A 57,671-nucleotide genomic window follows, 5' to 3' on the forward strand; every position below is an offset into this window, starting at 1 on the left:
TCTGTTCTGGCATCAACCGCATCTCCGCGAGCTTGCTCGGGAGAGAAGTACTGAGCGGTACCAACTATGCCAGCCGTCGCAGCCTGAGTTGCCGAGTTGTCATTTACCGCTCTGGCTATGCCAAAGTCCATAACTTTGATCGAATCGCCTTCTCCGACCATTACGTTTGCGGGTTTTATGTCTCGGTGAACCACGCCGGCACGGTGGGACACCTCAAGAGCGGTGAGGATGCCGGCAATGTAGCCGACTGTTCGTTCGATGGCGACGTTTTTTTCGGCAACCACTTCGCGAAGCAACTTGCCGCGGACTAGCTCCATGATTATGAACGGAGTTTTTACGATCTGCCCGTTTGCATCCGCAGCCTCTTCTTCGCCGGCGTCGTAGACCCTAACAATTGTTGGGTGGGCCATGCGAGCACTGGCTTGAGCCTCTTGGCGAAACCTTGCTTCGAAATTAGCGTCGTTGGCGAGGTCTGATTTTAGAAGCTTGATCGCGACTGTTCGACCCAGCCTGGTGTCGTAGCCCTCAAATACCTCGGCCATTCCGCCGCGGCCGACAAGCTCGCCCAGTCGGTATCGACCAGCAATCAGTCTCTCGCTCTTACTCAAACTCGCTCTTTTCCGCCTATTGAAGTCTAGTTTTTGTTTTGGTTATTGCTCGCATGACTCGGTTACAGTCTTATTACCCCGTTGTGCCCGGATCTACCGTGACCACATCTCCAACGGTGTCACCTGGAACCACCGAGGGCACGTCAGCCACTGGAGTCTCTGACGGAGCTGGCTCACCATTGGCTGGGTCTGTTGCCCCCGGAGTTGGTTCAGCGGTGGCCTCACCCTCCGGAATCTCAATCGGAATGTCTTCGTAATCGCCGACGTAATAGGTAACGTTCACGGTGCTTCCCACCATTATGTTCCCAGTTGGAGCGGCCGCATAAACCACTCGAACCTCGGGAGAGCTGCCGGGGATGAGTTCACCGGGTATTGCGTTCACGACGAAACCACGCTCGGTCAACCACGCTGTTACCTCACTCAAGTTTTTGCCCACCACATCAGAAACCAAGATCAGGTAGGTGGCGGGCTCGGTGGGTTCTGGTTCCGGAGTCTCTTCCACCGTTTGAGTGGTGTTGGGGGTCGAATTTGGGGTCGTGGTTGGAGAGACGTCAGAAGCGTTGGGCTCCGAAAGAATCGCCACAATCACCACAATTGTGGTCAGAATCAGTAATCCAATTGTTGCAAGCCAAGGCCACACAATCGGCGCCCTTGGTAATGGTGCAGTGTCAGTAGATATCACCTCGGTGACAGGATCATCGATTGGGGTCGCGGAGGTAATAGGAGCACCTTTGCGTTTTTCCTTGAGCAGAGCCTCCGCCCTGATCGCCAGCGAGGTTCCTGACTCTGGACGCTGATTAGGCTTTTTAGCCAGGCAGCTAAGAACTAGGTTTTGCACTCTTGGGTCAATCGAATCGGAAAGAGCCGGCGGCATCTCGTTTATGTGTGCCATCGCGATCGCCATTTGGTTCTCACCGCGGAATGGTCGTTTACCCGCGAGCGCTTCGTATGCCACAACCCCGAGCGAATATAGATCCGTTGCACCGGTTGAAGTTTTGCCGGTTGCCTGCTCTGGGGCCAAGTACTGAACGGTTCCCATTACCTGTCCGGTTTTGGTGAGCGGAACCTGGTCACCCACTCTTGCAATACCAAAGTCGGTTATCTTCACTTTGCCATCCGGTGTGATTAGCAGATTGCCCGGCTTGATGTCTCTATGAACCAAGCCCCGGGCGTGAGCAGCAGCCAGAGCTCTAGAAGTTTGAGCCACAATGTCTAGCACTTGAGCTTCGGGCAGTCGTTTTTCACGTTCCAGCAATCGGGACATCGATTCACCGGGGACTAACTCCATAACAAGATATGCCGAACCAGTGTCCTCGCCGTAGTCGTAGATATTGGCAATACCTGCGTGTTCGACAAGGGCTGCCGAGCGGGCCTCGGTTCTGAATCTTTCCAAAAACGCTGGGTCGGACAGATACTCTTCTTTGAGGATTTTGATGGCGACCTGGCGCAAAATTAGCTCGTCTTCCGCCTGCCAAACCTCTCCCATGCCACCAATGGCAATGCGCAGTTGGAGTCGGTATCGCTCTCCATAAAGTTGTCCCACGGCCGGCTTCATCGGTTCAACGCCGCCTTCATAACTGCCTTAGCGATCGGTGCGGCAATTTGGTTACCGGTTCCGTTCTGACCAATGCCACCGCCGTCTTCAACCACCACGGTGACAACAATCTGCGGAGATTCAGCCGGTGCAAAGCCGGTGAACCAGAGTGTGTAGGGGTCATCGGGCCCGTTTTCGGCAGTGCCGGTCTTGCCTGCAACCGCGACCTGTGGAATCGCCGCGTTAGTTGCAGCTCCGTAGCCGACTGAGTCGACCATCATGCGGGTCAGCAGCGCTGCAGTTTCTCTAGACATTGGAGAGGAAAACACTTGGGGCTCGGGCTGGCTCAGAACGTTTAGATTGCTGGCGACAACCTGATCAACAAGCTGCGGTTTCATGATTACGCCCTGATTGGCAATTGCAGCGGTGGTCATCGCCATCTGCAGCGGTGATACTCGAACATCAAACTGCCCAAAACCAGTAAGGGCTAGCTGAGACAACTCCAGGTTGGTTGGATAAACGCTCGGTGTTACCGAAAGTGGAATCGCAATCTCGTCCCCAAAGCCCATTAGTTCTGCCATGGCTCGGATTCGATCCTGACCTAGGTCGACTGCGAGCATCGCAAATGGAATATTGCAAGATCTAATTAGGGCCTGTTCTAGAGTTACCAGTGCCCCTTCTCCGCAGGTGTTGTTGGAAGAGTTTTGAATCGTCGTTGTTGTGCCGGGGAGTCTGTAACTAGCTAGGTTTTCGAAGGTCGTTGTGGTGCTGTAGCGGCCAGATTCGATAGCGGCTGCCGCGACAATAAGTTTGAACACTGAGCCAGGCGGATAAAGGTCCCCTCCGATTGCCCGGTTCACAAGAGGCTTGTCCGGGTCATCCAGGTAGTCTCGGTAGGCCTGGTTCACCGGGTCGTACTCGTGGCCTGACATGAGGTTGGCATCAAAGGTTGGCTTTGAGACCATCGCGAGAATGCGGCCGGTTGTTGGGTCAAGAGCAACTACGGCACCCTTCCGCCCGCCGAGGGCATCCCAGGCAGCTCGCTGCACCGCCGGATCCAGGCTTAATTCGACCGCGGCACCGGTTACCGGTGTGCCATCGAGGAGTGCATTTATTTGCTCAAAAAACTGCGCGGAGCTTTGGCCGGCGAGAAGCGAATTCATGGAGCGCTCAATGCCAGAGGATCCGGTGAAAATGCTGAAGTATCCGGCAACTGCACTGTAAAGAACAGAGTCGTACTTTCTTAGAAACCGGTACTGGTCGTTCACGGCATCGCTTGTGACAATCTCGGTTTGTCCAACCAATATCGAACCGCGCTGAGTTTTATAGGTTTCGTAGGACGCGCGCACGTTCCTCGAATCTTGATAAAGAGATTCGGTTCTAACAACCTGTATAGACGAGGCAATTGCGAACAGCGCAATGAACATTACGGTCAGCGCAAGGCCGACTCGTCTAACTTGCCTGTTCATTCCTTCACCCGCTTGAGCGAAGAGTCAGAAAGCACCAGCAGGAGCGCAATGATCGACCAGTTTGCAAGCAGGGCACTACCACCTGCTGCCAAGAACGGTGTAGTTAGACCAGTCAAGGGCAACAACCCCATCACGCCTCCGGCAACAATAAACACCTGAAGGCCAAGTACAAATGAGAGCCCCAGTGCAAGCAGCTTAGAAAAATCGTCCTGGTGAGTATTTGCAATCCTGAGACCGCGGTAAACAATCAGCAGGTAAATTGCCAAAATCGCAAAAATTCCGGCTAGACCGAGCTCCTCCCCGAGCGCTGCGAATATAAAGTCACTTTCGGCAAGTGGAATCAGCTGAGGGAAACCAGAACCAAGTCCCGCGCCAATCACATCACCGTGAGCCATTCCAAACAGTCCCTGCACCAGCTGGTAGCTACCACCTTGGGCGGTGTAGTTTTCGGTTGCAAACGGAGCCAACCAGGCATCGAAGCGAGCACCGACATAGCCAAACAACCTGGAAGCCACCAGGGCTCCGGTGACCATCATTACCAAGCCAATACCAACGTAGAAGCCCCGACCGGTAGCGGTGTAGATCATGACAAGAAAGAGACCGAAATACAGAATCGAAGTTCCAAGATCGCGCTGGATCACAAGCACCGCAATTGAGGCAACCCAGAACAGCAATATTGGACCTAGGTCCTTCGCGCTTGGAATCTTCATCCCCAACACTCGAGATCCAATTTCAGAAAGTGGGCCTTTTCTGGAAACTAAGTAGCCCGCAAAGAAGATTGCCAACAATATTTTTGCTATTTCACCGGGCTGGAAGCTCAGATCTCCAATTGCAATCCACAATGTCGCACCGTTGAAAGTTCTACCAATAACTGGTGCCGCTGGAAGTAGCAGTAAGACAACGGCAGCCGCACCTGCCAAATATGGAAAGCGCCTAAGAACAAGCGGGTTCCGTACCAGCCGAACCACGACTGCGGCAATCAGCATTGCAAAGCAGCTCAACCAAACCTGGCGCTCGGCAAACAGGTCCTGACCACCCCTGGTTATCTCAGCTAAGTCCAGACGATAAATCATGGCGATGCCCAGGCCATTTAGTAAAAAGGCCAGGGGTAGCAGTAGACCATCGGCGTTCAGTACGTATTTCCTGAGCACATAGTGGAAAATCCAAGCGCTTATGGTTGGCGGAGCCCAGTAATAGAGCATGTCCCACGACATCCGCTGACTGACCGCGAGTTGAATTTGGGCTAAAGCAAAAGCGTGAATACCGGCAACCCAGAAAAGCAAAACTGCTTCAAAGTTTCTTGAGCGCGGAACAGCCTTCAGCAACATTGGAATTGCTTGAGTAAGTGAGACGTTACTCATTGATTCCGTCCTGAAGCTGTTCGATTAGGCGCAATGCGTCATCTAACGACTCAACCGAGATGGATCTTTCAATCAGGGTTTGCTGGAACTGAGGGAGATCTTCGATGTTTATGTTCGACACTAGGTATGGGCTTGAGAAATTCAACGGACCCAATTGCTCATTGATGCCCTGGTAGACGGTGACCTGACCATCAAAGACATCAACGAAGTAACGGGTCTGGGTGTATTGGTAGGCACCGAAGATTACACCGACCGCTACGCCGGCAAATAACAGCCAAAGCGCCGTTATTCTGACCGCGCGCCAGCGCAGCTTGCGTCTGGTCTCAGCCAAAATCTTTTCAAGAAGCTCCTCGGACTCTGGGGCATACTGAGCTGGATCCTCTGGGCTTTGCAGCAGTTCAAGCAGGCTCAATGGGTTGAATAGGCGCAGGATCTTTCCACCCTTGCGCTCTTCAATGACAACTTCATGATCCGCTGAACCAACAAAGTGAGCACCGGGTTCAAAGTCCGCCTTGACGGTCGGGCGAACAATGTCAGTGATAACCACCGTTACGTTGTCCGGTGCACCGTGCTCAAGAGCTTCCCCCACTAAAAGCTCAGCGGCTTCTTCAGTTGGAATGTTTGAAGCCAGGATCTTGGCCATGACTTCACCTGGGACCACGCCGCTCAGGCCGTCGCTGCAAATCATCCAGCGGTCACCGGGCAGTGCGTCGTGAAGTGCAATATCTAGCTCCGGGTCACCCTGAACATCACCAAGTACTCGCATTAGCACCGATCGACGCGGGTGAACTAGGGCCTCGGCTTCAGTAATTCGGCCAAGATCAACGAGCTTTTGAACGAACGAGTGGTCTTTGGTTATTTGGGTAACTTCGCCGGAACGCACTCTATAAATACGGGAGTCACCGATGTGAGCGGTAATGATCTGACTGCCGTGGACCAAAAGCCCTGAAAACGTGGTTCCCATTCCCTGAAGTTCTGGGTGCTCAACCACGGTCCCGGTCAGCATGGCGTTGGCCGCAAGAACCCCAGCCTTCAGGGTTTCAATTGCCTCTTCAACCGTGTCGTACTTGCTATCGGTTAGTGCAACGCGCTGCGAGGTAATAGCCGATGCGATGTCTCCTCCGGCGTGACCACCCATGCCATCGGCCACGAAGAACAACTGGTAACCGGAATAACCGGAATCCTGGTTCGAACTGCGGTGCTTGCCGATGTCGCTGGCTGCATAGCTAATGGTCTTGATCGCCAACTGACTACGACCTCAACTCAAAGGTCGTTGTGCCAATGCGAATCGTCATCCCAGCTCTAATTGTCACCGGGGTGGTTATTTTCTTGCCGTCTAAGTTGGTGCCGTTGGTGGAGTTTAGGTCTTGCAGGACCCAGTCGGCCCCAACATGCACAAGCTTTGCGTGCATCGACGAGGCAAACTCGTCGCTGATGACCATGTCTGAACTCGGAGCGCGGCCAATCAGCACTTCTTTTTTGTTCTCAAGCGGGATGTTGGTTCCAGCGGTGCGGCCGGTCAGTACAGCAATCTCGGTTGGGTCAAAACTGTCGCCATCATCTATCCCGAGGCTCGCAGCTGATCCCGCGGTTAGCATCGGCGCGTTTTGCTTAGCTATGCGACTGATAACTCGCCTGCCATATAGGTCAGCGCGAATAACGGAAAGCAGGCTCAAAATAAACACCCAGAGCACCGCAACAAAACCGATGCGAATCAGGAATAGTGCCAGTTCACTCACTTGGCTCTCCTGTCAGGGCTAGTAGCTCAAAATCAAATTCTGTCCTACCGGCAGTTATCTTGCTGCCGGATCTAAGAACCACCTCATTTACTCTCGAGCCATCTACGAAAGTTCCGTTGGTCGACTGCAGGTCTCTTATGGCAGCAACGTCGCCGTTGAAGGCAATCTCAAAGTGGATTCGGCTCAGACCGCGATCATCGATTGCCACGTCGGCGCTCGCGTCTCTGCCAAAACTAGTAGTTCCACTGGACAGCTCGAGGCGCTGGCCGTCATAGGAAATTATTGGTTTCCAGCTAACCAAACTGCCAACTGCTGCAGAACCAACCTGAATTCGACCCCGTGCAACTTTTTGGTCAGCTAAAACCTTCAGTTCAAGCTCGCCTGTTAGTTGGTAGCTCTTCTGACCGGCGTAGTTTGCGACCTCTGAACCTATGGCACGAAGAAGCTGATCGGAGAGGTTGTCTTTGTCTTGGGGGCTCAGTTTTATGAGGTATCGATGAGGAACTAGCGTCCGATCTCTACCTGGGGCGGTGGCTGCGACGTCCATGGCGTTTTTAACAGCCTGAGAGATCTCAATCGGCTGCAGCTGCTTTTTGGATAGCTTGGAAAACATTGAGACAACCGTGCTCTCAATGCGCGCCTCGGCCTTGTCTAGAAAGCCCACGTTACCTGCTTCCCTGAGCGGTTCTTAGGTTTGGCAAGTCTACCGCTGAGTGGCTATTTCGTCTGGCAATCTTTGCCAATCCGGGCGCCACCTTATTAGGGTTAATGTGAATCTAAATCGGGAAGCGAATTGCTAGAAACATTTCTAATCACACTGGAAGCACTTGGAGTGCTGGCGTTTGCGCTGTCCGGCATCATGGAGGCAGCTAGAAAGCAGTTTGACCTGGTTGGCGTTGTGATGATCGGTGCTGTCACCGCTTTTGGTGGCGGAACTCTTCGAGATGTGCTGTTAGACAGAAGGCCATTTTTCTGGGTCGAGCAAGAATTTTGGGTCTGGGCTCTTATTTTGGTGGGCTTGTCTCTGCCATTTTTCTTCAAGGCGAACCACATCGCGTTAACCGAAAAAGCGATTGTGATCCCCGACGCTGTTGGGCTTGGAATATTTGCAGCTGGTGGTACTCACCTTGCGCTGGTTGCTGGCATGAGCCCGATGATTGCAGTTTTGATGGGGGTCATCACGGCAGTTGCCGGTGGTGTGCTGAGGGATGTCCTAGTGAATGAAGTTCCGAGGGCATTTCATGACCACCAGCCCTACGCCGCAATCGCGTTTGCCGGAGGTTGGGTTCTTGTCCTACTGAGCTACCTGAACACTCCCGAGTATCTGGACGTCGCTATTGCGGCAATTCTGATGGTCGCCATCAGGCTGATTGCCGTTCGATTTAAAATTGAACTTTTCCGCTGGCGTTACCTGTAGCCCTCAGCCAACTAACAGAAAAGGCCTTTTTCTGGCAGCGGACTGCCAAAAGCATCTCAACCGCCTGAAATTCAGCTTCTTTCCCAATCTGCATTACTAATTTGTTGCTTATCCATCAAACAAGGGAAAGAAAATGAACACAAAATCCAAAATCGCTATAGCAGCAAGCGCGAGCCTGGCAGTTGGGGCGCTTACATTCGCGCTTCCATCTCTGGCTCACGACTCACAAGGACCAAATAACTCCGAACCCAAAATCGAGAGCGGCATGCACGGCGACAGGCCGAACGCGAGTGAAATGAGGAAAGAACATAACTCCGCGACTCTGTCAGCTACCATCACCGGCATCCCGGCAGATGTTACCGCGCTAAGAGAAGTTGTAAAGGGGGCTAACTACGAGATCTTTCGCCTCGAGGCCGGTGTAACCGCAGCCCCAACCACCAGACCCACAACTGGCGGACACGTAATCGGCGTGCGTCCAGTCCTTGATGCAAATCTTGATGTGATCATGCCTTTAATTACAGCCGGAACAGTCACGGGCGACCTGGTTTTCAAGGCAAGTCCAATCGAGGGCGTGGAAGTTTTCGCTCTCTACCCATCGGATGAGTCGACTCCGATTCTGGTGACGGTAACCACTGACTCATCTGGAGTTGCAACCGCAAGTGCAGCCGAAGCTCTCAGCATCAACTTCGACGTTGATGATGCCGCCAGCTTTAAGCCTCGCGGCAAAAAGCTAGGCGAGGGCGAGCACAAGGGAATGCGCAACCACGGCCACGAGCATGAAGATGTTGCTGACGAATCTGAGGACTCATAAAGCTGAGAAAGTACTGAGAGCTTGATGTTGAAACCCTGACTTTTACTCGGTCAGCATCGCTTGGCTTTTATGGTTAAAGGCATGTGATTCTCATAGATTACATACCCTCCTAATAGGGAGACCCTCGGGCAAGAACCCGGGGGTTTTTCCTTAACCTATTTGTTGGAGCTTCTTTCTGCCCCGAATGTGACTTTCGTCACATTTCAGGTTCTTTGGATTTGTAAAGCACTCGTCACACAACAAAACTAAATCCTTACAGCCCGGCCCCTCGCAGTCGCGGTACTGAGAAGTTTTTTCTGAGCAGTTCACACAAGTGCCAAGAGTCACTGCCTCTTCTGAAAAATTAAGGGTCATGCGGTTATCAAAAACGTAAAGCGCGCCTTGCCAGAGCCCAGCGTCCCGGTATTTTTGCCCGTATCGAACAATGCCGCCCTCGATTTGATAGACCTCTTTGAAGCCGCGGTTTAGCATCACAGCGCTCAAAATCTCACACCTAATGCCACCCGTGCAGTACGTGACAATCGGCTTGTCTTTCAGGTGGTCATACTTGCCCGATTCGATTTCTGCAACAAAATCGTGAGTGGTCTGGATATCCGGAACAATCGCATTTTTGAATTTACCAATTTCCGCCTCAAAGGCATTCCTGCCATCGAAAAAGACAACTTCGTCGCCGCGCTTTTCAACTAGCTCGTTGACCTGTTGAGGCTTTAGGTGCTTACCTCCGTTGACGACACCGGTGATGTCAACTTGCACTTCGTCTGGGGTAGTGAAGGCCACTAGCTCTTTTCGAACTTTGACCATGAGCTTTGAAAACTCATTGCCGGTGCCGGCAGACCACTTGAAATCTATTTTGGAGAAACCCTTGAATTCTTTGGTGGCGTGGGCGTACTTTTTTAGGTTCTCCATTTTGCCACCGAGGGTTCCGTTTATCCCATGGGGGGATATAAGAATCCGGCCCTTTAGTTCTAGAGTCTCGCAAAGGGTCCGCTGCCAGAGCATGATTGCTTGCGGATCCGCAATCGGTGCGAACCCGTAGTAGAGGATGATCTTGTTCAGGGGCATTAGCTGTCAGCCTAGTCACAATGCGCTGTCTTAGACTAGGAAGCATGTCAATGAAACCGGGGCTAGATAAAGCCGAACTAAGTCAAACCACTAAGCCAACCCAGGACCTATTCCGCCACGTCAACGGAAGCTGGTTGGATTCAACCGAGATTCCAGAGGACAAAGCCGTCTTCGGTAGTTTCCACATGCTGGCCGATGATTCAGAACTTGCCGTCAAGGAAATCCTCGAAGAAGCAGCCAACAATCCACTTCCGGGCGTTAGCCAGCAAATTGGAGATCTCTACGCATCGTTCCTGGACGAAGATCGAGCTGAGAAACTTGGAGCCACTCCACTTGCTGAGGGGTTATCTAAAATCGCAGCGGTTTCTGACCTCAAGGAGCTGCACAGTCTGATGGGCCAGCTCGAGCGCATGGGCGTGGGCGGGCTGTGGGGCAGTTACATCGATAATGACGCCGGTAACCCAGAGCGGTACCTGGTTCATTTTTACAACGGCGGCCTAGGCCTGCCGGATAAGGATTACTACACCGACGAGAAGTACAAGGATGTTCGCGAAGAATATCCAAAGCACATTTCCCGCATGTTGGTTTTGGCTGGCTTGAGTTCGGCAGAGGCTGAATCCAAATCGGATCAGATCTTGGAGCTCGAAACCAAGATTGCATCCAAGCACTGGAGCCGTGTTGAATCAAGAGACGCTGAAAAAACTTACAATCTCAAAACCTTTGCAGAACTAAAAACTCTCGCACCGAGTATTCACTGGGACGAATACCTTTCGGGCCTAGGTCTAACCGATTTATTCCTGGAATGGAATGTAGTTATGATGCCTTCCTTCTTCGAGGGCCTCGTCGACGTGTTGACAGCTAAAAACCTAGATGCTCTAAAGGCATGGCTGAGCTGGGTTTACATCAGAGCACACGCTCCTTATCTCTCCGGCGATTTTGTGGCCGAGCGCTTCGGCTTCTATGGGACAAAGCTAACCGGCCAGCCAGTAAATCGTTCGCGATGGAAGCGCGCGGTCAGCTTGGTCGAGGGGAGCCTTGGCGAAGCTGTCGGTCAGATTTATGTTGACAAGCACTTTCCAGCAAGCTCGAAGTCCCAAATGGACACTTTGGTGGCTCACCTGATTGAGGCCTATCGACAAAGCATCGACAAGCTCGAGTGGATGACTGACGCCACAAAAGAAAAGGCACAAGAGAAGCTGTCGAAGTTCACTCCGAAGATCGGGTATCCGGTCAAATGGCACGATTATTCGAGCATCGCTATCTCGCGCGAAGACCTTTTGCAAAATATTCAAAATGTTTCTGCGTGGGAGTTTGATTTCCAGGTCAAGAAAATTGGATCGCCAATCGATCGCGACGAGTGGCACATGACGCCTCAGACCGTGAACGCTTATTACAACCCTGGTCTGAATGAAATCGTCTTCCCGGCAGCAATTTTGCAGCCACCGTTTTTCTCCGAAGAGACCGACGACGCCATGAACTTCGGCGGAATCGGGGCCGTAATTGGTCACGAAATCGGGCACGGCTTTGATGACCAAGGTGCGAAGTACGACGGAGACGGGAAGTTGGTTTCCTGGTGGACCGATACGGACCTAAAGGCCTTTGAGCAGCGAACTAAATCTCTCATCGATCAGTACAACGAGCTGAGTCCGATTCAGCTTGATGACAGCAACAAGGTAAACGGCGAGCTCACCATCGGTGAGAATATCGGAGACTTGGGCGGTCTTGGTATTGCGTGGAAGGCATACCTAATATCACTCGATGGCAAAGAACCACCGACCATCGACGGCGTGACTGCGGCAGAAAGATTCCTTTTCTCTTGGGCTCAGTGCTGGCGAGGTATCAGCCGCGATGAAATTGCCATTCAGCGTTTGGCGACCGACCCACACTCACCGGCCGAATTCAGGTGTAACCAAGTTGTCAAAAACTTGGACATCTTCCACCAGACATTCCAGACCACTGAATTAGACGCAATGTGGCTTGCACCAGAAGACCGAGTGGTTATCTGGTGAAGCTCTGGTTTCGAATCCTCTTCATCAAGCTGACTTGGCGCCGCAGATCAAAGGTGACCATCGACGAAGTTTCGTCGGTAAGTCTTCGAGTGATGCCAACTGACCTAGATGTCTATAACCACATGAACAACGGCGTATTTTTGACGCTTATGGACCTTGGTCGATACGACCAGGGGCTAAGAACTGGCATTTGGCAGATTTGGAACAAAAAAGGTTGGTACCCGATAGTTGTCAACTCAACCATCAGTTACCGAAAGTCTCTTGAGCCCTGGCAGAAGTTCGACCTAGAAACCAAAGTGGTCGGTTGGGACGACATCGCGGTCTACATCGAACAGCGATTTGTTCGAAACGGTGAGATCTATGCCAAGGCGATTATGCGCGGAAGGTTCCTGAAGCGCTCTTGGGGCACTTTAACCCCGCAGGAAGTCATGGATGGTTCCGGTGGCTGGCCCGGAGATCGACCCGAGTTACCAAAGTGGATCGCCAGATGGGCGAAGGACACAGCATTACCCAAGGGTAAAGAACCAGCTCCCAGCACTTGGGACTAGTTAGCTCCCGGCCACCGGCAAGAAGCAACTGCTTCTTCGATGGTTCCCTTTAGTAGGTCGTGGGTCTCGGGATGTTTCTCCATGTACTTGACCACGTAGGAACAGACCGGAACAACTTTTTTGTCTCCAGCTTCTCTAAGTTCTTGAAGCGATTCGCGAACCAAAATGGCAGCTAGGTTTTTACCTTGATGTTCTGGGTTCACTTCGGTGTGGACCAAGTGGATCTCGTCGTCATTGATTACGTAGTCCATCAGCCCGACTCGAGAAGAATCCAAGAAAATTTCAAAGCGGTGGTTATCGCTATCGTGCACTACCTGTGTGCTCATGATGTTAATCTTTCTTCTTATGGCTATTAACGAGGTTATCAATGGGGAGAACCTCGCCGCACTTAAATCTATGGCGGATGAATCCTTTCAACTGATTTACATCGACCCTCCCTTCAACACGGGGCGCTCTCAGGTAAGGACGAACCGCAGCTCTATCTCGAGTATGACCGGGAACCTAGGGTTTCAGGGCAAGAGATACGAGCAGGTAGTCAAATCGGTTCTGTCTTACGATGATGACTTTGCTGACTACTGGGCATTTCTAGAACCCAGGCTCATAGAGGCTTATCGGTTACTCAATGAAACAGGAACGATCTATCTGCATCTTGACTATCGAGAGGCCCACTACGCAAAAGTTTTGATGGATGCACTATTTGGCAGAGAGTGCTTTCTCAATGAAATCATCTGGGCCTACGACTACGGCGGAAAGTCAAAGAGCAGGTGGCCGGCAAAACACGACACCATTTTGGTTTATGTGAAAAACCCAACCAAGTACTTTTTTGATAGCGCCACCGTTGATCGTGAGCCATACATGGCTCCCGGTCTAGTGACTCCAGAGAAGGTTGCTCGGGGGAAGCTCCCCACCGATGTCTGGTGGCACACGATCGTCTCTCCCACGGGAAAAGAGAAGACTGGCTACCCAACTCAAAAGCCACTCGGCATTCTCAGGAGAATAATTAGTGCCAGCTCAAGACCGGGCGATCGGGTGCTCGATTTTTTTGCAGGTTCTGGGACTACCGCTCAAGCGGCTTTTGAATTGAAAAGAAACTTTGTCGTGGTGGATCAAAACCCAGAGTCGATTGAAGTAATCACTAGCCGACTCAATGCCCTTGGCGTTGAGTACGTCCTTCAAGTGAAATAACCCAGACGACTACAAGGGCAACGGCAATAAATAGGCTCGCGGCAGCCATCGCCATTCCCAAGTTTTCTGCCCCCGGCCTTGAAATCAATCTGAACATAACAAGCGGTAATGTCGCTTGTGATCCGTAGGCAAGAAAGCTCGCCGCCCCAAATTCACCGAGCGAGCCCAGGGCAACAAAAGCTGCAGCAACACTGAGTGGCTTTCGAATAAGTGGCCCCTCGACTTCAGAGAACATCCGCCAACCAAAGGCTCCGTCCAGTTGGGCAGCATCCCTAATCTCCATGGAGACTGATTGCCTCGCCGGTCTCAGTACCTGATAACTAAGAGGAATTAGGAACAGGCTTTGAACAATGGGGACCAGTAGCCAAGTGCCACTTAGTGCAGAGGGTAGGTAACCGCTCAGAATCAAAAAAACCAAACCGAAGACGACTGGTGAAATACCGATCGGCAGCAAAACCAAGTAGCTGGTTCGCTTTCGGCCTGCGGCAAACCAAGCAACTGGTAGCGCAATCAATGCCGCAACTATCAAGTTTCGAAGACTGTTCAGTGCTGCCTCGGCAATTGAAATATTCAAAAGCTTCCTGCTACCTCGACCGGCAAGGTTTGCAAAATTCTCAACTAGCCCGGGCCCGTAAGTTATGGCTCTCACGAAAACCCCTGCAAACACAATCACGATTGCCGCTAACAGCAGTGCTCCTAGTAAGCCACCAAGCTTGGATCCGGTCGAGGCAGTTTCCTGCTCACCAAATAGTGGAGCCGGCTCTGCACCGATTGATCTTGCTAGATAGAAAAAGCAAAGAGTCAGTGCTGTTTGTAATAGCGCAAGAGTGAGTGCGAAGTTCAGGTCCAGGTCTCTTAGTGCCGCAGTCGCTATTTCGGTTTCCAGGGTGTCGACTTTGCCTGCGCCCAGTGTCAGCACAAGCCCGTAACTTGTTGCGCTGTAGAGGGCGACCAACAAACCCGCGGATAGCATCCCGGCAAGCTGCTGCGGTAGTTCGATGGCAAAACGCTTTCTGACACTACTTGCCCCATCAAGAGATGCGGCCTCGAGTTGGTCGGCGGGTACTTGATTTGCCGAAACAACCCTTGCCATGAATCCCGCGTTCATCAAAACATGAGCTCCAATGATCCAAAGTATTCCAGTAACGGAATTGAAGGTATTGGGCTGAAGGGGTAGAAGCGTGATGCCAATTAGAAACGGCGGCAGCAAAAATGGAACGAGCAAAAACGATGAAACAAGTTGCCTTGTCCTGCGGCCCGTGCCTGCTAGCCAGTTCCCGATTGGATAACCCAGGATTGTTGCAACCACCGAACTGAATAGTGCAATCAGTGCGGTGGTTGCAAACAGTTCCAAGTTAGTTGTCAAATACGTCCGACCAATCGGTCAACCACTGGTCACGATTTGCATTTATGTCTAAGCCCTCACCCAGCAAGCTATCTGCAGGCTGAGCAAACTTTGCCCAAGCTTCTGGAACCTCGATGGCTTCGTTAATTGGATAGACATACATGTTTTCCGGAACCGAAGCCTGGAAGCTATCGCCAAGCAGGAAGTCGACAATTGCCTTGGCGCCAGGGTTGTTGTCGGCATTGTTTAGGACACCGGCGTATTCAATCTGCCTGAAGCATTCGGTTCTAAGTGCAGCTGAGCCCGGGGTGCCGTCTTCTTTAACTTCGGCTGAGGGCGACGATGCGTAGCTCAGGACAATCGGTCGGTCACCACCGTATCTGGTGAAATCAACGAAGTAGGCATCTTCCCAGCTACCAGCCACCTTGAGATCGTTGTCTCTTAGTGAGCGCCAGTAAGCAAAGACCTCAGCGCTGGTGTCAAAGCCGGCGTGTGTGGTTGCCAGAAATGCTAGCCCTGGAGAAGAGAAGTTTGGGTTGGTCACAACGACAAGACTCTTGTATTGCTCTTGACCTAGTTCACGCCAAGAAGTCGGAGGGGCAATTGAACTCTCGGCAAACCAGTCGAGGTCATAGTTGAAGCAAACATCCGAGTAGTCGATTGCTTGCATTTCACCGGCAACAATGTTGTTGTCGGTAGCCACCCCAGCGAAGGTGTTATCAATGCCAAAGAACGCGTCTGCAACAGGCGCGTTGGTAGTTAGCACTAGTTGGTTTGTTAGTGACCCGGTGTCACCGAGCCTGATTATCTCTAGTTCGTATCCGGTTTCGCTCTCGAACTCGGCCACGAGCTCATCGCTAATGACAAAAGAGTCATGGGCTGCGAGGCGAACAAGGGTTATGTCTTGAGCGCTGCAACCGGTTAGGGCTAAAGCGCTGATTGCTACTATTGCTAGTTTTTTCATTTTTCGTGCCTTTTGGTGTTAAGTAGGCACGGGTTAGAGGTCTCTACCTACGCTGGCATTACCCAGATCAGGTTTGACGGTCGAAGACTCTATTTCTAGTCTTCCTCTCAGTCCGGTTTACCGAACTCCCGTGGTGTTACAAGAAAAGCCTAACCGATAAAGCTACTTGGTCGAGCCGGCCGCATCTGCAACTTCTTGCGAGGCGCTCTTTTCGCGGAGCGGCACCTCCTTGATAAACCAGCTAATAACAAAGGCTGCCCCGACAAAGAAGATTGCAACCAAGAACACAGTGAGCGATGACTCAACAAAGCCGATTCTGAAGGGCAGCGTCAGCCTGTCATCCGCACCTATCAAGAAGGACGAATCAAGTGTTATCTGGCTCGCGCCAGATGGTCCACTCTGGAGGATGTCGATAATCGCATCGTTGTTTGGGTCTGCCAATACCTGAGGGTCGCTAGTCGCGCTAGCGATTCCTTCACGAACGTCCGTGCGCCTGAAGGCGGTGGTGATTTTGTCTCCAACCTGACCAAACAGGATTGACATAAACACCGCGACACCGAAGGTGCCACCCATTTGCCTAAAGAAAGTTGCTGAACTTGTAGCAACACCAATGTCTCTTGCGGCAACCGAATTCTGGCTCGCAACCATTGTGGTCTGCATCAGCTGACCGAGGCCGAGGCCGATCATCACCATACCTATTGAGATAACCCAAATTGGGGTTGAGGCATCCATCATCAAAAGCATGAACAGGTATCCCAAGAACAACACGGCGGTTCCGGTGTTGAAGAAGATCCGGTACTTGCCGGTTTTAGAGGTAATTCGTCCGGAACTAATAGTTGCGGTCATCATTCCGGCAACCATTGGGAGCATCAAGAAGCCGGCTTCAGTTGGGCTTGCACCGTAGACAACCTGAATTATCAAGGGCAGCACAATCATTCCACCGAACATTCCAACACCAATAATGAAACCGAGGATCTGGGTTCTTGCGAAGGTTGGCTCCTTGAATAGATAAAGAGGGATTAGCGCAGCTGAACCCATCTTCTTTTCAATCAGTATGAAACTGACGATGCCAAAGACTCCAGTGACATACATTGCTATCGCCATCGGGCTAGACCAGCCCCACTCGCGACCCTGCTCGGCGATCAGCAAGAATGGGACGACCGCCAACACGATTGTCACCGCCCCCCACCAGTCGATCTTCTGAGGTCTTGGGTTATGCGGGATGTGTAGGAACGTCACAACCATGAATAGTGAGACGGCACCAATTGGAATGTTCATCAAGAAAATCCAGCGCCAGCCGTCAATAAATAGAATCTCTCCGGCTCCTGCAAGTGCTCCACCAACAACCGGGCCCAGCACAGAAGAAGTGCCAAAGACTGCCAGGAACATGCCCTGGTACTTTGCTCTTTCTTTTGGCGGAACAATGTCGGCGACGATTGTGAGAGCAAGCGAGAACAGCCCTCCAGCACCCATTCCCTGAAGCGCGCGGAAACCTGCTAGTTCAGCCATTGAGGTTGCAAAGCCGGCGGTAACCGAACCAACGATGAAGATCACGATCGCAATCATGAACAAGGGCCTTCGACCGAAAATGTCGCCGAGTTTGCCATAGATGGGGGTAGTGACGGTTGAGGTTATTAGGTAGGCCGTGGTTGCCCAGGCTTGAAGCGAAAGACCAGAAAGATCATCGGCGATCGTCCGCATCGCGGCACCAACCACAGATTGGTCAAGGGCTGCCAAAAACATTCCGGACATTAGCCCGATAAGAACTATCCAAATTTGCCTAGGAGTCATGGTGCCAGATTGGGCTGCCTTTTTTGCGGCATCCCGAGAGGTGTTCGTGGCCAATTGTTCTCCTGGATTTAGGGTTTAGAGATGCCCAAGTCTACGCCTCTGAAACGGAGTCCCCTATTTATTTTTGGGCCTCCGGTTCTTTTATCAATTGTGGGCGTTGGTTTAGTCGTTCAATCTGGCAGTTTTGCAAGCCCAAAGCTTGAAATGGTCAACGAGCAAATCACAATCAATGCTGCCGAAGGCCTAGTGCCTCCAACTCTTGGGCTAACCGATTACATCTACCCGCGGCTAACGATTGATTCGGCTAACCAGCCTTTGGTGGTTGTGAACAAACTACGGGCACTAGACCCGATCGACTTTGCGCCTCCGAGCCTGACCGCCATGCCCTCCAGTGAGTCTTTAGACAACTCAAGAGAATTGGTGTTGGCTCCTTCGGCGGCCCATGCGCTTGTCCTGATGGCAGAGCAAATGCACGCCGAAGGCTACGGTCAGCTGTTTGTGAACTCCGCTTATCGAACCTATGACTATCAAGTAGAACTGTTTGAATCAAAGACCCGTCAGTACGGTTTGGCGGGAGCACTTGTGAGAAGCGCAAAGGCCGGTCACTCAGAGCACCAAACCGGCTTGGCGGTTGATGTTTCTGTGCCGGCTCAGGGCTGCGCAATAATGACCTGCTTTGGAGAAACTGTTGGAGGTAAGTGGGTAGCCGCCAACTCCTGGCGCTTTGGTTTCATTGTTCGCTACGAAGAAGAAACGACAGCTATCACCGGGTACAGCTACGAACCTTGGCATCTGCGATTCGTGGGCGAAGAGTTAGCTACTGAGTATTCCAAAAACGGAATACATACTCTTGAAGAGTTCTGGTCTTTGCCAGCCGCTGAGTTTTACCCCGAGGAAGTTGTTGAATCCAAGATCGATTGATGCTCAACCAATCTGGGGGTTACGCCTTGCCAGGAACACCAGGTATGCAGAAGAAAACCCAAAACCTATTAGTGCGTAGAGAATTACGAACCAGGTAACGCCGGTTGGAATCAAGAGTGTCATGACACCCAACCCAAAAGCTCCAACCATCATGACCCTGGCAGCCCATAAAACACCATTGGTGCTTCCCGCCTGAGCGATTACAAACATCAAACCCCCGAGGGTGAGTATTGTCACGCCAGATAGCTGCATCGACCAATCGAGGTTCAAAGATCCGGGCATTCCAAGAAGATCAGTGAACACACGCGGTGCCAAGAACAGCACCAGAGAACTAATTGCGAAGACTAGAGCGCCCAATCGAAGCACGCCCCGCAGTCTTTGAACATCACCTCTTTTATTCATAAACGCATCGTATTGCTATCGGAGGTTTCTTGCCTGCCCTAATCTTGAAGCATGTCTAAAGACACCAAGATTGCGTACCTGGGACCAGCCGGAACATTCACCGAGATGGCGGCAAAGATGCTGCCCGGGGCAGCCAGTGCTGAACTGGTTCCGATGGCAAGTGTTACCGAGGCGATCGACGCTGTTTTGGCAGGGTCAGCAGATCGAGCAGTAGCACCAATTGAGAACTCACTCGAGGGCGGCGTCAGTGCCACCAGCGATGCTCTTGCGACAATTGTGGGGGCTCAGATCTACGGTGAGTACTTGGTTCCCGTGAAATTTGACCTGATGGTTAGGTCAGGAACTGTCATTGCGGACATTCAAGAAATACTCACCCATCCGGTTGCGTACGCCCAATCCAGGAAGTGGCTGAGCCAAAATCTGAAGTCCCACACCCACATACCGGCTGCATCAACCGCAGCTGCTGCTAAAGCGCTGGCCGACGGCTCAACCGCTCACGCCGTAATCGCAGCAACGGGGGCTGCTGACATTTACGGCCTCGAGATAATCGCGAGCGACATCGGCGAAAACCAAGATGCTCAGACCAGGTTCTACGAAATCGGTAAAGCTGGAACGCCTCCAGCAAAGACTGGCCAGGACAAAACCAGCGTTGTGGTTGAGCTGCCGGATGATCGTCCCGGTGGGCTACTAGAAATGCTTGAGCAGTTCGCGGCCAGGGGTATCAACCTTTCAAGAATTGAGTCCAGGCCAGTTGGCGATCGCTTCGGCAGGTATCGCTTCAACATCGATGTTGAGGGTCACTTGGATGACGAGGCAATCGGTGAGGCCTTGATGGGCCTACACAGGTTCAGCCCCAAGGTCGTTTTTCTAGGTTCTTATCCAAGAGCGGACCACTCCGACTCTGTTCACCTCGGCAATAACGCAAACCCGGATTACCAGTCGGCCCAAACCTGGCTTCAAAAGCTTCGGGACACCCGCTAATCCCAAGCAACGCTTAGCTAGCAGGTAGGCTTGAACCCGTGATTGACATCAACTTACTTCGGGAAAACCCTCAGGCAATTAGGGATTCTCAGGCTGCTCGAGGCGCCGATGAGGCTCTCGTTGATTTAGCCGCGAAGCTTGCGGAACAGAAAAAAGTTGCGCTGCAGCAGTTCGAAGCTATGAGGGCAAAGCAGAATGCCCACGGCAAGCTAGTTGCTCAAGCCCCCAAGGAAGAAAAGGCAGAGCTAGTCGCTCAGGCCCAAGAGATGTCTAGCGATGTGAAAAAACTTGAGGCTGAGGCAAACTTTGCCGACCAGGAGCTAATGGTCGTTCTTCACAAAATCGAGAATGTTGTTCTTGAAGGTGTACCAGCTGGATCCGAAGAAAACTTTGTGGTTATCAAAGAGGTTGGCAAGAAGCCCGAGTTCTCTTTTGAAGCGAAGGACCACGTTTCTCTTGGCGAATCACTAGATGTCATAGACATCGAGCGCGGCGCCAAGGTTTCTGGCTCCAGGTTCTATTTTTTGAAGGGCCTTGGAGCAAGGCTAGAACTTGCTCTGATGCAGCTCGCCCTTGATCAAGCCAGCGAAGCTGGCTTCACCGCTTTGATAACTCCGACTTTGGTAAAGCCCGAGATCATGCAGGGCACTGGCTTTTTGGGAGAGCATTCCGCCGAGGTTTACTACCTTCCCGCCGATGATTTGTATCTAACTGGCACAAGCGAAGTTGCCCTTGCCGGTTATCACAGCGGCGAGATCCTTGACGATCTAACAACTCCGATGCGCTATGCCGGCTGGTCGACTTGTTACCGCAGGGAAGCTGGGAGCCACGGCAAGGACACCCGAGGCATTCTTCGGGTACACCAGTTCAACAAGCTTGAAATGTTCTCTTACTGCAAACCCGAAGACGCTGAAGCCGAGCACGCTAAGTTACTCGAGTGGCAAGAGCAGATGCTTCAGAAATGTGAATTGCCCTATCGGGTTATTGATGTGGCAGCCGGAGATCTTGGTTCAAGCGCGGCAAGGAAGTACGACATAGAGGCTTGGGTTCCAACCCAAGGCGGCTACCGCGAATTGACTTCAACTTCAAACTGCACGACCTATCAAGCCAGAAGACTAAACACTCGCTACCGCGATCAAGACGGCAAACCAGCCGTCGCAGCGACGCTGAACGGCACTCTTGCAACTACCAGATGGTTGGTTGCAATCCTGGAGAACCACCAGCAGGCGGACGGATCAGTTTTGATCCCAGCTGCGCTTCGCGGGTATCTCGGTGGCGTTGAGAAGATTGGGACTAAGAACTAGATGGCTGAAGATAACAAATGGTTGATCGGCATTGACATAGACGGCACCCTGGTTCACGATGACGGTTACCTCTCAGAGAGTGTGCTTGCTCAAATAAACCGAGTACGCGATTTAGGTCACCATGTCTTTGTCGCAACCGGCAGAGCGGCATCAAACGCCTACCCGGTTATCAAGCAGTTGGGTATCGACACCGGGCACGCGGTCTGTTCTAACGGGGCAGTGACTATCAAGCTCGATGCTGCTCACCCCAAGGGCTTTTCAATCCACGATATAAAGACTTTTGATCCGGCAGATGTTCTAGCAAGGCTCATTGACACTGTTCCGAATGCGCACTTCGCTGTGGAGGACCTAGACGGTGGTTATCGGTTTAATAAACCCTTCCCAAGCTATGCGCTTGGGGACCAGAACGTTGAAACTCCCCTGGAAGAGCTCCTTCACCACCCAGTTAGCCGAGTCGTTGTATTGTCACCGGATCACGACGTCGATCAGTTTCTAAAGATCATGGACGAGGTTGGCTTGCAGTCCGTGAGCTACGCCATTGGTTACACGGCTTGGTTAGACATTGCCCCAAAGGGCATTGACAAAGGTCACGCTCTGAACCAGCTAAGAGACAACTACAACCACACCTCTAATCGTGTTGCTGTCATTGGTGATGGCAGGAACGACATTGAAATGTTCCAGTGGGCCCAGAGTCTCGGGGGCCATGCTTTTGCAATGGGTCAGGCGCCGGAAGAAGTAAAGATGGCTGCAAGTGCAGTCACGGCCTCCGTTACTGAAGACGGGGTCGCTCAAGTGCTGATGTCGCTCGAGGGACTTGAGTTTATTCAATAACCGCTAAACTCTTCCGCGGAGGCCTGTCCGAGCGGCCGATGGAGCTGGTCTTGAAAACCAGTGGGCAGAAATGTCTCGTGGGTTCGAATCCCACGGCCTCCGCCATGAAAGCTTAGAAGCCAGTCTCAACTCTTGTTGACACTGGCTTTTTTGTTTACCCAGAAAATCAGAGCACAACCAGGTAGCGGGATAGATGTGAATTTGATTGGAATTTCGGCGAGCATCCTCGTGATTCGAGTAGTCTCGGAGCTGTAAACAAGACCTTCTGGAAAAGACCTAAGTGACTGATTCCGATTACGAGTTCCTAGAGGACTCAAAACCCAAGAGACGTGGCTGGCTAAAGGCCATTGTCTGGGTATTGATTGCCCTGATTTCGGGGACGGTGGCAACGGTAGCTGGCGGCTATTTCTACATAACCGGTCAGCTAAGCGCTTCGGGCATTGAGGTTTACTCAACGGACGGCAGTAGCTTCGATCTTCCAACCCCAGCCGACATAAACGGTCCGATTAATATGCTTGTGATTGGCTCTGACACCAGGGTTGATCAGGGCTCAACTTCCTACGGGCCAGTTGGATCGGCGCTCGCGGACGTCATAATTTTGGTTCACATTTCCCAAGACCGTAAAAATGCTGTTGCCATGAGCATCCCGAGAGACCTAATGGTCTCGGTTCCAGAGTGCCCAGATCCAAAAGGCGGAGAAGCTTTCCCGGCCAAGGAATTTACTCAAATCAATTCCACAATGACCAAGGCGGGCCCTGCCTGCACGTTGCTTGCTGTTCAAGAGCTAACCGGAGTCGCGATTCCGTATTTGGCAATGATTGATTTCAAGGGTGTAATTGCAATGAGCCAAGCAATCGGTGGGGTGGATGTTTGCGTCGCGAACACAATCGATGACAGCTATACGGATCTCTATCTAGAGGCTGGCGATCACACGCTTATTGGTGATGAGGCCTTAGCATTCCTTCGAACCCGTCACGGCGTTGGTGATGGCTCTGATTTGTCCAGAATTTCAAACCAGCAGGTTTTTCTGACCTCAATGATCAGAAAGCTCAAAGACGAAGGCGCACTTGCTAACCCGTTTAAAATGTTCCAGCTTGGAACTGCCGCTCTTTCAAACATGACGCTTTCCAACAGCCTGACCGACCTTGGAGTTATCTACGGGCTTGCCAGGCAGGTCAACAACGTCGACCTAGACAAAATAACTTTTATTCAACTTCCGGTTTATGACCTAGAAGGCGAATACGCAGGCAGGGTTGCAGCCTCTCCCGAGCGCGCTCAAGAGCTCTTTAACCTAATAAAGAGTGACCAGCCGCTTGTGTTAGCAGAAGCCAATCCAGGCACGGGTGCGGTGATTGCTGAAGACCCAGCCACGGCCACTGCAACTCCATCTGCAACTCAAACTCCAACACCGACCACTAACCCAGACGGCACCGAGCAGCCGGTTGATGGAACATCAACCACTGATCTACCAGACTGGGTAAAGGGAACCAACGCCGCAACAACTAGCTGCTCTAACTAGCCTGACCTCAAGTTTGGGATAGTGACCAGTATCTTGTAAGCTTTGCTAGCAAATGGAGACGTCGCATAGCCCGGTCTAGTGCGCCCGCCTGCTAAGTGGGTAGGGGACCAAAATCCCCTCGAGGGTTCGAATCCCTCCGTCTCCGCCAGTTGCATGTTAGAGAAAGAACCAAAGTACTAAATGGGCTGGGCCTCCCCTCATTTGACTCTTTAGAGACAGTATATTTGACTCTTTAGAGACAGTATCGATAAGTACCGAATAATTACAGGTCTCCTCGCAAAAAGCAGCGATTGGACACCCGCATATATACAATGACCGGTCTTTGGGGAGTGGATTTCGCCCTCGGGGCTTGGCTTGAACTAGGGTCCTTCATAAGAAGCAAATAACAGCTTCATATGTTGGCTGTTGATTTGACAAAAAATTTGAGAACGAGAGGCATGAAATGAAAAAAAGAAATAGATCGCTGATCGGAGTTCTAGCGAGCGTTGGGATTCTAGCGAGCGCAGGGCTGTCGGCCTCTGCCGAAGCAACGAACACCTTCTCGCTGCTTGCAGGCGGTGGCATTACGACCGGAGCCCTAAATGGTCTCTCCGGCGATATCGGTGCTGGAGGAGCAGTAACCACTGGAGCCGGTACTACGGTCGAGGGAAATCTTTATGCTAACGACGCAATAACCACTGGTGCCGGTACTTCGGTCACAGGAAGTCTTTTTGCTGGTGACGCAATAACTACTGGAGCCGGAACTCATGTCTCTGGAACGTTCATAGCAGGATCGGCGATAGTTTTGGGTGCCGGCACAAGTGGCGTTCATCCGCCACTTCGTGGTGCAGACACCATTGCAATGGGCAACGCCGACGCCGACGACATCAATTTGAGTTCGTACACAATACAAATGGACAATTCCACTGAAGAACTGGCAGAGCTCAAGGCTCTACCGGCCGATGAGGAAACAACCGACAGGGAGCTTGGAGCCAAGACCCTGTCTGTCAACGAAAATGGTACCTTCGTTTACACTTCTGAGACATTCTTTACTCTGAGTGGGACGCTGACACTTTCTGGCAATGGAACTTTCATTATTAGAACCCCAAAGTACATCTCTGCTTCTGCAGGTGGATCGGTAGTTCTCGCGGATGGAGCGCTAGCCGAAAACGTCTTCTTCGTCACGGGGAGTTACTTTTCCGCGGGAGCAGGAGCAGACCTGTACGGAAATATAATGGCGACTAGCTACGCGACACTGGGTGCAGGCTCCAAGTTTGGGGGAAACATCTTCTCGAAGGATGGTTACATCACCCTGGGTGCGAATGTGGATGAAAAGACCGGCACCATCACCTGGTAGGCGAAGCGAAACTTCGCAACAAATCCGATTTAGAAATTGGGAGGCCCCGGCCTCTCAATTTCTATTTAAGGCACTAACTGTCAATTCGTGTTCTCGTTTTCTTTGCACTCTTTTGCAACCGCAGGCTCTCGACCCGCAGCGTTAGTTGGGTTGCTAGTTCCCGACAAAGGCCCAGGGCTCTTCGAGACCACTCAGGCTCTTTATGCTGACCTTGCAAGCGGTCGCATCAGCGTCGTAGTAGACACCTTCCCATCTGGACAGGCCGCATTGACGAACACACCTGTTGAGGGTGCCGTATTCAATGTTCCAGCTCCAGATGACCGCGTTGTCTCAACCACCAAGCCAGGGCAGACTAACTTCCCTGTGAACCTAAACAACCCTGGACTACAAGAAGCCATAAACGACAACCTAGACACACTTCGTGAGTCTGGCGTTTTGGGCGAAATTGCTGAAAAGTGGGGCTTCTCACCAACAGCCGTAGCCGAGACAGTACCGAACCTTCTATAGGTTGCTAAACCAGAAAGCCCCGGTGTAAACACCGGGGCTTTCTGTATGCCCTGACAAAAAACTGTGCGGGGCGAATCCTGAAGTAATTCTTGGCGCGGTTATCTAATCAATAATCGAATTAGCTGTCGACATCACCCAGTAGGTAGGCAGAAAGCGACGAGGCAGGGCCTGACTGCCCTCCATGCCTACCCTGAAAAACGGATGTGGCATCTGTACCGCAAATGCTCATAATTGCCCCAGCACCGCCCGGATGCCTTGAGATCCAGGCGGTTAGGTCATATGCCTTGCCTGAGATAGCAGCCCAGCAACTCGAGGTCGAGTTGTTCTTTGCAATGTTCGCCATTGAATACTTGGATTCGACTGGCTCCGGCTCTGGGGCAGGAGCCGGGTCTTGGGTTTGTGAGGGGGCTTGAGTTTCAACCGGTTCGGCTTTTTGGGTTGCTGGCGGAGCTTTGGTAGCGGATGGCTGCACTGACTGAGTGGTAGCTGGCGCGCTTTCTTCCGGCTCAGTTTCTGTTTCCAGCATCGAAGTTTCAGCTTCTTCTGCATCGAGCTCAGTCTCTGATTCTTCAGTGACCTCAGACGGTGACTCTGTCGCAACCTCGACTGGTTGGCTTTGGGTGCTCGAAATAGGGTCGCTGGTATCGACGGCTGTGCAACCGGTTAGAAGGCCGGCAACTAGTAGCAAACCAAGAAGTTTCATGGAACCAGTTTCTCCTTATCTAGTGCTGACAAAGTTAGATGGTTGAGGCGATTGCTTTTCCATTTATCCACTGATGAACTGAAACGCCCGTGTTTTTCTTCCCCGAAATAAGTTAGACTTTGGAACTTACCAGCGCTTGTGGCTCAACGGATAGAGCATCTGACTACGGATCAGAAGGTTGGGGGTTCGAGTCCCTCCAAGCGCACTGAAACCCAAGAAGCCTTCACAACTTCTTGGGCTTCTTCATTTCTGGGAGCGACAGCCTTCGCTTGTGGCTATTGCTACGGACTCTTTGGGATAGGGCCGAGACAAGTAAGCCAACAATTAAAGACAACACCAATCCGGCGATAGTCGACACGTGCACAATGCTTTGACCCATGAGTGCCTGCACGTAAGTGAATGCAATGAAAAGACCGTAACTCATTCCAAGCCCAGTAATGATCGCTAGACGCGCATACTGGCTTGCTATTGCAACCGAAACAATAAGAGCGAAGGCAGGCAGTACCTGCAAAGCATGTAATCCTAGGAAATGTGAGACGCGCAGGTCTCCCGCGATAGTTGACCAACCGAAGAAGGGCAGGCCAGTGCCGCCATCCGCTGCACCGACTGTATGGGCCCCCGCAATACCCGCCCAAGTTTCTGGTTGGATTTGCTGAGCCTGCGGGGGTGTCATAGTAAACGCAATACCCATGCCGGCTAGCCCAAGCCCAAGAGCCCATCGGACTGCCAGGCGTAAGTCTGCCGACATTCTCGGGGCATTCCACAAGCTAGCTCCCAAGATAAATGTGGCCCCCCAAACAGCCGAAATCGCCGTGGCCATCACTGACCACATGACTATGTGAAAGGGTGTGGACACATTGAAGTGACTGGTTGTGCCAAGGGCTGCAAGCCCAATAATCACTACTAATTCCACAACCAGCAGCGCGCCAATGAGGTTGCCCATCCAACGTGCAAGTTTCTGTTGTTTATCCACATAGCCATAAAGCCAGGAGAACGTTGCAGAGTAGAGAGTCGAGGAGATTAGGAACTTGAGAGGTTTCTCCCACAGGGGCACCCCAAGAAGTTCTCGCGGGTCAGCGGCATACAACACGAGCACTATAAGAGTGCAAACAAGGCTCAGTGCTGCCGTCCAATTCAAGCCGCGATGGGCGAACAAGTTTTGCCACCGCACTACATCTATCGCGTTCACATCACAAGGCTATCAAGGGTCCTCGCTCAGGCTCTCTCTGAAAACCCTTGTTTAGCCCCTGTTGAATAACTTGTTATTCACGCAGTCGCAGCTTAGAAAGGCGGGGGCTCGATGCCCTCCATGCGCAATCAATCTCGGGATGCACTTCACGGCATCTTGGGTTATTTGTTCTCGTTAGGTTTTGCTGTGAGTTTTTGGCTTTGGGCTTCATGCCGATACTTGGGTTCGCGCAGTGCCTTGCTAAAGATCAATAATCGATCTGGTGCCAGTCGCAGTCTCAACTAGTTCTGGGGGATTGAGTGAGATTGAATTTAGCCAAGATGCGCCGATTCCATTAGTGGGTGTCGCAGACAGTCGCCCATTGGTTTCGATTATGAGCTGGTCGGCATTGCTCGGGGCAAAGTGGAATGTGATTTTGGTGGCTTGCAGGTGCCTAACAGAGTTCGAAATTGATTCTTCAATCACCTGAACGAGCAAGGGGGCCATCGAGTGTCGGCTGAAAGTCTCGGGGCTGAAGTTTATCTCCACGTCAGCTATCCCGCGCCATGCAGCAATTGAACCAAAGGCTCTTGACGCCGGGTCAAGCGTGGAGTTTTCAAAGTCTTCGCTGACAGACTTGTTGATCCAAGCCCCCAGCTGTTCCCAGGCAGCCTTGGCGTCGGTTGGGTTTTGGGATTCCGAGGCGGCCTGCAGCTGCAGAGAGAGAACTGTCAATTCGGATTGCAGTGAGTTGTGAATGAATCCTGCAAGATTTTCATCACCAGTCACGGGAGCGCTAGCATTTTGTTTCTCTAGTTCCTCAACAAGTGCCACCCTGCTCTTGCGCAAGACAGCCAGGCTGGCATCAAAGACGATCGTGACGCCCAGCCAAAGCGGAGCGACAAGGGTAAACGGGTTCATGGGGAACAAGGCAGACGTGTAGCCAGCCAATTGCACCAGTAGGTCGTCCACGAAAATCGGAATGGTTGAAATTGCAACCAGAAAGACAATGTTGAATAGTGCGGCCCTGGAAGGAGCTCGATCTTGGTTTTTTGGCCGGAAGGCAATCGAAAATAGGGCGACGAGAGGAAGGACGAGGCTGGCTAGCAATACCCGCTCGATGCTAAAGACAGAAATTAGGCCTAATAAAAACATGGCCTCGATCGCAAGGACTCGCCCAAGCGAGTAGTCCAGGTCAATGATTGCCTGTTTCGAAACCTCGGAGAACCTTGCCTTAGGAGCACTTACTCTGCTGTCCATCCAGATTTTGTGGCTCATCGGCCTGACGAATTGTTCAGACTCGGTGCGAACGGCCTTAGCCGCCATGCTGAGATTATCTGCGGTTGCATCCCGTCCATTTACTAACTTCCCAAGTGACTGCAGGACGCGAGTGAGTTCGTCCATTGCCAGCTGGTTTGGGGTTGCCGGTGAAAGTGGATCAATATTTCTAGGAGCGCCGGCTGCAACTTGGTTTCTGAGTGCCCTATATTTGGTATTGAAGGCCGCACCCTCATGAACTAGGTAGGTCGCGGCACTAAACCAAAAGCCAGTAAATAGTGCGGAGCTCAAAAGTCGACTGGCCATATCCACGGGATCGACAAGCCCGAAAGGTCCGTCGAAGATAACCATCAAAACCCCCCGAACGCTGCCGATAAACAGCCCAAAGACAGCAAGCTGTATTAATGACAATCGGTGACCGGTCAGCGCAAGCATTTTTATCGCAACGAGGGTAACTAGCCCTAGTACTCCGACCTGCAACACACCAAACCCAATGCCGGTTGGGATTTCCGCAGCGCTTGGCACGTAGGCAAGAGGCGTTGCAAGTATCGGCATGATTGCAAATAGCAGGAAGCCTCGAAGGCTTAGGTCGACCCTTATTGATAACCAGGTCACTGTGTCTCCGGAAGCTGCTGTCCGGTGCGATGCGAGAACTCTCTAACCAGTTGAACCCGAAGGTTGATGGTTGGGTCCAGTTCAATGTCTAATTGCGAAGCGATTCTTTTTATTACGTGCTCAACGGCGCTTTCAGAAACATCAAGGGTTTCGGCAATTTTTGAATTCTTCATACCTTGGGAAACTAGGCGCCAGACACGCATTTGATTATCCGTGAGAGTGCGTTCGTCAACCTGGTCTCGTTTGATTGACAGTGGCGCGTGCTTGGATCGCAAAATAGCCGTCACTATCTCACGAACTCCTGAAATCTTCGATTTTGTTAGATATATGGACCCGGCTGGAAGCTCGGATTGAGACTCCAACAGACGAGGATCTGAAAAGCTGGTGAGAAAAATTAGGCCAATCTGCGGGTTTATTGCTCGCAGCGAGACGGCAATGTCAATGCCGGTGGGGCCAGGACCTAGGTATAGGTCCAACACAGCCACATCAACCAGTTCATTCTTTACCGCTTCAATTGCCTCCCCAGCCCGTGATGTGGCGACAACCACGTGCAAACCGGCTGATTCAAAGGAGACCAAAGACAAAGAGCGCAGGTAGCTGTCGTCTTCGACTATCAGAACGTTTGCTAGGGACATAGCTTTAGTATCGGCCGTTTTTTGACAAATCGCACCTTGAACGTGGGGTAAACCTCCACCTAATTGTTTATTCAGTCAGTTGAGCCCTAAATTCGCATTAATTAGTTACTTAAAGGGAGCTCTTATGTTGCTGAAATCGAAGAAATTGTCACTAATCGCTGTGCTGGCCTTACTGGGCGCAACCCTAGTTGCACCGCCAGCGTGGGCTGCTAATATCGTGCCCTGCTCAGCCGGCGGCTCGTTCGAGATCATCGGTGATGGGGTCTATCGTGGCACTAGTTGTGCGGGGCATGCAGAGATCCCGAACGGCATAACTAACATCGCCTCGTTCCTAAATGCCAAATCGTTAACCTCAATAACCTTCCCAAACAGCCTTAGAACAATCGAATCCTTTGCCTTCGATCGAGCTGGTCTCGAGACAGTAACTTTTGCAGCTGGAAGTTCTCTAAAATCAATTGGCGCGTTTGCCTTCGACCGCACCGCTCTACGATCAATAACCATCCCAAGCAGCGTGACTTCAATCGGGAACTATGCGTTCACTAGATCAACTTCTCTTAAAACAGTAACTTTCGCAGGCAATGCACCAGGGACTGTTGGCACTGAAGTCTTCTCTCAGGTTTCTGCTGATGCAGTTGTGAACATTGGTGGTAGTGCCGAAGGGTTCGGTTCGGGGACTACGTGGAAGGGCCTAACGCTTGTTAGAGGCTTCGCACAGGGGCCTATTGACTGCAGCATAAGAGGCACGTTCACGGTCACGGAAAATGTGGTTACCGGAAACTCAAGTTGCGAAGGGGCGGCAGTAATCCCGGAAACCGTCACTTCGATCGGAAGAAATGCGTTCGATGACGCCATCTTTCTGACCTCAATAACCATCCCAAACAGCGTCACTTCAATCGAAGAATCGGCGTTTGCAGGAGCCGTGAGGTTAGTAACGGTAACCATCCCAAACAGCGTCACTTCAATCGAAAAATATGCGTTCTACCGCAACGCGGGTCTTAAGACAGTAACTTTCGCAGCTGGAAGTGCTCTACGATCAATCGGCGCCGGTGCGTTTTATCGCGCCGATTCGTTGACATCAATAACCATCCCAGGCCGCGTCACTTCAATCGAAGCCCGGGCGTTCATGTTGTCCCCTTTTCTTGCGACAGTAACTTTCGCAGCTGGAAGTGCTCTACGATCAATTGGCGCTGGTGCGTTCGAATGGACAAACTTGGATTCGATAACCATCCCAAACAGCGTCACCTCAATCGGGAACTATGCGTTCTACAACAACTCGTCTCTTAACACAGTAACTTTCGCAGCTGGAAGTGCTCTACGATCAATTGGCGCTGGTGCGTTCGAAAACGCCACCAAACTTGGGTCAATAACCATCCCAAACAGCGTCACCTCAATCGGGAACTATGCGTTCGAAGACTCCACCTCACTAACCTCGGTTACCTTTGAGACTGGCAGTGAGCTGAAGTCAATCGGAAAAGCTGCGTTCTACGGCGTCACCAAACTAGGATCAATAATCATCCCAAACAGCGTGACTTCAATCGGCGACTTTGCGTTCTACAAAGCCACCTCACTAACCTCGCTTACCTTTGAGACTGGCAGTGAGCTGAAGTCAATCGGCATGCGTGCGTTCGAAAACGCCACCAAACTCGGGTCAATAACCATCCCAAACAGCGTCACCTCAATCGGGAACTATGCGTTCAAAAACGCCACCTCACTAACCTCGGTTACCTTTGAGACTGGCAGTGAGCTGAAGTCAATCGGACAAGAAGCGTTCTACGGCGTCACCAAACTTGGGTCAATAACCATCCCAAACAGCGTGACTTCAATCGGACAAGAAGCGTTCAAAAACTGCACCTCACTAACCTCGGTGACCTTTGAAGGGAAAGCACCAACGACTGTTGGCACTGACGCCTTCAGTTCAGTAGGCAATGATGCGGTGGCGAACATTGGTTCTGCTGCCACCGGCTTCGGCGAAGCGACCACATGGAACGGCCTAACAATTGTTCAAGCTGCAGAAATCAGTTCTGTGGACTGTAGCGCGGGCGGCTCGTTCACAATCACGGACAATGTGGTTACTGGAAGCACAGACTGCGCGGGGACAGCAATAATCCCGAACAGCGTCACTTCAATCGGCAACTTTGCTTTCTCCAACGCCACCGCACTAACTTCGGTGACCTTTGAGGCCGGCAGTGTGCTCACTTCAATCGGCGACGCTGCGTTCGTAAACGCCACCTCACTAACCTCAATAACCATCCCGGACAGCGTCATTTCAATCGGCGACGCTGCGTTCGTAAACGCCACCTCACTAACCTCAATAACCATCCCGGACAGCGTCATTTCAATCGGCGTAGGTGCGTTCTCCGGCGCCACCTCACTAACCTCAATAACCATCCCGGACAGCGTCACTTCAATCGGCGAAGAAGCGTTCGAAAACGCCACGTCACTGGCCTCCGTGACCTTTGAGGGCAATGCACCGGGGTCTGTTGGCAGCAGAGCCTTCGGCAATGTAGGTGCTGATGCGGTGGCGAACATTGGTTCTGCTGCCACCGGCTTCGGCGAAGCGACCACATGGAACGGCCTAACAATTGTTAGAGCCGAAGACACGACTCTTCCAACAGTTACTCCGGTCACCGGAGAAACCAATGCCGGTGCAACTCTGGTGATCAAGGGTACGAACATGGATCGAATTACTGAAGTAAAAATTGGAGGCACAGTCGCTCCGATCACTGCCAGGACCACAACCTCCGTTACGGTCACCGTGCCTGCGGGCCTAGCCGTTGGAGACTACACAATTTCGCTTACAACAGATGAAGCGACTTTGCTGGCCGGAGGTGTGGCCAAAGTTGTGGCCTTGGCTCCTCCAACAGCTACTCCTGTATCTGGAGACACCAATGCAGGTGCAACTCTGGTGATCAAAGGTACGAACATGGATCGAATTACTGAAGTAAAAATTGGAGGCACAGTCGCTCCGATCACTGCCAGGACCACAACCTCCGTTACTGTCACCGTGCCTGCGGGCCTAGCCGTTGGAGACTACACAATTTCGCTTACGACGGATGACGCGACTTTGCTGGCTGGAGGTGTGGCCCAAGTTGTTGCCGGTGAGGTCAAGGCTGCTACAAACCAAAAAGTAAATGCAGGATCCTTCAATACTTATGTTGCTGTTTATGCCAAGGGCTACAAAGGGCAAACACTGGTTTGGAAGATCGCTGGTAAGTGGTTCAGTACTATTCTCACCGAGGACTACCAGGTGTTCCAAAGAAAGACAATCGCAGTTGGATTGGAAGTCAAAGTTGACCTATTTATTGACGGAGAGAGACTGCTAGCAAAGAAGGTGCTCACCAGGTAGTTAGCTTCGGCAGACAGTCCGCGCAACAGGCGGTCGGAAGTTCGACCTCTTTCAAGTGCAAAGAAACCCAAGATGTCTTTCACGACATCTTGGGTTTCTTCATTTCCTCTATTTGTCGGTGATGTCAGCTCTTGGCAACAACTTTTGGTAACAGTGAGCTCGCCGATAAGTGGCTAGTTGTCTTGGAGCTTCTCAACTGCATTCCGTTTAGATTCCGTTCAACGGGCGGAAAGGGGCAGGAATGGGCATATCTGCACAGGGTGACTTGACCAATAAAATACTGGGATACAGTGCCACTGGCCCTCCATTTAGACGTACTGCAACATAACTACGGATCAGAAGGTTGGGGGTTCGAGTCCCTCCAAGCACACTGAAACCAAAGAAGCCTTCACAACTTCTTGGGCTTCTAAATATATTTGGTATTCGCCTCACCGGGCTTTGGGCTCATTAGGGCAATGGGAACTAGGGGCCATGACCGAGTGGTTTGTATCTCGAGAGCGTCCTAGAACCACTGGCTAGATGGCCTAATGTCCAGGGCCCGCGATTAATCTTGCTAGTTCGATAGCGCTTTCTACGGACGCCTCGCTTGGGCTCAGTTTGCAATTAAGGAATGCTCCGTCATAAACGAGCATCAACTTTGAAACCTTTTTTTGGTCACCCTTTACTGAGGATGCGAAATAGTTCATGATCAGTCCACGGTAGAGATCGACCTCATCACGAACCGCCTTGGATTCAGGCATTTCTACAAGTGCATTGGAAAATGGGCAACCATAGAATTCGCCATTTTCTAAAGTCAGTTTGAGCAGTGAAAACGGTGCTTCAACGGACTTCTTCGCTTCTGGGTCGAGTTGCTCAAGGGCTTCGGCAAATTGTTCACGAATTCTGCGCAAGTAAGTCACGACAATTTCCTCTTTGCTCGCAAAGTTGTTGTACATGGTCGCCTTGGCTACGCCAGCATCAGCGATAATTCGATCGATTCCAGTGTTATTTATGCCGCGTTTATAAAACAGAGCGGAGGCCGTATTCAGGATGCGGTTTTTGGCAGAAACAATCGACTTATTTTCCATTGCTTGACATTACCAGACAAGTCTGTATGGTAGACGCAGTAGACAGACCTGTCTATCAGCAAAGGAAGCAAAAATGTCGATCAAAAATAAGCTCACAGCTGGCCTATTTGGAGAATCTTAGGCCTAGTTATTCATTTGATGATGTCGATTGCAACACGCATTGGTTTTATTCTGGTTATCGGAAACGTAGCCTTCAAATCCAATGGCGCGACCGTTCTATGGAGCATGGCTTACGCCGTTGCTTGGTGGGTAATGGGAGTGCTAATCGCCATGCCATTGATGTTTGGTCAGGTGCTGTTTGCCCTTGACGCCACGACGCTTTTGTCCCTAATGGGCCACGTTATTTACGGCCTAATTATGGCCTTTGTTGCAAAAAAGATAATCACTAAATAGAAAGAGAAGGAAGAAAAATGGTTACTGTTTACAGCCAGCCTGGCTGCAGTTCATGCGAGGCAACTAAGGCATATTTGGTTACAAATCACGTCAAATTTACTGACAAAAATATTCGCGAGGATGCTGAAGGTCGTCGTGAGTTTGACGCCCTTGGCTATCAAGGGACTCCTGTCGTTGTTGCCGGAGACGAGCACTGGACCGGGCATGACCCAGTCAAGCTAGCGTCGCTAATTAGCTAGCAGAATTGGAATATGCTTGGGTAGAAGCCCCACTTCGACTGTTGCAGCACCATTGCTCAAGATCCTGTTGCGTGACTGTGGCCCCGGCTTCGCAAAAAGACCCCACTCGAGCGGTTTTCAATTGAGAACCGAAGGTCGTAACCTCAAGCGCCGAATCAACCGAGTCACCAGACACTAGTGACTCGGTTGCGGTGTTTCTCGCGTAAGCGATTGTTGACTCTTGAAAGAGTGTATAGATGGAGCTATTCAGCGAGTTAACCTGCCCCAACTGTGGTCAGATAGAAACTCATGAGATGCCAACACAGTGGTGCCAACACGCCTGGATCTGTGTTTCTTGCTCCTTTAGAGTCACCCCTAAGACCGGGGACTGTTGTGTTTACTGCTCATATGGTTCCGTAATTTGTCCTGTAAGACAACAAGAGCAGAGCTGACCTGCACTCAAAGATGTGGCGTGCCGGCTAACGACAACTTTGTAGATCGCAGACGGGTGTTTCGTGATTGTTGCTAGTGACCTACCGGCGCTCTCCATCACCTGCAATAACAGCAGTTCCTTGGCCTCGGCAGGGGGATACGGTGAAATATCCATACTTGACAGTGGCAGACAGACCTGTATAGTTTTTAGTAGACAGAGCGGTCTCTTGAGTCACAACTACAGGCACTGCTGTGAAGAGCGGTCATAAGAAAACGGGTGAATGTTGCCGTTTGTTACTCGCTCACTTTGACCTTGCGACAGCAGACCTTAGCTTTGATTTATCTCATTCAGACAACCAACAGAGGAACAGGAATATCCATGATCAAAGGCATTAGAAAATTCTCGACTATCGGTGCAGCTTCTCTGTTGGCAGTGTCCCTAGTTGGCTGCGCGGAAGCAGGCTCTGGCCCAGATTCGTCCGGAAATAAAGTTGAAGCAGAGGCTGCTCTATTTGATCCCGGAGTTACCACCGTGACCACAACTGAGGGATTGGTTTCAACCGACTGGCTAGAGCAAAACCTTGATGATCCAGACTTGGTGGTCCTTCAAATTGCTAACGAAGAGGGGCTATACGAGCGCGGCCACATTCCTGAAGCTCAAAAGCTCGACTGGTACTCGGGTCTCACCGGCGGTGAGAGCAGAGGAATCATCGACGCAGCAAGCTTCCAAGCAATTACGTCATCGCTAGGAATCAATCAGGATTCAAAGGTCATTGTCTATGGCGAAACCCATCAGCTGTTTGCGACTTGGGCAGTCTGGGTGCTCAAGATTTATGGCTTCAATAATGTTCGACTCTTGGATGGCGGATGGTCAAAGTGGCAGGCAGAGGGCAAGCAGGTCTCCCTCGCACAACCAACTGTTGAACTAGGTGACTTTGTGCCAACCGAAGCAAATCTTGAACTTAGGGCCTTCATCGAAGAGGTGGTTGCAACGGCTTCGGCTGGACCAGACACCAACTCCATCATTGTGGATAACCGCTCTCTCGAGTCCTACGTTGGCGAGGAGACCTCTGGCGCCAAGTTTGATGGCCACGTGGCCTCAGCGGAGAACTTGTTCTCCTTTGCTCTTTTCAACGAAGACGTTAGCTACCTTCAACCGGCAGAGATTGCCGCTGCATACCAAGCAATTGGTGCGACAGCCGACAAGGAGGTCATTCTCTATTGCGGCACCGGACTGTTGGCAAGTGCTTCATGGTTCGCGCTTACCCAGATTCTTGGTTATGAAGATGTCAAAAACTATGACGGCTCGTGGACAGAGTATGGCAACGCCGAGAACGTTCCAATCGAGAATGCTGTTTCCTAATGTCACAATTTGTGATGCCAAACCCGCCCTCGGGCGAAACCGCCCAGGAGCGGGTTTGGACTACAGCGGATAGCATCCGTTCCGCTGTTGCACTGGCTCTGATAGCTGGGCTGATTCTTTTGGCCAACTACATAGGTGAGCTGGAAGACTTTGGATCCGATGCTTCGGTGTCGCTCCTAATGGGTTTGGCCTTGGGTGTTGCATTTGAACGAGGTAGGTTCTGTTTTTTCTGCATCTGGCGAGATGCTATTGATCGCAACTACAACTCTGGCTTGACCTCGATCTACACTGCGCTTGCAGTTGGATCAATCGGCTACACGGTCCTGTTTGCCCTTTTCACTCCAAATCCGGAGGGAACATTGCCACCAGCAGCTCACATTGCACCGGTTGGTTGGCCACTGGTGCTGGCTGCATTTGTGTTCGGCATCGGTATGGCTTTGTCTGGAGCTTGCATCTCGGGACACATCTATCGGTTAGCAGAAGGCTCCCTCAGAGCAATCACCGGTCTGGTCGGGACAGTGATTGGTTTCATGGTGGCTTTTGTTACCTGGAACCCCCTCTATGAAGCCGGGATTCAAGATGCGCCAACAATCTGGTTACCAAACTACTTTGGCTACACCGGATCGCTTCTGATCACACTTGCGGTTCTGTTGGGCCTCACCATCTTTGCCCTAAAGCGCTCCGATCCAAAAGAGCAAAAGCGAATTGCACAACCAACAACTAATCTGGCGCAATTGCGTGAAAATCTGGTTCGAAAAAGGTGGTCACCCTGGCTTACCGGAACCATTGTCGGATCAGTTGGGGTTGTTGCCTATCTTCGAGTTGAGCCGCTGGGCACGACAAGACAGCTGAATTCCTGGTCTCAAGACCTGGCGGGTTCGCTCGGCATCAAGCCGGAGTCTCTGGCTGGCATGGACACCTTGGCAGGTTGCATTGGCGTTATCGGTGAGGTCGTCACCAATAACGGCTGGATAATCCTTGGGCTATTTGTGGCAGCACTTGCCTCGGCAATCAGCGGCAATCGCTTTAAGTTCGAATCCATCAATGTAAAAAATGGAGCCACTGCCCTTCTCGGTGGAGTGATGCTCGGCTGGGGAGCATTCACGGCCCTTGGCTGCACCGTCGGAGTTTTGCTATCTGGCATTCAGGGCTTCGCACTTTCGGGCTGGGTGTTCTTTTTGTTTAGCTTCTTGGGAGTCTTTGTGGGCATCAAACTAAAGCTGAACAAGATCGGACAGTAGAACATGAAAAAGGCATTCCCTGCTGCAATTCTGTTGCTGATTCTTGGACTTACCGGCTGCGCCAGCGCGTCGGGGGAGTCTGGGTATCAGCCCCAGCTTGAATTTGAAGCGCAGACTGTGGCGGGTGAGAAATTCGCATCAAGCTCTTTTTCCGGCAAAGACACCCTGATCTGGTTTTGGACTCCGTGGTGCGCGATCTGTGCTCAGGAATCTGCTGACATCAAAGAGCTTCAGACGGCAAATCCTGAGGTTCAATTCATCGGGATTGCCGGCTATGGCACCCGTGGTGAAATGCAGGACTTCGTTGAGCGCACCGGTACCGACCAGCTAGTGCATCTGGCGGACACCAACGGTGAGTTGTGGGCGAACTTTCAAGTACCTCTGCAGCCCTCGATTGTGGTTCTGAATCAAGATGGAGCAGCTCAGCTTCACATAGGACCCGCAACCAGAGAAGTAGCTCAACAGCTACTAGATAGCATTTTGGAAAACTAATGCAGTCGCTGCTGGCCATCTCCTTATTAGCCGGCATGCTGGCCGCGTTCAACCCTTGCGGGTTTGCGATGCTGCCTGCCTACCTTGGGGTGCAAATCCTCAAGCAAACAACCGATGAAAAAGGTAACTACCTTCGGGCTCTGAAATTTAGCTTCGGCATGGGCGCAGGGTTACTTTTGACTTTCACCGCCTTCGGGCTATTAGTCATCCCATTTGCAAGCTCCATTGAGGCCTACCTGCCCTGGGTCACGTTGGCGGTTGCGCTGCTACTAGCAGTTACTGGAGTAGCAATTCTTGCTGGTAAGTCGGTGGGGTTGACCAAGCTGTTTCGGCCTTCAATTGCACCGAAGTCAAGCCTGCTCTCGCAGGTTGGCTATGGCGTCACATATGCTCTGGCATCGCTGTCCTGCACCATCGGACCATTCTTAGCCGTCACTGCGACGGCAATCAGGTCAAGCTCCTGGGTCGAAATCCTCATTACATTCGCGGCCTATGGGTTTGGAATGAGTGCCATGGTCTTGTTGCTTGCTCTTCTTACGGCCTCATCGAGCCAAAAGGCCATCGCCTGGTTAAGGCGCAAAGGGAAACTACTGGAGCAGCTGATTGCCGGTTTCCTGATTGTGGTTGCGATCTACTTATTTGCTTACGGCGTCTTTGAGCTGCAGGTGGCAGCCGGCAACCTGCAGCCAAACGTCGTTATCTCAACGGCCATAGATCTGCAGAGCTATGTCAGCAGGTTTGTCTATGGAGTTGGGCCATTCTGGGTAATTGTTGGGGTTGTTCTACTCTCGGCATTCACGGTTTGGGGATTCCGAAAGTCAAATAGGTCTGGTCCTAAGTCAGAATTACCAACGAAGTAGTCAGGTTGGGTTGATGGTTCGACTAGAGCTTGGGGCAGTCATATCGAACGAACTCGCGATTTAGCGCAGTTTCCCCCGCCAGGCGCTGAATGATTTTACCGAGCCTGAGTGTGGGAGTTTTAGCCAAGGGTATGGGTGGACCTCGGCAAGGGTTTGGAATTTCCCAAAACTTGGAACTGGTGCGTGAGTAACCGCGACTTTATTTGCTTTAGCGAATTCAACTGGGTCACCAAGATAAACCGATAAGTCTCTTCTGGTAGCTAGATCTTGAAGTGTCTCCAGGTAAAAATAGATGCGCTTAGAAGAGAGCTGCAATTTGGCTAGCGCTTGCTCGTTGAAGACGAAAGCCACTGGAAGATCTGGGTTAGCAGCCATTGCTGGATCACTATCTCCCAAGGATTCAATCGTGAGTAGCACTAGGTCGGGTTTGTTGACTTGAACCGGAACACGCGGGCCGGTTGTTATTTCAGGGCTTGGGTCAAAGCTAAGCAAGGGATCAGTGGCTACCGGAGACAGCTCGCGATCGGCCGGAAACTTCTCTATTGGGCAGGCGGATTTCAGAGCGCAGGAGCCGCAGAGTTCTGGCGCACGCTTCTGGACTTGCCAGCGGGCAAAGCCGTAGGGCTTTCCGTTTCCGGAACCCACGGTCCACTGCCACCCAAGCAAGTTCGCAGCTCTGGAGCCATCAATTAGTTCTTGGTGCATGCGCTCTTGTCCGTGAAGCCAACCCTTGCCGTTGCGCACACTCCAGTGAGAGGCCAACCACATTCTGGTTTGGTTCACTAACCAACCATCTTGATGTAGCTCATCGAGCGCAAAGTCCACGCAAGCCATTCCTTCGGGCCAACCATCGCCCGGGGCATCCCAGGTTTGTTCAAACCTCAAATTGCTAAATAGCTTCTTGCCGATGCGTGCGTAGAGATGCCGGGCGTATTCCTGCCATAACAGCTCGTCTCGATACTTATCTCTGTCATACTGCGGTGCTTTGCCGGCCACATCCCAAAGCGTCGAGAGCGAAATAATGTTGTGACGAACATAGGGAGACATAACCGTTGCGCCCCGGCTGTCTAACGGCAGCACCTCAGAGCGATCTTTGGCATAGCCACGTAGTTGAAGATTTGAGAGCGCCAAATTAGCTGCTGTCTGGCCACCTGGAATCGAACTTCTTCCACCGCCAGAATGCAATCCAGTAAAGACTTCACCTACTAGCTGTTCGGCATCGGTGGTGATATCAAATTGCTTCAATTGGGCCAAACTCCTCTAGTTTGAGTGACATAAGTTTATGCGGGAGTGCTTCAGTATTTTGAGAAACAGCCTGAGATAAAGCGCTTATTCTTGTTTCATGGACTCTCTCGACCGACACGAAGACTATGGCAAAGAAGCACTAGACGAAACTGACTTATTGGCTGACCCAATCGAGCAGTTCAAGATCTGGCTCGTTGATGCCGAGGCTGAAAAAATTTATGAGCCAAACGCATTTGTGCTTGGCACCATCAATGAGCAGAACACGCCGAGTGCCAGAACCGTGTTGCTAAAAGGTGTTGATGAGCACGGGTTTTTCTTCTTCACTAATTTTGATTCGCGCAAAGGCCAAGCCATTGATAAAAACCCTGCGGTGAGCGGGGTATTTGGCTGGTACTCAATGTATCGACAGGTTCTAGTAGAGGGTGTTGCCAAGACCGTGCCGGGTCAAGATTCGGATGAGTATTTCCACTCTCGACCACAAGAGTCTCAAGTGGCCGCATGGTCCAGTCAGCAATCACAACCAATCGAAAACCGCGATGCACTCGATGCGCAGTTCCATGCTGCGCTAGAGCGATTCAAGGAAGACGAAGTGCCGAGACCTGATTACTGGGGTGGCTATCGCATTGTTCCGACCAGGATCGAATTCTGGAAGGGGCGCTCAAACCGAATGCACGATCGAATCGCTTTTTCAAGAACTATCGATAAAGCTGGCATACCTAGTCAGTGGCAGATTCAGCGCCTACAGCCCTAGGAGTATCTGACTAAGCGTTCTTGAACTGCTCGTTGACTAATTTCGAGTAGAGACCATTGTTCTTTAGTAGCTCGGTGTGAGTTCCGCGCTCAACTACTTCACCTCCGCTAATAACAAAGATGACATCGGCATTGATTACGGTCGAAAGCCGGTGAGCAATTGCAATGGTGGTTCGGTTGCGGGTAACAGCATCCAGGGTCTCCTGAACAATGCGCTCGCTTTGGGTGTCCATTGAGCTTGTGGCTTCATCGAGAATCAAAACCGGTGGGTCTTTTAGCAGCACTCGTGCAATTGCAATTCGCTGCTTCTCACCGCCGCTTAGTCGGTAACCACGCTCACCGACCACGGTTTCGTAGCCTTCCGGGAAGCTAGAAATAGTCTCGTGAATGTTTGCGGCCTTGGCCGCAGTAATAATCTCCTCTGTGGTTGCATCGGGTTTGGCATAGGCCAGGTTCTCCCGAATGGTTGCGTGAAAAAGATAGGTCTCTTGGTTCACAATTCCAACCTGATCAATCAAGTCGGTTTGCGCAAGATCTCGCACATCAACTCCTGCAAACAACACCTGACCCTCGCTGGCGGCATAGAGCCTAGGAATCAAGTAGCTGATCGTAGTTTTACCAGAACCCGAAGGCCCCACTAGAGCTGCATACTGACCCTTTTGAACCTTGATGCTTACCTTCTTTAGAGTCGCCACCTCATTATCAGAGCCCGGATAGCTAAATGTGACATCGCGAAGCTCCACAGACCCAAGGTTCTCAGGATTTAGTTTTTCTGGATTTTTTGGGTCGTTGATGGCTGGAGTCAGATCGATATATTCAAAGATTCTTGCAAACAAGGCCTCGCTGGTTTGTAGGTCCAGCACCACTCGCATCAGTCCAATCAATGGAAAGAGCAATCTTGCCTGAACGGTGGTGAAAGCCACCACGGTTCCAATCGACACCACGCTACCCTCGGTTATCAACCAACCGGCAACTAGATAAATGATTGCCGGAATAGCGGAGAAGAAAATCTGGACCATGGCAAAAAACCACTGGCCGCTCATGGTCTGTCGAACCTGCAGGCCAATCTGCACTTTATTTTCAGCCGCGTAGCGATCGACTTCTATTTGCTGGCGACCAAAACTCTTTGCCAGCAAGATTCCGCTAACCCCAAGCGACTCTTGGGTAATGGCTGTCATTTCACTTAAAGATTCTTGAGTCTTACCGGCAATCTTTGCCCGCACTTGACCCACTCGGCGCTGGGCAATCACCATCAAAGGCATTATCACTGCGGCAACTAAGGTCAGCTGCCAACTAAGTAGCAGCATCGCCACGAAGGCGGCTATCACGGTCACGGTATTGCCCAGCACGCTAGAAACAGTGTTGCTCAAAACGTTTGCCACGCCACCAACGTCGTTTTGCAAACGCGACTGGATGGTTCCAGTTTTAGTCATGGTGAAAAAAGCTAACTCCATGGACTGCAGGTGTGAGAAGAGCCGATCACGAAGCTGCCCCATAACCTCGTTACCAACCCTGGCTGTTAGGTAGGTCTGCCAAACACCTATGGCTGCCGCAGCAATAAAGATGACAATCATCAGGCTCACCAATTGAGCAAGCACCGTCATATTTGGTGGCCCAGCCGGTGGAAAGAGGCCTTCGTTAAACGTGCGCTCAATCAGTAGCGGTGGGATAACAGAGAGGCCGGCGCCAAGTAGAACCAAAACGATTGTGCCGATTAGTGCCCCACGGTGGTTAGTAAACAACTCTGCAATGCGACCAAGCAAATTTTCAACCTTGGGTGCCGCAGCGTTTTCCGCTTTACGCTTTTCGGTGTCAACCATAAAGCCCCCTGGGCCAGAAGTTTTTTTCATGAAACAAGAGTACTTCAGCCTCGCAGCGAGTATTTTGCCGGAAAGCTGAAGGCGTAAATACCAAGCCAGGGCCACCGTCTTGCCAAGCTGCGGAAGCGCTGACTATGTCTGCATTTGGAATCTTCTGGCCGACCTCCTATACGCTTCAACAAGACCGACAAAAAAGGCGCAAATAAATTGACCGTAAGCATAATTCTTGATGTTGACACAGGCGTTGATGATGCCTTTGCCATTCTCTACGCAACCCGCAATCCTGAGATAACGGTCCTCGGTATCACTTGTGTCGACGGGAACACCAGTCTGAAAAATGTCTGCAAAAACACGCTTCAGGTGTTGGACATGGCTGGAGCCTCCAGCATCCCAGTTGCCGCAGGTGCCAATGAGCCACTCATGGGCACAGCCGGCGATCTCGGCGACGCAAGCCACGTCCACGGCGGCGACGGGCTGGCCGGGCTTTCTAGCCCTGGTAGTTCAAGGGCCTTAGACAGCAGGCACGCAGTCGAGCTAATCAGAGACCTCATTGAGGGCTCCAAAGACCCGGTCGCACTTGTGCCAATTGGGCCGCTTACAAACATTGCGCTTTTTATATCCACTTACCCTGAAACTGCCAAAAAGCTCGAACGAATCGTTTTAATGGGCGGTTCTGCCTCAGGTGGGAACGTGACTGCTGCGGCAGAGTTTAATGTTTGGCATGACCCGGAAGCCGCACACATTGTTTTTAATAGTGGGCTTCGTCTGACGATGTATGGCCTTGATGTTTTCTACGACCTGAAGGTTGACCAAGAACATGTAAAAACACTCCGGGAAGTCGGCTCCGTTTCGGCCAACTTTGCTGCCGACTTGATTGAGTTCCGGTTGCAATCTTTGGGTTCTGAGATGTGCCTCGGAGACTACGGTGCCGTCGCAAGCCTGCTGCATCCAGAGCTAGTAGAGAGCAGCGTCATGAACGTGGTTGTTGATACTTCTCAGGGCCCTGGAAGAGGACAAACAATTTGTGATGCTCGCCCAGAGGCGCCCGAGCTTTACGATTTCAGAGCAGGCAAGGAATGCACGGTTATTTTGAAGGTCGATGCGGATGCAATGGTCAAGTTGTGGATGGAGCAGATCAGGTAGCTAGGAGCTATTTTTTGAGTGCCTGTGCTTTTGAGGGCAGTGACTCTGCGACCTTGGCTAAGAATATGGCCAGCACCAGCGCAACAACTATTCCGGAGCTAATGGTCAACTCAATCACCGCTCGGTCAAATTCTTCTCTGGACTTGCCTGAGCCCAGGGTCATGTAGGCACCGACGGTGAGGATGTGCCTCACCGCAGCGATGATGCCGATAATCAAGAAGTTCTGCAGCTGGAAGACACCATCGGTGTAGCGGGCAATGACGGTTCTTAAGATTTCCAAAATAATGATGATGAACAAAATGTCATTGATTGATTGAATCATGCCGGTTGGGAAGAAGGGAGTGGTGGTGAAGACCCTGATAACCGAGTAGATGAGTGCTGCGACAGCGATCCCGAAAAGGAAAAACCCGAGAACTACGTGGAAGACCTCTTCCATAATCTCGACAAGGCGAGCAGGAACGAGGCTCTTTTTTTCTATCTCTGTGTCATTGTCCATAATTCTAAAATCCTACAACAGCTGTTTTTCTTCCCAGTTCGACAAGTTCTTTTCAGGCTTCTTTGGAGCTCGAGGCCTGTCTTGTCCTGTCTTGTCTTGTGTTGTGCGCCTAGCCCATGCCCGAGTTACAGCACTTGACCGAGATAATCTCGAGGGATAGGGTCGAAATTGTTACACAGCGTTTGGTTGACGATTTAGGGTCAGATTAGATGGATTCGACACCCTCCAAGCGCACTGAGGCCCACGATGCTTTTCACGACATCGTGGGTTTCTTCATTTAGTGAAAGCTTCGGAAAACTGAACTCCGGCTGGCAGGTAGCGGGGAGTTGCAGGGCGAGGGAAATTCTCAAGACTCCTTTGGGGCAATGAAAAACCCGGCCCTAGAGAGATCCAGGGCCGGGTTTGCATTTCAACTTTGGTCTTTGACCCTACTTAACTTCTTCTAGTAGTCCAGTGGCAACATCGAAGATGAAACCCCTGACTGCATCGGTGTGAGGGATAAAGGGTGAAGCTTTTATCCTGGCTATGCTCTGTCGGACATCGCTTGCGATGTCACTGAAAGACTCCGCTGCCCACTCTGGCTTCAAGCCGGTTTCGGCTCGTATTCCTTCTTTGAACTCATCGTCTGTGAAGGTGAGCATGCCACAGTCGGTGTGGTGAATGAGAATTATTTCTTTGGTGCCAAGTAGGCGCTGGCTAATAGCCAAAGACCTGATCTCATCGGCTGTCACAACGCCTCCGGCATTGCGAATAACGTGTGATTGACCTTCTTCAAGACCTAAAACGCCATAAACGTTGATTCTTGCATCCATGCAAGCCAATACCGCAATGTTCTTGGCCGGAGGAAGTGGAAGGGGGCCAGAGAACGTGGCGGCGTACGCCTTGTTGTTCTCTAGGAGTTCATCGGTGAATGACATCTGGTCCTTTTTTTAGCTGTTAGCACTCCGGCGGTCGCCGGCGCCTCTTGGTTTCTAACAATTACAACGCAAATTCTTGCGGACCATTCCTTTGTTGCGAACAGTTACTTTTTTTTGAGTGGCAGCGGAGTCGGTGATATGTCTGGAATTAGGGCACGCAAATACTTAAGAGCACGTATCAATAATGAAAGTGCCTGTTTGCCTGAAGCTCAAGGAGTGTTTTAGAACGACGGCAGTATCGCCAGTCTTTCAGTAGTTGTCTTTTCTATGAACTTCGTGTAATTCCCGACAAAGACGAAGGCTGTATTATTGGGGAACGAAGACTGTTCTAATCAGGGCCTAGAGAGAAAATGACAAAAAGGGTTGTAATTACTGGTGTGGCCGGCTTTTTGGGGTCCCACCTCGCGGACCGTTTTTTGCAGGAGGGCTGGGAGGTTGCCGGCATCGACAACCTTATTGGCGGGTATCTTGACAATGTCCCAAGTGGCGTTGAGTTTCATAATCTTGACCTAACCGAAGCCACCTTGGAGCTGGATGAAGCCTTTGTGGGAGCTGAACTTGTGGTCCATGCGGCGTGCACGGCTTATGAGGGGTTGTCTGTTTTTTCACCTAGCCTGGTGGTTGACAACACAGTTATGGCGACGGTCAATACGCTTGGTTCCTCTATTCGCGCAGGAGTAAGCAAGGTGGTCTATATGTCCTCGATGGCTCGTTACGGAGACCACGGGGATCAGCAATTTAGCGAAGAGATGGAGACCAAACCCCAGGATCCGTATGGAATAGCCAAGGTAGCTTCAGAGGGCTTGGTTAAGAACCTCTGTGATACGCATGGTCTGGATTGGGTCATTTTGGTCCCACACAACATCATCGGCCCTAGGCAAAAATATGACGATCCTTATAGGAATGTTGCCTCCATCATGATTAATAGGATGCTTCAGGAGAACCAGCCAATAATCTACGGAGATGGTAGTCAACGCCGCTGCTTCAGCTTTGTTACTGACGTTGTCGAACCGCTTTATGTGGCCTGCAATTCATCTCTCGCTCACGGCGAAGTCATCAACATTGGACCCGATGAGGAAACGGTGACCATCAATGAGCTGGCAGAACGGTTGTCACGCATCATTGAGTTCGACCTTAAGCCGCAGTACATGCCCGGAAGGCCTAACGAGGTCCCAATTGCTGAATGCAGCTCAAATAAGGCTCGTAAGTTTCTCGATTACCGCACTCAAGTTAAGTTAGAAGAGGGACTCGTGGAAATGGTTGACTGGATCAGAATCCGAGGCCCAAAACCCTTCGACTACCATCTTCCTGTGGAGATAATTAATGAAAGAACTCCAGAAACCTGGACCAAGAAGCTCATCTAACACTGATTGTTCTGTAAAAAGACTGATTTGGACAACCTTGCCAGCCAGGCCTTGGAGTCAAAAACCATCAAGAATAAGACTGCGGTCATGGGGGAACTGGCGCTCAGGCCCAAGGCCGAATCTTTGTTTTTAACCTCGGCTCCCACTCACAAAATACAACTTCGAAGCAATCAGCAATGTCAGCCCAAATACTAGGGCTGGGTCGGTTAGTCAGGTAGGCCGGAAAGGCGAATGCACCTAACGATAAATCCCGTTTACGCGAAAAAGTTTGCAGCCCCATGAAACGCAAAACGTTTGCGTTTTGAATCATTGCTAATTGTGTATGCCGATAGCCAAGAAAGCGGGAGAGGCTGCAGTTTTAGCGGATCTTGAAACCGACCCAAAATTGATAGACACATTTTCTGCGGGAGGGAATAAGCTGAAGCGGTGCGTGAGAAAAAAAGTAAAAATAAAGCCCGTGACTTTAAAGAGTCCCAGGTTCCTTCAGATGCGACCGGCCAACAAGATCCGCTAGAGCGACTTCTGGATAGTGAATCCGATGAAGAGTTCGGTGATGCTGTAATTCTTGAGCACCTTGATGAGAACTCCCAGCCACTTATTCTTCGTGACTGGACTGCAAAAGACTTCGCGAACATTTATGTTCGCTTCTACCCACATGTGCTTCGCCAAGCAAAGCGTTACCTAACTAATCACTCCCAGGCCGAAGAGGTAACCCAGGATGCGTTCCTGTATCTGATGACTTCGCTTCCTGAGGTTGATAGTGAAGTTGGCGTTCTGAAGCTTTTGAAGTGGAAGACCAGGCTTATAGCCCTTGATGTAATCAAGGCCAATAGCGGAGCAAAATTTGCTCCGCTTGATGACCAACTAGAACTCTCAGTTGATGACTCAGAGATGAGCCTTGAACTTGAGCGAGCAGATGATGCAGCCATCGTTTCACTTGCTCTAGCAAAACTTGAACCACGTCAACGTGAAGCACTAATTGCATCTCTATATGAGGAGAAGGCAACAAGTGAAGTTGCAAGCCAACTTGGGCTCAACGAAAACGCCACGAGGCAGCTTGTGTTTAGAGCTAAGTCTGCCTTCAAGAAGGCGCTTGTTGGCGAGGCTGAGACTCGTGGCCTTTCAGTGTCTGAGATTCTTTCTGTTGCCGCCCGCAAGGCATCACAGGATGCCGGTAAGTACATTTCTGCTGCCTCTGCGCTGTTGTTAGTTCTTGCCGTGTCAATTGGGATCTTGCCAAACCTTGGCAACAGCGATCAGCAACTAGTTGCTGAGGGATCAGCTGTCACCGAATCCGAGCCAGCTCCTGTGGCCAGTGCACAACAGGATACGGTTGTTCCTGATGATAACGCAGTTGAAGCTGTAGTTGAGCCAGCAGATCGGGCCGTGGTTAGCTCCGAGGCCACTGTGGCGGCACAGGTGGTCGCCATTGATTCAGTCGAAGATGCTGCACTCACCGCTGCTGGGAATGAGCCTGTAAACACCACTTCACAGGCAAACATTCAACTTACGTCGAGTGCCTCAAATGTAGATTACTCACCGTTTGATCCTTGGCTGCTGGATGGCTTGATTGAAAAGAACACAATTGAGACCACTCTTCTTGCCGGCAATGGGGCGGTGAGTCCTGGAGCTCCTTCACTTATTACCATGGTCAGTGATGATGGGGTTTGGGCAGATGTAACCTTCCAGCCTGCCTCCAAGAACCCTTTTCAGAGGATAGTTATGGGTCTCCTCGTGGGCGGTGAGCAGTACTTTGCCAACGTCTCCACTTCCGATTTCATGGTCTTGGGGAGTGATGCAAGTACAGAGAACTATGTGCTTGTTGGTTCAATTGGGGAGCTTCGCGACATTAGCGGAACCGGTTACCCCCGAACCAGGCTCGATGGTGCCAGCGTGAGAATTTCGCTGACCGTTGATTTTGCTTCCGGTGAAGTGACCAACACCAGCTTTGCCCTGCAGGAGCGAAGCTAGCTCCGTTGGCATTTCTGTTATCGCTTTTGGTCCCGAAGAGCCCAACACTTCTTAGTTGCCTGTTGAGACCCTAAGGCTCAGGTAATGTTTGGCAAGTTTGACTCCTCTACGCTGCGATAGACGAGCAGTATTCCAGAGCTATACCAAGCAGCTGGCTTTTCCGGACGTTCGAAAAGGCCGCAAGGGCGGGATGCGAATAGTTCTGTGCTGGAGTCCAATTGACATCGGCAAGACTCCTCATTCGAGCCTTATTCCATGCCAGTATCGGGCAAAAATATTTCAAGACTGCCCGGGCGGCCAAAAAAATAAAAAATGTTCTCAAAGGTCGTAACGAATGGACACGATGTCCGTTACCTTATAGATGTAAGGGTGTGCTATCTCCTGCTTGGTTGGTGGTACCTCATTCTTACAGCCTGTAACTAAGTGGTTATGGGCAAACCAAGAAAAAAGGAAAAACATGACAAAGAAAAGAAGCAAAGCAATAGCTTTTGTTTCTGCATTTGCCCTGGGACTAACTGGACTGACTGCCCTTCCGGCAGCTGCAGCAACCGGTGACGTTACCTTGGCTCCAAATGCAGGACTCAACTATGGCGCTTTCAGCACTGACTCATTCGCATTGAAGGCGGTTGTCACACCACTCGTAGATTCTGCCACCGTTGCTTTGAAAATCAGCACAGATGCAGATACTCTCGACATCACTCTTGAGAGCGGATCCGTAGGCGGAACAGATGAGGACGACATAATCGTCATGGGCTTTGACGCTCTGGGTGTTCAGGTTGACTTGGACTCCATCGACGACACTACCAATACCTCATACGTTCTAAATGACGACCTAGGTACTCCAACAATCACCGCTGGTAAGTTCAGCATTGATTTTGATGGTCTTGTACTCGACTCAATCGTTATCTACAACCTAGATGTAGCCGTCAGCACAACCGCTGGCATCACGATTAAAGCTCTTGATGCGGCTGCCACTGAGTACGGTTTTGGCGACGGCGATGAAGTTTCGGCAACTGTAACCACTTGGGTTGAGTCTGAAGCGACCCCTGACTACTCAACAGTGGACGCTACATATGCGTCTCCTGCACGGACCGTTACCTTCTACGACCCAGCAGGCGTTGCACCTCTCGCGACAATCGAGCGCACTGTGTCAAACGGTGGAGTATTCCGCGCGAACGACGACGGTGACATCACTCTGGCGGGTACATTAAGGTTCAGCCAGCCAGGCATCAACCTAGACCAGGTAGATGTGACTCAGTGGGATTACAAGATCGGTAGCTCGACTGATGCTGGTTTCGACGACGTTTCTACTGAAATCGCACTAGCTTCCGGCGACCTCGAGAAGGCCCCTGGCTTCACCAAGTTCGACGACATGGGAGAATTCCAGTTCTTTTTGAACGACGAGTCCAACGTTGACCTGGACCTAGATCCAACCAGCGATTACGTTGTTTCGATCACCAATGATGACGCCTCGGCTGTGTACTTCAGCTCAGCTGCATTCGTTCCTGCTTCTAACGCAGTGGACACTGCTAACTTCATCGAAGCAACTGTGGATGCAGATGTTAATTCAACATCTACTGGCTCAACGGACGTTGCATTTAACGTTCGCGCCGGAACAAAGGCTGTCGAATACACCGCTCAGATCATGAGCGCTAGTGCGACTGCATTAGAGATTCCAAGTGTGCTTGTTGCTGCAGTTGTGACTTCTGGTTCGTACATGTCAACCGGAGGCTCACTATCAGTTTCTGGATCAACAGACACGATCACAAAGGCAGGACGTTCGGTTATCTCCACTGGTTTCACTGACGCAGACGGACAATGGTCTGTGACTGTTACCAGCGCAAATGCTGATAAGAACGAAGATTATGTTGTCGAGTACTTCGTGCTTGATGGATCATCAGACACGTTCATCAACAAGCTAAGCGATAACTCAACAGCCGCTGACTACACCATTGATTATGCTGCGGGTACAGCTTCAACTATTACCGCAGATGAGTCAGTTGTTAGTGGGGCTAGCGTCACCGTGTCCTTCACTGTGACTGACGCATTCGAAGTTGGAACCAACATGTCAGGCACCAAGGCAGTTAGCGTTGAGCTAAATGGGGCTAATTCAGCCAAGCTTGCACTGGACGCCCCTGTTGCGGCAGACGGAACCGTCTCGTTCACCTTTGACAACTACGTTACCCAGGGGGCGGCAGACATTTTGACCGCCAAGGTTTACACTGGTTCAGCAACTTCTCCTTCTTACGTCGGATCAGTGTTGACTACAGTTACCCTTTACAACCCTGCGGCATCGTCAGCAGTTCAGGTGCCGGCAACGGTTACAGGAACCATCACCTACGATGACTTCATCGCAGATGGTGCAAAAGCAACAACTGGAAATCCAAACCCAGGAAATGACATTTCAATTACTGGAACAATTGTCGACGCCAATGGAGCTGGAGTTCCAGCGGGCGTAGTTACTGTTTCAGCACCAGGAATGCAGATCCAGGAGTCTGGCGCTACCAAGTTCTACCAGGACGAGTTGACAATTAGCGCGAGCGCAGCGGGTGCATTCACCGTGTTGCTGAACGCACATGTTGTAAACACCACTGGCGTGAACGTTACCTTCACCACCCCTGCGGGAGTAGTCGGAACCACATCGGTAAAGACATACCTCCCAGCTTCTGGCGTGACCGGTAACAACTTGGTCTTTGCAGTTGAGGCTCCAGCTAACCTTGTTATGAACAAGACCTACGCTGTAGTCGCGTCACTGAAGGACAAGTGGGGCAACCCAATCAAGACCAGTGGTGCAACTTCTGGTCTAACCATCTCTGGTGCTGGTGCATTTATGGTGAATGGCGTTACCACGGACGTGACGAAGCAATTCGCTGCTGATGGAACAGTTACCACTTATGTTCGTTCAGCGAAGGACATTGCTGGACCAGGTACTTTGACTGCTGCCGTAGGCACAGCCGATTACACCTACTGGAACGGAACAGCAGCAGCCACCCAGGCAATTGCTGTGACAGAGATCGCTACTGATGTTCTCACGACCGTTTGGGACGAGACAGCCTTTGTTAACGCTGTCACTTCGGTCCTAGAGGTTACAGAGACTGAAGTGGCATCTTCTTCTGGCGTCACCAAGGTAAACGCTGGTTCGTTCAAGGGCTACGTTGCTGTTTACGCTAAGGGCTACAAGGGCTCAAAGCTAAGTGCCAAGGTTGGTAAGGACTGGGTTATCGTTGACGACCTAGCCTCTAACTACGAGCGCATCGTCGAACTAGTAGGTCCGGGTGTAGACGTAACAGTCCGCATCTACATCGACAAGGTACTGGTTGACACAATCTCACTAACCACCAAGTAAGCAACAGTTACTTAGTAGTTCAATAACCACTAACCCCAGGCCTTCGGGCCTGGGGTTAGTCATTTAAGCCCAGTCGCCTTTTCGGTCCGGGTGGAATTCACGGCAAATGCTTGCGTGGCTGAGCATGGTCACTATGTTTTGGCTCTGCGAATCTGATTGTTGCTCATCTCCAACTCGGTTGCGGTGAGTTGGATGCGCCTGGTCACTGAGATAGATTGTAATCGCCGCACGCTTCGATAATGCATTATTGTGTGCATCGCTGAGTGGTGGCCAATTGACTAATTGAAGGAGAAGAGAAATTGCGTAAGTGGATGTCTTTGGCCCTCACTAGTGTGTTGGCGCTTCTGGTGGGGACCGCAAACATGACATTCGCCATTAGGGATGGTACTTTGACCACTGCTATACCAAGTTTCAAAGCCTCGGCGATTATCCCAAACCGTCTCTGGATGGAAGCTCCGATGCAAGTGCTGCACACTTTTATGGGCGCAAATGGTTCCATGCTATTCGTGGGACAACCAGCCAGTGGCGGTCTTTCATTTCTGGATCGACTTCGTTTCAAGCTTGGTGATGAGCAGGTGGATTCCTCAAAATCACCCATAGATCTTCGGAGGATTTTCGGCGATGAGGATCTCGCGATGCTATCCGAGTTTGTTCAAACTCTTTCTTACCGGTCGCTGCAGCCTTGCCCCCACAACCCAGCTGCTGATTGCGTGATTGCGGTTGGTTGGAATCGTGAGAGAACCAAAGAGGTTGACATGCGTTGGCTCGCGACGAGGATCAGCGAGGATACGTATCTCATTGTCGATGATTCGATTGTGAGGGTGGAGTGACTGTAGTTAGTATTAATTTCGAGGTGACCGCCGCCCTTGTAATGCTGTTTGCGGCAGGCTTAGCCATGTCCTCTGGGCCAATTATCGCCTATGCCCATGCCTTGGTAGCGTTCGTATCGGTTTCGAGTGTTGCAGTGCTTCTGTCCCTTATTCTTGGTCCGGATGCAATCGGGCATGTCGCGCTAATCTTGTCATCTTTGCTACTGGTTCTAAGTCTTGTTCTGCACCACTCCCGAGGAATAGTTTTTAGGGTTAGAAATCTGGCTTTCTTGGGTTTGTTTGGGCTCGTAGTCTCGGTATCCCAAGTGGTGGCGAGGCAATTTGGATTGTCGTCTGTTGCCTTCACCGATGGCCACACAATAATCCAAATGGCCGAAGCCTTCCAGGCAGGGAGTTATGAGCCATTGGGCGGAGTCAAGGCACTAAAGCGAGGCTTTGCTTTGCCCGCCATGCAGTCTCTCGGCTTAAACGGCGAGTATGTCGTTGGGTTGATGCCATTGTTTTTCTTGGCGGCAATCTTGGCAACCGGTTGGATTGTCTGGGTCCTTACCGGTAACAGGAAGACTGCCGTCGCCATTACCGCGATTCTCGTTCCAATTCTGCTGACAACAGAAGCACTCGCTCGGCATACCTTTCTGATGAATACACATTCCATCGCTTGGCTAATTACCGCAGTACTTCTTGGATACGCCGCAAGGGCAGCTAAGGAAGGACTCAGTAGGGCAGACTCCATTGGGGTGCTCATATCCTTCACGGCAGTGGGGTTTCTAAGATTTGATTATCTTCTGCTTTTTGCGGGCTTCACTTTCTTCTTCATATTGGTCAATGCCAGATCGCGTCCGGTGTTTGCCTTGTCCACCGTCTTTGTGCAAGTAATAGCGACACTTGGATGGACCAGCACGGTTGTCATTGACTTTCCGTTCTTTGGCCCCCTTGGCGCCTTTATAGTGCCGCTGGTGGCAATGGTGGGAGGCGGAGTGCTGGTTTGGATTATCAGGCGCTATGGCAATGACCTAATGACCCAGAAGGCCTACCCGTTGTTTGTAACTGCCGGTGGTGCTGCGGTGCTCGTCATTGTGCTTACCAATACCTCAGCCTCACTGAAAAGCTTAGGCATTAACCTTTTCTTTGGAGAGGGGCTTTGGGGTTTCACTGTCGTATTCGTAATCCTTGTCACAGGGGCCTCATACTTTAGACCCAGGGTTTTAGACAAGGCGATCGCAAGGCAACTTGCTGGTATTGGTGCACTGACTGTCGTCCTCTATCTGTTCTCTAAATATGGGGACGGCGCGACCTCCGGTTCATCATTGCCAGGCTTTTCACGGGTCGGCTTTGGGGATTCACTCAACCGGACCCTTGTCACTTGGGTTCCATTCCTGGTGTTGCCCCTAATTCGATTGCTTGGTTTATGGGGCAGCAAGGGCACCGTGAAAGTATCCGCGTCTGGGCTCAACAAGCGCGAGAAGCCTATCCCGCAAGGTTGATGTTAATTAGAGCTCCAGTTCGTCCAGGATTCTTGTAGCAGCTAGGCCCCATTCCTTATCATGGTCCATAGCTGACCAGCATTGATCAAAATCGGAGATGTTCTCTCTGAACTCTCGAAGTGCGCTCACCAGGCGTGTGGAATCACCAGCGGGGAAAATGATGCCATCACGACCCTCAGTAAATTCAGGGCCTGGGTCTACGCAGTCGCTGATTATTACTGGAACACGCATCCCTTTAGCGGTTGCAAGGGCGCCTGACCCAGTCGATTGAGGGTAGGGCAGCACCACAACGTCACACGAATCAAAAATCGACTGTAGAAAAGATGTACTGACATATGACATCTCGCGGCTGATGTTTGGGTGCTTATTCGAAGCAGACCCTATTTTGTCAGCCAGGCTGTCGCTCCACGATTCGCCCACAAAGTGAAAATGAAACTCACCGTCACTGACCTGTTTGGCAGCTTCATGAAGAGTGTCTATAACCTTGTATTCACGAATAAAGCCAAAGAAGAGAACCTTTATAGGGCCATTACTTTCTGATGGTTTGTAGTGCCGGCTATTTCGAGGTCGCTGGCTTGGATAGGGCGGGTGGTTTAAGATCGTGCAATTGGCCTTTGGGTGAAAACTTTTGACTAGGTCGTATTCATTGTGACTCTGGACAAATACCTTTTTGAATTGGCGAATAACTAACCGGGACAATGCCCTTCCCAATGAGGGGGCACTGTGGGGGTAAACGTTATGGCAGAAGATAGCCGGAGTGACCCCTTTGAGCCTCAAGACTGTAGCGAGAAATACGACGTCCACCACGGGATTAAGACGATTTGAAACTCTTTAGGAGAGAGCGAGAGCAACCGAAGAAGGATCCCAATTTTGGTGAGACTTCGATCAGCGAATCTAGGTGGCTGGGTTTCCTGTTCGGTCTCAGTTTCAAACTGGTTATCACCTGGGTATAGAAAGTTTGGGTACAACTTTTTTGGCGTCCAAACTGCAGTTGCATGAAGTTTTTTAGGTTCTGGGCCAGGTGATATGAGTGAAGCGGTATGCCGCCTCGATGGGGTGGCATAGGAGATAGGAAAAGAAGCCTTGTTCCGTTCTGTTGATATCGGATCTCCCAGTACTTCGAATCGAGTAGCCCACCACCTCAGGTTATAAGTTTCATCATGCAGCGACGCTTACGAATTTTTCGCCTGAACCCTTTACCACCGTTCGGTTTTGAGAAAAATCAGAGAATGTTTTCTTGCAACCGACTACATACCGTTCGTGTAACTCGGCGACAATGACTCGAATGCTCGATAGGTTCTCCCGGTCATGCGTCAAGATTTCAAATTCTCCTCCCTCAATATCCATTTTGAGGAGGCCGATTTCTGCCACATCAACTCCCAAATCCGAAACCCGAAGAGCTGGTACTTCGTACATCCGGTTTGTAGATTCGGATCCTTTGTGGTTTTCAGATGTCGTGAAGCCCCACTCGCGGAGGCCTGGATTGTACAAACTGACAGTGGGTCTCTGGACCCCAACGAGCGCCCCGTGTATCACCTGAATTCGTCTGTGGCCGCTGACATTCTCTCTGAGGATTTCTATGTTGGACAATGAAGGCTCTACTGTAATGACTTGCGACTTCGGAAACAGTTTGGAAAAGGCGATTGCGGCGGTACCAATGTACCCTCCTGCGTCAACAATCACGCCCTCAAATTCACGCGACAGAAACGATGCGGGTAGGTCAAACTCTCCATTCAAGCTGGTTAGAGCAACCCTCAAGTCCGGACTGCCTTTGCGAATCGAAATCGCTTCACCATGTATCGTCATTCTCAAAATGCTGCCTTTTCGGGCCACCAAGTGCCGCAAGAATTGAACCGAACCGACAGTACGCCAAACTCGAATGTCCTTCGGAAAATAGGCGGCAATTCGCAAAAGTAGAATGTTCATTCCTCCCACTATACGAGCTTGCCCTAGCCGCCGGAGTGGCGCACTGCCTGTTTTCCTCTATCTGTTCTCTAAATATGGGGGCGGAGCGACCTCCGGTTCATCAATTCCAGGCTTTTTAGGAGTTGGTTTTGGAGATTCCCTTAATCGGACCCTTGTTACTTGAGTTCCATTCCTGGTGTTGCCCTTAATTCGATTGCTTGGATTAGGAGTTAGCAAGAGCGGCACAAAATCTTTTCCGTCTGGGCTCAACAAGCTTTAGTGGCGGGGGCTGCAGCAGTTCTCAAATGCCTGGAGTAATTGGCAGCGGCGTAAACATTCCGGCGCCTGTGTGCACGGGTTTTGGACGGCGGACTCTAGCGCTCGGGCCTAGGTTTATTACGGCACCAGTCCGGAGAGCATTTCCCGAGTTTGCATCGAGATTGCATCATCGGAACCGATGCCTCTCGAAAAGGCTAGGGCCTGCCGCGCCAATTCGGCGAGTTCCTTCGGCGAGGCCAAGAGTGACTGGAGTGCGGAAAGTATCGCTGCAGTGTTGTTGGGTTCGACGAAAAAGCAACCTATGGATTCATGGTGCTTTGAGATCTCGCCGTAAGACGTCAGGCATGGAATCCCGAGTCGCAGGCTCTCCATCACCTTATTTGAGAATACAGAGTGAGCCTTCTGGGAGCAACCAAAACTCCCTAAACTCAGCCTATGGTTTTGTATTAGGGCGGGAACTTCATCGAACGGAATGTGATCAATGAAAGAGATGTTATTCCGGCGATGCCTATTTGCAATTGCCGGTGAGCTTTGTCCTGAACCGACAAAAGTGAACTTGTAGCCCGCCATTGCTTCCGAGGAAATAGCCTCCAGAATATACTCAATACCCATAACAGGCGCGAATTTGCCGATGAAGACAACGTCGCGTTCTGGCTTCAAATTGGT

The 57,671-nt window shown here is 51.2% G+C and carries 52 protein-coding genes and 3 tRNA genes (2 of these 55 running past the window's edge); 30 read left to right on the forward strand and 25 right to left on the reverse strand.

The genetic code is table 11. From position 1 onward, the window contains the following. The 7 genes from pknB to IMCC13023_RS01535 form a co-directional block, all read right to left on the reverse strand. Positions 1-608, reverse strand: partial view of a Stk1 family PASTA domain-containing Ser/Thr kinase gene (gene pknB / locus IMCC13023_RS01505; RefSeq protein ID WP_007540526.1) — the beginning only. The gene continues 1,207 nt to the left of window position 1, outside the view; 608 of the gene's 1,815 nt are visible here — the first part of the coding sequence; it begins with the start codon at positions 606-608; its stop codon lies off the left edge, out of view. 73 nt (positions 609-681) lie between these two features. After that, entirely contained in the window at positions 682-2,163 is a 1,482-nt protein-coding gene (locus IMCC13023_RS01510; protein WP_007540528.1) for a serine/threonine-protein kinase, read from the reverse strand. After that, positions 2,160-3,611 (reverse strand): peptidoglycan D,D-transpeptidase FtsI family protein, encoded by a 1,452-nt coding sequence (locus tag IMCC13023_RS01515; protein ID WP_007540530.1) that lies wholly within the window; start codon positions 3,609-3,611, stop codon positions 2,160-2,162. Before IMCC13023_RS01515 ends, IMCC13023_RS01510 begins: the two co-directional genes overlap by 4 nt. After that, complete coding sequence (locus IMCC13023_RS01520; RefSeq protein WP_100207036.1) at positions 3,608-4,972, reverse strand: FtsW/RodA/SpoVE family cell cycle protein; 1,365 nt, start codon at positions 4,970-4,972, stop codon at positions 3,608-3,610. The genes IMCC13023_RS01515 and IMCC13023_RS01520 overlap by 4 nt, the downstream gene beginning before the upstream one ends. Further along, positions 4,965-6,218 carry a PP2C family protein-serine/threonine phosphatase gene (locus tag IMCC13023_RS01525; protein WP_007540534.1) on the reverse strand — a complete coding sequence of 418 codons (1,254 nt, stop codon included), beginning with the start codon at positions 6,216-6,218 and terminating at the stop codon, positions 4,965-4,967. The genes IMCC13023_RS01520 and IMCC13023_RS01525 overlap by 8 nt, the downstream gene beginning before the upstream one ends. 4 nt (positions 6,219-6,222) lie before the next feature. Then, on the reverse strand, positions 6,223-6,711 hold the full coding sequence (locus tag IMCC13023_RS01530) for an FHA domain-containing protein FhaB/FipA (RefSeq protein ID WP_007540536.1): 489 nt from the start codon (positions 6,709-6,711) through the stop codon (positions 6,223-6,225). Further along, positions 6,704-7,375 carry an FhaA domain-containing protein gene (locus IMCC13023_RS01535; protein WP_007540538.1) on the reverse strand — a complete coding sequence of 224 codons (672 nt, stop codon included), beginning with the start codon at positions 7,373-7,375 and terminating at the stop codon, positions 6,704-6,706. The genes IMCC13023_RS01530 and IMCC13023_RS01535 overlap by 8 nt, the downstream gene beginning before the upstream one ends. Positions 7,376-7,504: 129 nt before the next feature. Here IMCC13023_RS01535 and IMCC13023_RS01540 point away from each other — a divergent pair, with 129 nt between their 5' ends. Then, positions 7,505-8,128 (forward strand): trimeric intracellular cation channel family protein, encoded by a 624-nt coding sequence (locus IMCC13023_RS01540; RefSeq protein WP_007540540.1) that lies wholly within the window; start codon positions 7,505-7,507, stop codon positions 8,126-8,128. A gap of 133 nt (positions 8,129-8,261) precedes the next feature. Further along, positions 8,262-8,939, forward strand: coding sequence for a hypothetical protein (locus IMCC13023_RS01545; RefSeq protein ID WP_007540543.1), 678 nt, complete (start codon positions 8,262-8,264; stop codon positions 8,937-8,939). A gap of 150 nt (positions 8,940-9,089) precedes the next feature. Here IMCC13023_RS01545 and trhO read toward each other — a convergent pair whose 3' ends face one another. Beyond that, positions 9,090-10,001: an oxygen-dependent tRNA uridine(34) hydroxylase TrhO gene (gene trhO / locus IMCC13023_RS01550; protein ID WP_007540545.1), complete on the reverse strand. Its 912-nt coding sequence runs from the start codon at positions 9,999-10,001 to the stop codon at positions 9,090-9,092. 44 nt (positions 10,002-10,045) lie between these two features. Here trhO and IMCC13023_RS01555 point away from each other — a divergent pair, with 44 nt between their 5' ends. Then, positions 10,046-12,010, forward strand: coding sequence for a M13 family metallopeptidase (locus IMCC13023_RS01555; protein ID WP_100207037.1), 1,965 nt, complete (start codon positions 10,046-10,048; stop codon positions 12,008-12,010). 53 nt (positions 12,011-12,063) lie between these two features. Further along, the gene (locus IMCC13023_RS01560; protein WP_007540550.1) at positions 12,064-12,558 is read left to right on the forward strand and encodes an acyl-CoA thioesterase; all 495 of its coding nucleotides are present in this window, start codon (positions 12,064-12,066) and stop codon (positions 12,556-12,558) included. Here the strand turns inward: IMCC13023_RS01560 and IMCC13023_RS01565 are convergent. Next, entirely contained in the window at positions 12,555-12,884 is a 330-nt protein-coding gene (locus IMCC13023_RS01565; protein WP_050816702.1) for a GNAT family N-acetyltransferase, read from the reverse strand. The two genes, IMCC13023_RS01560 and IMCC13023_RS01565, sit on opposite strands and share 4 nt — an antisense overlap. Before the next feature lie 19 nt (positions 12,885-12,903). Between IMCC13023_RS01565 and IMCC13023_RS01570 the strand changes: the two genes are divergently transcribed. Beyond that, the gene (locus IMCC13023_RS01570; protein ID WP_249859679.1) at positions 12,904-13,743 is read left to right on the forward strand and encodes a DNA-methyltransferase; all 840 of its coding nucleotides are present in this window, start codon (positions 12,904-12,906) and stop codon (positions 13,741-13,743) included. On the opposite strand, the gene IMCC13023_RS01575 is transcribed toward IMCC13023_RS01570, so the two are convergent. The 3 genes from IMCC13023_RS01575 to IMCC13023_RS01585 form a co-directional block, all read right to left on the reverse strand. Further along, positions 13,703-15,097, reverse strand: coding sequence for an ABC transporter permease (locus IMCC13023_RS01575; RefSeq protein WP_007540557.1), 1,395 nt, complete (start codon positions 15,095-15,097; stop codon positions 13,703-13,705). The two genes, IMCC13023_RS01570 and IMCC13023_RS01575, sit on opposite strands and share 41 nt — an antisense overlap. A 1-nt stretch (position 15,098) precedes the next feature. Continuing rightward, a complete protein-coding gene (locus IMCC13023_RS01580) occupies positions 15,099-16,052 on the reverse strand; it encodes a thiamine ABC transporter substrate-binding protein (protein ID WP_007540559.1) in 954 nt (317 codons plus the stop codon). Between the two features lie 162 nt (positions 16,053-16,214). Next, positions 16,215-17,897 (reverse strand): MDR family MFS transporter, encoded by a 1,683-nt coding sequence (locus tag IMCC13023_RS01585; RefSeq protein WP_007540561.1) that lies wholly within the window; start codon positions 17,895-17,897, stop codon positions 16,215-16,217. Between the two features lie 27 nt (positions 17,898-17,924). Here IMCC13023_RS01585 and IMCC13023_RS01590 point away from each other — a divergent pair, with 27 nt between their 5' ends. Then, complete coding sequence (locus IMCC13023_RS01590; RefSeq protein ID WP_050816703.1) at positions 17,925-18,764, forward strand: M15 family metallopeptidase; 840 nt, start codon at positions 17,925-17,927, stop codon at positions 18,762-18,764. Positions 18,765-18,767: 3 nt separating this feature from the next. On the opposite strand, the gene IMCC13023_RS01595 is transcribed toward IMCC13023_RS01590, so the two are convergent. Beyond that, positions 18,768-19,166, reverse strand: a complete 399-nt coding sequence (locus tag IMCC13023_RS01595; protein WP_040324795.1) for a hypothetical protein — start codon at positions 19,164-19,166, stop codon at positions 18,768-18,770. 51 nt (positions 19,167-19,217) lie between these two features. Between IMCC13023_RS01595 and pheA the strand changes: the two genes are divergently transcribed. The 8 genes from pheA to IMCC13023_RS01635 all read left to right on the forward strand — a co-directional run bounded on the left by pheA (position 19,218) and on the right by IMCC13023_RS01635 (position 25,644). Then, positions 19,218-20,147, forward strand: a complete 930-nt coding sequence (gene pheA, locus IMCC13023_RS01600; protein WP_007540567.1) for a prephenate dehydratase — start codon at positions 19,218-19,220, stop codon at positions 20,145-20,147. 38 nt (positions 20,148-20,185) lie between these two features. Beyond that, a complete protein-coding gene (gene serS / locus IMCC13023_RS01605) occupies positions 20,186-21,451 on the forward strand; it encodes a serine--tRNA ligase (protein ID WP_007540568.1) in 1,266 nt (421 codons plus the stop codon). Further along, positions 21,452-22,282, forward strand: coding sequence for a Cof-type HAD-IIB family hydrolase (locus IMCC13023_RS01610; RefSeq protein WP_007540570.1), 831 nt, complete (start codon positions 21,452-21,454; stop codon positions 22,280-22,282). A 17-nt stretch (positions 22,283-22,299) separates the two neighbouring features. Next, positions 22,300-22,387, forward strand: a tRNA-Ser gene (locus tag IMCC13023_RS01615). Between the two features lie 175 nt (positions 22,388-22,562). Beyond that, entirely contained in the window at positions 22,563-23,801 is a 1,239-nt protein-coding gene (locus IMCC13023_RS01620; RefSeq protein WP_007540574.1) for an LCP family protein, read from the forward strand. Between the two features lie 54 nt (positions 23,802-23,855). After that, positions 23,856-23,949 (forward strand) — tRNA-Ser (locus IMCC13023_RS01625). A gap of 294 nt (positions 23,950-24,243) precedes the next feature. After that, positions 24,244-25,137 (forward strand): ice-binding family protein, encoded by an 894-nt coding sequence (locus IMCC13023_RS01630; RefSeq protein ID WP_007540575.1) that lies wholly within the window; start codon positions 24,244-24,246, stop codon positions 25,135-25,137. Between the two features lie 87 nt (positions 25,138-25,224). After that, complete coding sequence (locus tag IMCC13023_RS01635) at positions 25,225-25,644, forward strand: type 2 periplasmic-binding domain-containing protein (RefSeq protein ID WP_007540577.1); 420 nt, start codon at positions 25,225-25,227, stop codon at positions 25,642-25,644. Between the two features lie 118 nt (positions 25,645-25,762). Here IMCC13023_RS01635 and IMCC13023_RS06950 read toward each other — a convergent pair whose 3' ends face one another. Continuing rightward, complete coding sequence (locus IMCC13023_RS06950; RefSeq protein WP_007540579.1) at positions 25,763-26,347, reverse strand: cytochrome b5 domain-containing protein; 585 nt, start codon at positions 26,345-26,347, stop codon at positions 25,763-25,765. Positions 26,348-26,479: 132 nt separating this feature from the next. Between IMCC13023_RS06950 and IMCC13023_RS01645 the strand changes: the two genes are divergently transcribed. Continuing rightward, positions 26,480-26,552 (forward strand) — tRNA-Arg (locus IMCC13023_RS01645). A gap of 18 nt (positions 26,553-26,570) precedes the next feature. On the opposite strand, the gene IMCC13023_RS01650 is transcribed toward IMCC13023_RS01645, so the two are convergent. The 3 genes from IMCC13023_RS01650 to IMCC13023_RS01660 all read right to left on the reverse strand — a co-directional run bounded on the left by IMCC13023_RS01650 (position 26,571) and on the right by IMCC13023_RS01660 (position 30,043). Beyond that, the gene (locus IMCC13023_RS01650; protein ID WP_162097421.1) at positions 26,571-27,320 is read right to left on the reverse strand and encodes a hypothetical protein; all 750 of its coding nucleotides are present in this window, start codon (positions 27,318-27,320) and stop codon (positions 26,571-26,573) included. 456 nt (positions 27,321-27,776) lie between these two features. Next, entirely contained in the window at positions 27,777-29,408 is a 1,632-nt protein-coding gene (locus tag IMCC13023_RS01655) for a sensor histidine kinase (RefSeq protein WP_007540583.1), read from the reverse strand. After that, positions 29,405-30,043, reverse strand: a complete 639-nt coding sequence (locus IMCC13023_RS01660; RefSeq protein ID WP_007540585.1) for a response regulator transcription factor — start codon at positions 30,041-30,043, stop codon at positions 29,405-29,407. The genes IMCC13023_RS01655 and IMCC13023_RS01660 overlap by 4 nt, the downstream gene beginning before the upstream one ends. A 124-nt stretch (positions 30,044-30,167) precedes the next feature. On the opposite strand from IMCC13023_RS01660, the gene IMCC13023_RS06955 reads away from it, so the two are divergent. After that, the gene (locus IMCC13023_RS06955; RefSeq protein ID WP_050816704.1) at positions 30,168-33,389 is read left to right on the forward strand and encodes a leucine-rich repeat domain-containing protein; all 3,222 of its coding nucleotides are present in this window, start codon (positions 30,168-30,170) and stop codon (positions 33,387-33,389) included. Between the two features lie 524 nt (positions 33,390-33,913). Here IMCC13023_RS06955 and IMCC13023_RS01670 read toward each other — a convergent pair. Next, the gene (locus IMCC13023_RS01670) at positions 33,914-34,456 is read right to left on the reverse strand and encodes a TetR/AcrR family transcriptional regulator (protein WP_007540592.1); all 543 of its coding nucleotides are present in this window, start codon (positions 34,454-34,456) and stop codon (positions 33,914-33,916) included. A gap of 141 nt (positions 34,457-34,597) precedes the next feature. Between IMCC13023_RS01670 and IMCC13023_RS01675 the strand changes: the two genes are divergently transcribed. The 7 genes from IMCC13023_RS01675 to IMCC13023_RS01705 all read left to right on the forward strand — a co-directional run bounded on the left by IMCC13023_RS01675 (position 34,598) and on the right by IMCC13023_RS01705 (position 39,455). Next, on the forward strand, positions 34,598-34,849 hold the full coding sequence (locus IMCC13023_RS01675; protein WP_157775952.1) for a hypothetical protein: 252 nt from the start codon (positions 34,598-34,600) through the stop codon (positions 34,847-34,849). A gap of 17 nt (positions 34,850-34,866) precedes the next feature. After that, positions 34,867-35,088, forward strand: coding sequence for a glutaredoxin family protein (locus IMCC13023_RS01680; RefSeq protein ID WP_007540596.1), 222 nt, complete (start codon positions 34,867-34,869; stop codon positions 35,086-35,088). Positions 35,089-35,324: 236 nt separating this feature from the next. Continuing rightward, positions 35,325-35,519: a GDCCVxC domain-containing (seleno)protein gene (locus tag IMCC13023_RS07425; RefSeq protein WP_081478824.1), complete on the forward strand. Its 195-nt coding sequence runs from the start codon at positions 35,325-35,327 to the stop codon at positions 35,517-35,519. Between the two features lie 359 nt (positions 35,520-35,878). Then, complete coding sequence (locus IMCC13023_RS01690) at positions 35,879-36,862, forward strand: sulfurtransferase (RefSeq protein ID WP_157775953.1); 984 nt, start codon at positions 35,879-35,881, stop codon at positions 36,860-36,862. After that, positions 36,862-38,103: a YeeE/YedE family protein gene (locus IMCC13023_RS01695; protein ID WP_007540599.1), complete on the forward strand. Its 1,242-nt coding sequence runs from the start codon at positions 36,862-36,864 to the stop codon at positions 38,101-38,103. The genes IMCC13023_RS01690 and IMCC13023_RS01695 overlap by 1 nt, the downstream gene beginning before the upstream one ends. A gap of 3 nt (positions 38,104-38,106) precedes the next feature. Continuing rightward, a complete protein-coding gene (locus IMCC13023_RS01700) occupies positions 38,107-38,595 on the forward strand; it encodes a TlpA family protein disulfide reductase (protein ID WP_007540601.1) in 489 nt (162 codons plus the stop codon). Further along, on the forward strand, positions 38,595-39,455 hold the full coding sequence (locus tag IMCC13023_RS01705) for a cytochrome c biogenesis CcdA family protein (protein WP_007540602.1): 861 nt from the start codon (positions 38,595-38,597) through the stop codon (positions 39,453-39,455). Before IMCC13023_RS01700 ends, IMCC13023_RS01705 begins: the two co-directional genes overlap by 1 nt. 60 nt (positions 39,456-39,515) lie before the next feature. On the opposite strand, the gene IMCC13023_RS01710 is transcribed toward IMCC13023_RS01705, so the two are convergent. Continuing rightward, positions 39,516-40,700 carry an FAD-binding domain-containing protein gene (locus IMCC13023_RS01710; RefSeq protein ID WP_007540604.1) on the reverse strand — a complete coding sequence of 395 codons (1,185 nt, stop codon included), beginning with the start codon at positions 40,698-40,700 and terminating at the stop codon, positions 39,516-39,518. Between the two features lie 97 nt (positions 40,701-40,797). Between IMCC13023_RS01710 and pdxH the strand changes: the two genes are divergently transcribed. After that, positions 40,798-41,451 (forward strand): pyridoxamine 5'-phosphate oxidase, encoded by a 654-nt coding sequence (gene pdxH, locus IMCC13023_RS01715; protein ID WP_007540606.1) that lies wholly within the window; start codon positions 40,798-40,800, stop codon positions 41,449-41,451. Between the two features lie 10 nt (positions 41,452-41,461). Here pdxH and IMCC13023_RS01720 read toward each other — a convergent pair whose 3' ends face one another. Next, entirely contained in the window at positions 41,462-43,270 is a 1,809-nt protein-coding gene (locus IMCC13023_RS01720; RefSeq protein WP_249859681.1) for an ABC transporter ATP-binding protein, read from the reverse strand. 207 nt (positions 43,271-43,477) lie between these two features. Here IMCC13023_RS01720 and IMCC13023_RS01725 point away from each other — a divergent pair, with 207 nt between their 5' ends. Next, entirely contained in the window at positions 43,478-44,413 is a 936-nt protein-coding gene (locus tag IMCC13023_RS01725; protein ID WP_007540608.1) for a nucleoside hydrolase, read from the forward strand. Positions 44,414-44,420: 7 nt separating this feature from the next. Here the strand turns inward: IMCC13023_RS01725 and IMCC13023_RS01730 are convergent, their stop codons facing one another. After that, a complete protein-coding gene (locus IMCC13023_RS01730) occupies positions 44,421-44,909 on the reverse strand; it encodes a phosphate-starvation-inducible PsiE family protein (RefSeq protein WP_007540609.1) in 489 nt (162 codons plus the stop codon). A gap of 428 nt (positions 44,910-45,337) precedes the next feature. Continuing rightward, entirely contained in the window at positions 45,338-45,826 is a 489-nt protein-coding gene (locus IMCC13023_RS01735) for a beta-class carbonic anhydrase (RefSeq protein ID WP_007540611.1), read from the reverse strand. A gap of 350 nt (positions 45,827-46,176) precedes the next feature. Between IMCC13023_RS01735 and IMCC13023_RS01740 the strand changes: the two genes are divergently transcribed. The 5 genes from IMCC13023_RS01740 (at position 46,177) to IMCC13023_RS01765 (ending at position 54,821) form a co-directional block, all read left to right on the forward strand. Continuing rightward, positions 46,177-47,190 (forward strand): NAD-dependent epimerase/dehydratase family protein, encoded by a 1,014-nt coding sequence (locus IMCC13023_RS01740; protein ID WP_007540612.1) that lies wholly within the window; start codon positions 46,177-46,179, stop codon positions 47,188-47,190. A 426-nt stretch (positions 47,191-47,616) separates the two neighbouring features. Continuing rightward, complete coding sequence (locus IMCC13023_RS01750; RefSeq protein ID WP_007540616.1) at positions 47,617-49,161, forward strand: sigma-70 family RNA polymerase sigma factor; 1,545 nt, start codon at positions 47,617-47,619, stop codon at positions 49,159-49,161. A 457-nt stretch (positions 49,162-49,618) separates the two neighbouring features. Continuing rightward, positions 49,619-52,507, forward strand: coding sequence for a beta strand repeat-containing protein (locus tag IMCC13023_RS01755; RefSeq protein WP_007540618.1), 2,889 nt, complete (start codon positions 49,619-49,621; stop codon positions 52,505-52,507). 299 nt (positions 52,508-52,806) lie between these two features. Continuing rightward, positions 52,807-53,337 (forward strand): hypothetical protein, encoded by a 531-nt coding sequence (locus IMCC13023_RS01760; protein ID WP_157775954.1) that lies wholly within the window; start codon positions 52,807-52,809, stop codon positions 53,335-53,337. Next, positions 53,334-54,821, forward strand: coding sequence for a hypothetical protein (locus tag IMCC13023_RS01765; protein WP_007540621.1), 1,488 nt, complete (start codon positions 53,334-53,336; stop codon positions 54,819-54,821). Before IMCC13023_RS01760 ends, IMCC13023_RS01765 begins: the two co-directional genes overlap by 4 nt. 6 nt (positions 54,822-54,827) lie before the next feature. Here IMCC13023_RS01765 and IMCC13023_RS01770 read toward each other — a convergent pair whose 3' ends face one another. The 3 genes from IMCC13023_RS01770 to IMCC13023_RS01780 all read right to left on the reverse strand — a co-directional run. Beyond that, a complete protein-coding gene (locus IMCC13023_RS01770) occupies positions 54,828-55,628 on the reverse strand; it encodes a glycosyltransferase family 4 protein (RefSeq protein WP_007540623.1) in 801 nt (266 codons plus the stop codon). A gap of 351 nt (positions 55,629-55,979) precedes the next feature. Then, positions 55,980-56,747 (reverse strand): FkbM family methyltransferase, encoded by a 768-nt coding sequence (locus IMCC13023_RS01775; protein WP_007540625.1) that lies wholly within the window; start codon positions 56,745-56,747, stop codon positions 55,980-55,982. A gap of 375 nt (positions 56,748-57,122) precedes the next feature. Further along, positions 57,123-57,671 carry the 3' portion of a glycosyltransferase gene (locus IMCC13023_RS01780; RefSeq protein WP_162097422.1) on the reverse strand. The gene runs 270 nt beyond the window's last position, so the window shows 549 of its 819 coding nt (coding positions 271-819); the start codon falls outside the window, past its right edge — the gene reads right to left on this strand; the stop codon is at positions 57,123-57,125.

Source organism: Candidatus Aquiluna sp. IMCC13023, assembly GCF_000257665.1.
In the GTDB taxonomy this organism is placed as follows: Bacteria; Actinomycetota; Actinomycetes; order Actinomycetales; family Microbacteriaceae; genus Aquiluna.

Bases quoted from the DNA above. Each gene is read 5' to 3' on its own strand.
- IMCC13023_RS01510 (WP_007540528.1), bottom strand. From the start codon at position 2,163: ATGAAGCCGGCCGTGGGACAACTTTATGGAGAGCGATACCGACTCCAA.
- IMCC13023_RS01515 (WP_007540530.1), bottom strand. From the start codon at position 3,611: ATGAACAGGCAAGTTAGACGAGTCGGCCTTGCGCTGACCGTAATGTTC.
- IMCC13023_RS01520 (WP_100207036.1), bottom strand. From the start codon at position 4,972: ATGAGTAACGTCTCACTTACTCAAGCAATTCCAATGTTGCTGAAGGCT.
- IMCC13023_RS01545 (WP_007540543.1), top strand. From the start codon at position 8,262: ATGAACACAAAATCCAAAATCGCTATAGCAGCAAGCGCGAGCCTGGCA.
- trhO (WP_007540545.1), bottom strand. From the start codon at position 10,001: ATGCCCCTGAACAAGATCATCCTCTACTACGGGTTCGCACCGATTGCG.
- IMCC13023_RS01555 (WP_100207037.1), top strand. From the start codon at position 10,046: ATGTCAATGAAACCGGGGCTAGATAAAGCCGAACTAAGTCAAACCACT.
- IMCC13023_RS01565 (WP_050816702.1), bottom strand. From the start codon at position 12,884: ATGAGCACACAGGTAGTGCACGATAGCGATAACCACCGCTTTGAAATT.
- IMCC13023_RS01570 (WP_249859679.1), top strand. From the start codon at position 12,904: ATGGCTATTAACGAGGTTATCAATGGGGAGAACCTCGCCGCACTTAAA.
- IMCC13023_RS01580 (WP_007540559.1), bottom strand. From the start codon at position 16,052: ATGAAAAAACTAGCAATAGTAGCAATCAGCGCTTTAGCCCTAACCGGT.
- IMCC13023_RS01590 (WP_050816703.1), top strand. From the start codon at position 17,925: ATGCCCAAGTCTACGCCTCTGAAACGGAGTCCCCTATTTATTTTTGGG.
- IMCC13023_RS01595 (WP_040324795.1), bottom strand. From the start codon at position 19,166: ATGAATAAAAGAGGTGATGTTCAAAGACTGCGGGGCGTGCTTCGATTG.
- pheA (WP_007540567.1), top strand. From the start codon at position 19,218: ATGTCTAAAGACACCAAGATTGCGTACCTGGGACCAGCCGGAACATTC.
- IMCC13023_RS01610 (WP_007540570.1), top strand. From the start codon at position 21,452: ATGGCTGAAGATAACAAATGGTTGATCGGCATTGACATAGACGGCACC.
- IMCC13023_RS01630 (WP_007540575.1), top strand. From the start codon at position 24,244: ATGAAAAAAAGAAATAGATCGCTGATCGGAGTTCTAGCGAGCGTTGGG.
- IMCC13023_RS06950 (WP_007540579.1), bottom strand. From the start codon at position 26,347: ATGAAACTTCTTGGTTTGCTACTAGTTGCCGGCCTTCTAACCGGTTGC.
- IMCC13023_RS01660 (WP_007540585.1), bottom strand. From the start codon at position 30,043: ATGTCCCTAGCAAACGTTCTGATAGTCGAAGACGACAGCTACCTGCGC.
- IMCC13023_RS06955 (WP_050816704.1), top strand. From the start codon at position 30,168: ATGTTGCTGAAATCGAAGAAATTGTCACTAATCGCTGTGCTGGCCTTA.
- IMCC13023_RS01670 (WP_007540592.1), bottom strand. From the start codon at position 34,456: ATGGAAAATAAGTCGATTGTTTCTGCCAAAAACCGCATCCTGAATACG.
- IMCC13023_RS01675 (WP_157775952.1), top strand. From the start codon at position 34,598: ATGTCGATTGCAACACGCATTGGTTTTATTCTGGTTATCGGAAACGTA.
- IMCC13023_RS01680 (WP_007540596.1), top strand. From the start codon at position 34,867: ATGGTTACTGTTTACAGCCAGCCTGGCTGCAGTTCATGCGAGGCAACT.
- IMCC13023_RS07425 (WP_081478824.1), top strand. From the start codon at position 35,325: ATGGAGCTATTCAGCGAGTTAACCTGCCCCAACTGTGGTCAGATAGAA.
- IMCC13023_RS01690 (WP_157775953.1), top strand. From the start codon at position 35,879: ATGATCAAAGGCATTAGAAAATTCTCGACTATCGGTGCAGCTTCTCTG.
- IMCC13023_RS01695 (WP_007540599.1), top strand. From the start codon at position 36,862: ATGTCACAATTTGTGATGCCAAACCCGCCCTCGGGCGAAACCGCCCAG.
- IMCC13023_RS01700 (WP_007540601.1), top strand. From the start codon at position 38,107: ATGAAAAAGGCATTCCCTGCTGCAATTCTGTTGCTGATTCTTGGACTT.
- IMCC13023_RS01705 (WP_007540602.1), top strand. From the start codon at position 38,595: ATGCAGTCGCTGCTGGCCATCTCCTTATTAGCCGGCATGCTGGCCGCG.
- pdxH (WP_007540606.1), top strand. From the start codon at position 40,798: ATGGACTCTCTCGACCGACACGAAGACTATGGCAAAGAAGCACTAGAC.
- IMCC13023_RS01720 (WP_249859681.1), bottom strand. From the start codon at position 43,270: ATGGTTGACACCGAAAAGCGTAAAGCGGAAAACGCTGCGGCACCCAAG.
- IMCC13023_RS01730 (WP_007540609.1), bottom strand. From the start codon at position 44,909: ATGGACAATGACACAGAGATAGAAAAAAAGAGCCTCGTTCCTGCTCGC.
- IMCC13023_RS01735 (WP_007540611.1), bottom strand. From the start codon at position 45,826: ATGTCATTCACCGATGAACTCCTAGAGAACAACAAGGCGTACGCCGCC.
- IMCC13023_RS01740 (WP_007540612.1), top strand. From the start codon at position 46,177: ATGACAAAAAGGGTTGTAATTACTGGTGTGGCCGGCTTTTTGGGGTCC.
- IMCC13023_RS01755 (WP_007540618.1), top strand. From the start codon at position 49,619: ATGACAAAGAAAAGAAGCAAAGCAATAGCTTTTGTTTCTGCATTTGCC.
- IMCC13023_RS01775 (WP_007540625.1), bottom strand. From the start codon at position 56,747: ATGAACATTCTACTTTTGCGAATTGCCGCCTATTTTCCGAAGGACATT.